Source organism: Shewanella hanedai, assembly GCF_007197645.1.
GTDB lineage: Bacteria > Pseudomonadota > Gammaproteobacteria > Enterobacterales > Shewanellaceae > Shewanella > Shewanella hanedai.
Map to the genome: position 1 here is coordinate 115344 of NZ_VKGK01000005.1, position 57671 is coordinate 173014.

At 43.3% G+C, this 57671-nt stretch carries 54 protein-coding genes, 1 pseudogene and 1 other annotated feature (2 of these 56 cut by a window edge); of the genes and pseudogenes, 32 read left to right on the top strand and 23 right to left on the bottom strand.

Translation table 11 applies throughout. From position 1 onward, the window contains the following. Positions 1–26, top strand: partial view of an SGNH/GDSL hydrolase family protein gene (locus tag FN961_RS06115; RefSeq protein WP_143563672.1) — the final stretch only. It extends 850 nt beyond the left edge of the window; only the last 26 of its 876 coding nucleotides appear in the window; the start codon falls outside the window, past its left edge; the stop codon is at positions 24–26. Between the two features lie 157 nt (positions 27–183). Here the strand turns inward: FN961_RS06115 and FN961_RS06120 are convergent, their stop codons facing one another. From FN961_RS06120 to FN961_RS06170, 11 genes are all read right to left on the bottom strand, one after another. Then, positions 184–1290, bottom strand: a complete 1107-nt coding sequence (locus FN961_RS06120) for a phosphoribosylaminoimidazolesuccinocarboxamide synthase (protein ID WP_143563673.1) — start codon at positions 1288–1290, stop codon at positions 184–186. Positions 1291–1756: 466 nt separating this feature from the next. Continuing rightward, on the bottom strand, positions 1757–2533 hold the full coding sequence (locus tag FN961_RS06125) for a substrate-binding periplasmic protein (protein ID WP_143563674.1): 777 nt from the start codon (positions 2531–2533) through the stop codon (positions 1757–1759). Between the two features lie 130 nt (positions 2534–2663). After that, complete coding sequence (gene hisIE, locus FN961_RS06130) at positions 2664–3296, bottom strand: bifunctional phosphoribosyl-AMP cyclohydrolase/phosphoribosyl-ATP diphosphatase HisIE (protein ID WP_143563675.1); 633 nt, start codon at positions 3294–3296, stop codon at positions 2664–2666. A gap of 62 nt (positions 3297–3358) precedes the next feature. Beyond that, positions 3359–4132 (bottom strand): imidazole glycerol phosphate synthase subunit HisF, encoded by a 774-nt coding sequence (gene hisF, locus FN961_RS06135; RefSeq protein WP_143563676.1) that lies wholly within the window; start codon positions 4130–4132, stop codon positions 3359–3361. 81 nt (positions 4133–4213) lie between these two features. Beyond that, on the bottom strand, positions 4214–4963 hold the full coding sequence (hisA, locus tag FN961_RS06140; protein ID WP_143563677.1) for a 1-(5-phosphoribosyl)-5-[(5-phosphoribosylamino)methylideneamino]imidazole-4-carboxamide isomerase: 750 nt from the start codon (positions 4961–4963) through the stop codon (positions 4214–4216). Beyond that, the gene (gene hisH, locus FN961_RS06145; protein WP_143563678.1) at positions 4960–5607 is read right to left on the bottom strand and encodes an imidazole glycerol phosphate synthase subunit HisH; all 648 of its coding nucleotides are present in this window, start codon (positions 5605–5607) and stop codon (positions 4960–4962) included. Before hisH ends, hisA begins: the two co-directional genes overlap by 4 nt. A 49-nt stretch (positions 5608–5656) precedes the next feature. Continuing rightward, positions 5657–6736: a bifunctional histidinol-phosphatase/imidazoleglycerol-phosphate dehydratase HisB gene (hisB, locus tag FN961_RS06150; RefSeq protein ID WP_143563679.1), complete on the bottom strand. Its 1080-nt coding sequence runs from the start codon at positions 6734–6736 to the stop codon at positions 5657–5659. 64 nt (positions 6737–6800) lie between these two features. Next, positions 6801–7844 (bottom strand): histidinol-phosphate transaminase, encoded by a 1044-nt coding sequence (hisC, locus tag FN961_RS06155; protein WP_143563680.1) that lies wholly within the window; start codon positions 7842–7844, stop codon positions 6801–6803. Between the two features lie 2 nt (positions 7845–7846). Then, positions 7847–9145 carry a histidinol dehydrogenase gene (gene hisD, locus FN961_RS06160; protein WP_143563681.1) on the bottom strand — a complete coding sequence of 433 codons (1299 nt, stop codon included), beginning with the start codon at positions 9143–9145 and terminating at the stop codon, positions 7847–7849. 4 nt (positions 9146–9149) lie between these two features. After that, the gene (gene hisG, locus FN961_RS06165; protein ID WP_143563682.1) at positions 9150–10049 is read right to left on the bottom strand and encodes an ATP phosphoribosyltransferase; all 900 of its coding nucleotides are present in this window, start codon (positions 10047–10049) and stop codon (positions 9150–9152) included. A gap of 87 nt (positions 10050–10136) precedes the next feature. Beyond that, positions 10137–10256, bottom strand: a sequence feature (His leader region). Positions 10257–10500: 244 nt separating this feature from the next. Further along, positions 10501–11364, bottom strand: coding sequence for a helix-turn-helix transcriptional regulator (locus FN961_RS06170; RefSeq protein ID WP_143563683.1), 864 nt, complete (start codon positions 11362–11364; stop codon positions 10501–10503). A 147-nt stretch (positions 11365–11511) separates the two neighbouring features. On the opposite strand from FN961_RS06170, the gene FN961_RS06175 reads away from it, so the two are divergent. Together FN961_RS06175 and FN961_RS06180 are read left to right on the top strand one after the other, a co-directional pair. Continuing rightward, positions 11512–12450 (top strand): DMT family transporter, encoded by a 939-nt coding sequence (locus FN961_RS06175; RefSeq protein WP_143563684.1) that lies wholly within the window; start codon positions 11512–11514, stop codon positions 12448–12450. A gap of 84 nt (positions 12451–12534) precedes the next feature. Further along, on the top strand, positions 12535–12741 hold the full coding sequence (locus FN961_RS06180) for a cold-shock protein (protein ID WP_143563685.1): 207 nt from the start codon (positions 12535–12537) through the stop codon (positions 12739–12741). Positions 12742–12849: 108 nt separating this feature from the next. On the opposite strand, the gene FN961_RS06185 is transcribed toward FN961_RS06180, so the two are convergent. The 3 genes and pseudogenes from FN961_RS06185 to FN961_RS06195 form a co-directional block, all read right to left on the bottom strand. After that, a complete protein-coding gene (locus FN961_RS06185) occupies positions 12850–13482 on the bottom strand; it encodes a DUF6058 family natural product biosynthesis protein (RefSeq protein WP_143563686.1) in 633 nt (210 codons plus the stop codon). 64 nt (positions 13483–13546) lie between these two features. After that, positions 13547–13870 (bottom strand): annotated as a pseudogene (locus FN961_RS06190) (antibiotic biosynthesis monooxygenase family protein). After that, complete coding sequence (locus FN961_RS06195; protein ID WP_143563687.1) at positions 13867–14205, bottom strand: NIPSNAP family protein; 339 nt, start codon at positions 14203–14205, stop codon at positions 13867–13869. Before FN961_RS06195 ends, FN961_RS06190 begins: the two are co-directional and overlap by 4 nt. A gap of 87 nt (positions 14206–14292) precedes the next feature. Here FN961_RS06195 and FN961_RS06200 point away from each other — a divergent pair, with 87 nt between their 5' ends. Further along, positions 14293–14997, top strand: a complete 705-nt coding sequence (locus tag FN961_RS06200) for an ArsR/SmtB family transcription factor (protein ID WP_143563688.1) — start codon at positions 14293–14295, stop codon at positions 14995–14997. Between the two features lie 41 nt (positions 14998–15038). Here FN961_RS06200 and FN961_RS06205 read toward each other — a convergent pair whose 3' ends face one another. Further along, the gene (locus FN961_RS06205; RefSeq protein ID WP_143563689.1) at positions 15039–15623 is read right to left on the bottom strand and encodes a hypothetical protein; all 585 of its coding nucleotides are present in this window, start codon (positions 15621–15623) and stop codon (positions 15039–15041) included. A gap of 583 nt (positions 15624–16206) precedes the next feature. Between FN961_RS06205 and FN961_RS06210 the strand changes: the two genes are divergently transcribed. From FN961_RS06210 to FN961_RS06255, 11 genes are all read left to right on the top strand, one after another. Then, the gene (locus tag FN961_RS06210; protein WP_143563690.1) at positions 16207–17244 is read left to right on the top strand and encodes an HlyD family secretion protein; all 1038 of its coding nucleotides are present in this window, start codon (positions 16207–16209) and stop codon (positions 17242–17244) included. Further along, on the top strand, positions 17244–18743 hold the full coding sequence (locus tag FN961_RS06215; protein WP_143563691.1) for a DHA2 family efflux MFS transporter permease subunit: 1500 nt from the start codon (positions 17244–17246) through the stop codon (positions 18741–18743). Before FN961_RS06210 ends, FN961_RS06215 begins: the two co-directional genes overlap by 1 nt. Positions 18744–18814: 71 nt before the next feature. After that, complete coding sequence (locus FN961_RS06220; RefSeq protein WP_143563692.1) at positions 18815–19663, top strand: phospholipase A; 849 nt, start codon at positions 18815–18817, stop codon at positions 19661–19663. A gap of 79 nt (positions 19664–19742) precedes the next feature. Beyond that, a complete protein-coding gene (locus FN961_RS06225) occupies positions 19743–20525 on the top strand; it encodes a nuclear transport factor 2 family protein (RefSeq protein WP_143563693.1) in 783 nt (260 codons plus the stop codon). Positions 20526–20664: 139 nt separating this feature from the next. After that, the gene (yoaA, locus tag FN961_RS06230; RefSeq protein ID WP_143563694.1) at positions 20665–22599 is read left to right on the top strand and encodes a DNA repair helicase YoaA; all 1935 of its coding nucleotides are present in this window, start codon (positions 20665–20667) and stop codon (positions 22597–22599) included. Positions 22600–22978: 379 nt separating this feature from the next. Beyond that, the gene (locus FN961_RS26150; RefSeq protein WP_229814630.1) at positions 22979–23146 is read left to right on the top strand and encodes an HD domain-containing protein; all 168 of its coding nucleotides are present in this window, start codon (positions 22979–22981) and stop codon (positions 23144–23146) included. Next, positions 23073–23564, top strand: a complete 492-nt coding sequence (locus FN961_RS06235; RefSeq protein WP_229814629.1) for an HD domain-containing protein — start codon at positions 23073–23075, stop codon at positions 23562–23564. Before FN961_RS26150 ends, FN961_RS06235 begins: the two co-directional genes overlap by 74 nt. Before the next feature lie 553 nt (positions 23565–24117). After that, the gene (locus FN961_RS06240) at positions 24118–25323 is read left to right on the top strand and encodes a right-handed parallel beta-helix repeat-containing protein (protein WP_143563695.1); all 1206 of its coding nucleotides are present in this window, start codon (positions 24118–24120) and stop codon (positions 25321–25323) included. A gap of 88 nt (positions 25324–25411) precedes the next feature. Then, positions 25412–27298 (top strand): right-handed parallel beta-helix repeat-containing protein, encoded by a 1887-nt coding sequence (locus FN961_RS06245; RefSeq protein WP_143563696.1) that lies wholly within the window; start codon positions 25412–25414, stop codon positions 27296–27298. Positions 27299–27378: 80 nt separating this feature from the next. After that, complete coding sequence (locus FN961_RS06250) at positions 27379–29217, top strand: right-handed parallel beta-helix repeat-containing protein (RefSeq protein ID WP_143563697.1); 1839 nt, start codon at positions 27379–27381, stop codon at positions 29215–29217. Positions 29218–29331: 114 nt separating this feature from the next. Further along, the gene (locus FN961_RS06255) at positions 29332–31074 is read left to right on the top strand and encodes a hypothetical protein (RefSeq protein WP_143563698.1); all 1743 of its coding nucleotides are present in this window, start codon (positions 29332–29334) and stop codon (positions 31072–31074) included. Positions 31075–31164: 90 nt separating this feature from the next. Here FN961_RS06255 and FN961_RS06260 read toward each other — a convergent pair whose 3' ends face one another. After that, complete coding sequence (locus tag FN961_RS06260) at positions 31165–32466, bottom strand: NAD(P)/FAD-dependent oxidoreductase (RefSeq protein WP_143563699.1); 1302 nt, start codon at positions 32464–32466, stop codon at positions 31165–31167. Between the two features lie 375 nt (positions 32467–32841). Here FN961_RS06260 and FN961_RS06265 point away from each other — a divergent pair, with 375 nt between their 5' ends. The 13 genes from FN961_RS06265 to rnd all read left to right on the top strand — a co-directional run bounded on the left by FN961_RS06265 (position 32842) and on the right by rnd (position 47834). Beyond that, positions 32842–33816 carry a LysR family transcriptional regulator gene (locus tag FN961_RS06265; RefSeq protein WP_143563700.1) on the top strand — a complete coding sequence of 325 codons (975 nt, stop codon included), beginning with the start codon at positions 32842–32844 and terminating at the stop codon, positions 33814–33816. Positions 33817–34245: 429 nt separating this feature from the next. Continuing rightward, positions 34246–35706 carry an ethanolamine permease gene (gene eat / locus FN961_RS06270; RefSeq protein ID WP_143563701.1) on the top strand — a complete coding sequence of 487 codons (1461 nt, stop codon included), beginning with the start codon at positions 34246–34248 and terminating at the stop codon, positions 35704–35706. A gap of 187 nt (positions 35707–35893) precedes the next feature. Then, complete coding sequence (locus tag FN961_RS06275) at positions 35894–37261, top strand: glutamine synthetase family protein (protein WP_143563702.1); 1368 nt, start codon at positions 35894–35896, stop codon at positions 37259–37261. Between the two features lie 80 nt (positions 37262–37341). Further along, positions 37342–38757, top strand: coding sequence for an aldehyde dehydrogenase family protein (locus tag FN961_RS06280; RefSeq protein WP_143563703.1), 1416 nt, complete (start codon positions 37342–37344; stop codon positions 38755–38757). A 41-nt stretch (positions 38758–38798) separates the two neighbouring features. Continuing rightward, the gene (locus tag FN961_RS06285; RefSeq protein ID WP_143563704.1) at positions 38799–39968 is read left to right on the top strand and encodes an iron-containing alcohol dehydrogenase; all 1170 of its coding nucleotides are present in this window, start codon (positions 38799–38801) and stop codon (positions 39966–39968) included. 83 nt (positions 39969–40051) lie between these two features. Continuing rightward, on the top strand, positions 40052–40750 hold the full coding sequence (locus FN961_RS06290) for a glutamine amidotransferase-related protein (RefSeq protein WP_143563705.1): 699 nt from the start codon (positions 40052–40054) through the stop codon (positions 40748–40750). Between the two features lie 223 nt (positions 40751–40973). Next, positions 40974–41693 carry a tRNA (adenosine(37)-N6)-threonylcarbamoyltransferase complex dimerization subunit type 1 TsaB gene (gene tsaB / locus FN961_RS06295; protein ID WP_143563706.1) on the top strand — a complete coding sequence of 240 codons (720 nt, stop codon included), beginning with the start codon at positions 40974–40976 and terminating at the stop codon, positions 41691–41693. Between the two features lie 64 nt (positions 41694–41757). Beyond that, on the top strand, positions 41758–42141 hold the full coding sequence (locus FN961_RS06300; RefSeq protein ID WP_229814628.1) for a hypothetical protein: 384 nt from the start codon (positions 41758–41760) through the stop codon (positions 42139–42141). Continuing rightward, on the top strand, positions 42134–42838 hold the full coding sequence (locus tag FN961_RS06305; protein WP_143563707.1) for a M50 family metallopeptidase: 705 nt from the start codon (positions 42134–42136) through the stop codon (positions 42836–42838). The genes FN961_RS06300 and FN961_RS06305 overlap by 8 nt, the downstream gene beginning before the upstream one ends. 138 nt (positions 42839–42976) lie before the next feature. Next, positions 42977–43807: a class I SAM-dependent methyltransferase gene (locus FN961_RS06310; RefSeq protein WP_143563708.1), complete on the top strand. Its 831-nt coding sequence runs from the start codon at positions 42977–42979 to the stop codon at positions 43805–43807. 17 nt (positions 43808–43824) lie between these two features. Continuing rightward, a complete protein-coding gene (locus FN961_RS06315; RefSeq protein WP_143563709.1) occupies positions 43825–44709 on the top strand; it encodes an alpha/beta hydrolase in 885 nt (294 codons plus the stop codon). A gap of 234 nt (positions 44710–44943) precedes the next feature. Further along, the gene (gene fadD, locus FN961_RS06320) at positions 44944–46617 is read left to right on the top strand and encodes a long-chain-fatty-acid--CoA ligase FadD (RefSeq protein ID WP_143563710.1); all 1674 of its coding nucleotides are present in this window, start codon (positions 44944–44946) and stop codon (positions 46615–46617) included. Positions 46618–46724: 107 nt separating this feature from the next. Continuing rightward, entirely contained in the window at positions 46725–47834 is a 1110-nt protein-coding gene (gene rnd / locus FN961_RS06325; protein ID WP_143563711.1) for a ribonuclease D, read from the top strand. A gap of 88 nt (positions 47835–47922) precedes the next feature. On the opposite strand, the gene minE is transcribed toward rnd, so the two are convergent. From minE to minC, 3 genes are read right to left on the bottom strand one after another with little or no spacing between them, the layout of a single operon-like run. Continuing rightward, positions 47923–48180, bottom strand: a complete 258-nt coding sequence (minE, locus tag FN961_RS06330) for a cell division topological specificity factor MinE (RefSeq protein WP_143563712.1) — start codon at positions 48178–48180, stop codon at positions 47923–47925. Positions 48181–48182: 2 nt separating this feature from the next. Next, the gene (minD, locus tag FN961_RS06335) at positions 48183–48992 is read right to left on the bottom strand and encodes a septum site-determining protein MinD (protein ID WP_143563713.1); all 810 of its coding nucleotides are present in this window, start codon (positions 48990–48992) and stop codon (positions 48183–48185) included. 27 nt (positions 48993–49019) lie between these two features. Then, complete coding sequence (minC, locus tag FN961_RS06340) at positions 49020–49685, bottom strand: septum site-determining protein MinC (RefSeq protein WP_143563714.1); 666 nt, start codon at positions 49683–49685, stop codon at positions 49020–49022. A 122-nt stretch (positions 49686–49807) separates the two neighbouring features. On the opposite strand from minC, the gene FN961_RS06345 reads away from it, so the two are divergent. From FN961_RS06345 to FN961_RS06355, 3 genes are all read left to right on the top strand, one after another. Further along, positions 49808–50089, top strand: a complete 282-nt coding sequence (locus FN961_RS06345) for a YcgL domain-containing protein (protein WP_143563715.1) — start codon at positions 49808–49810, stop codon at positions 50087–50089. Between the two features lie 36 nt (positions 50090–50125). Then, a complete protein-coding gene (locus tag FN961_RS06350) occupies positions 50126–51130 on the top strand; it encodes a lytic murein transglycosylase (RefSeq protein WP_143563716.1) in 1005 nt (334 codons plus the stop codon). 110 nt (positions 51131–51240) lie between these two features. Then, positions 51241–51681 (top strand): YcgN family cysteine cluster protein, encoded by a 441-nt coding sequence (locus tag FN961_RS06355; RefSeq protein WP_143563717.1) that lies wholly within the window; start codon positions 51241–51243, stop codon positions 51679–51681. Positions 51682–51720: 39 nt separating this feature from the next. Here the strand turns inward: FN961_RS06355 and FN961_RS06360 are convergent, their stop codons facing one another. Beyond that, positions 51721–52890, bottom strand: a complete 1170-nt coding sequence (locus tag FN961_RS06360; protein WP_143563718.1) for a serine hydrolase domain-containing protein — start codon at positions 52888–52890, stop codon at positions 51721–51723. 227 nt (positions 52891–53117) lie between these two features. On the opposite strand from FN961_RS06360, the gene FN961_RS06365 reads away from it, so the two are divergent. Continuing rightward, entirely contained in the window at positions 53118–53786 is a 669-nt protein-coding gene (locus tag FN961_RS06365) for a Type 1 glutamine amidotransferase-like domain-containing protein (RefSeq protein WP_143563719.1), read from the top strand. Positions 53787–53838: 52 nt separating this feature from the next. Here FN961_RS06365 and FN961_RS06370 read toward each other — a convergent pair whose 3' ends face one another. From FN961_RS06370 to pdsR, 3 genes are all read right to left on the bottom strand, one after another. Then, complete coding sequence (locus FN961_RS06370; protein WP_143563720.1) at positions 53839–55014, bottom strand: cystathionine beta-lyase; 1176 nt, start codon at positions 55012–55014, stop codon at positions 53839–53841. A 130-nt stretch (positions 55015–55144) separates the two neighbouring features. After that, positions 55145–57322 carry a proteobacterial dedicated sortase system histidine kinase gene (gene pdsS, locus FN961_RS06375; RefSeq protein ID WP_143563721.1) on the bottom strand — a complete coding sequence of 726 codons (2178 nt, stop codon included), beginning with the start codon at positions 57320–57322 and terminating at the stop codon, positions 55145–55147. Positions 57323–57382: 60 nt separating this feature from the next. Next, positions 57383–57671: the 3' end of a proteobacterial dedicated sortase system response regulator gene (pdsR, locus tag FN961_RS06380; RefSeq protein WP_143563722.1), read on the bottom strand. It continues 407 nt past the right edge of the window; only the last 289 of its 696 coding nucleotides appear in the window; the start codon falls outside the window, past its right edge; the stop codon is at positions 57383–57385.

The following is a 57671-nucleotide window of genomic DNA, read 5'->3' on the forward strand; positions in this document are numbered from 1 at the left end:
CTGATGAATTTCCAACCCTTAGATAATGCCACTTGTTGACCAATACTGTCACAGCAAAATTTACTAAATAAAAAACCGCAATCCTTTAAACTGGAACTGCGGTTTTTTTATGGGTAATAGCTCACTAAATCACGAACCATTTACGACAGATTAGCTCAACAACATTCAGATAAATTGAATGTGTTATGCAGTGATTAATTGATATTCATCACGCAGAATATCAATAATATCCTGTTTAGGATCTTCACTAATTATCAGTTTTTTACCGATCACTTTCTCGGCAATACTCACATAGGTGTTAGAGATATCCATCATAACTGATTGTGGAAGCTTATTATCGGCAGCGAGTGCAAAACGCTCTGGCATGCGCTCTTTGTTTAACAAGATATCTGGATCTGGGAAGTGGTTCAGTAGCCACTGTCTGAAGCCTTCTTTCGACTTTTCGATGATCTTGCCATCGCGATGGGCGGGACCATCCCAGATCCGTGAGCTGTCAGGTGTGCCAACTTCATCCATATAGATAAGCTTGTCGGTACCGTTAGCATCTTTAACATAACCAAATTCAAATTTAGTATCGATAAAGATTTGATCTTGTGTGGCAAGTGCATCACTGATCACTGCAAAACCTTCTTTTAGCAGCTTTTCATACAGATCAATATCTGACGGACTATGGAAATTAAACCCTTCGAAATGACGTTCAAGATCGGCGCGAGATATATTGACGTCATCGGCTTCAGGTACGCCTTCAAGTCCCGTTAATACACCTTTTGTTGATGGTGTGATTAATAGTTCAGGTAGCTTCTGATCTTTCTCTAATCCTTCAGGCAGAGTTATACCACAAAACTCACGTTCACCTTTAGTGTAAGCACGCCACATTGAGCCTGTGATGTACTGTCTGGCGATGGCTTCAACCATTACTGGCTTTGCTTTTTGAACAATCCATACGAAAGGATGTGGCACATCGAGAATATGGCTGTCGGCTAACCCTTTCTCTTTAAATAGCTTGAACCAGTGATTCGAGATAGCATTTAGCGCAGCTCCTTTACCAGGAACACCATTGAGGCCATCTTCACCTTGCCAGATACAATCAAATGCTGAAATTCGGTCACTGATGACCATAATGGCAAGTGGCGTGTCGGCTGGAACGTTGTAATTTTTTTCTTTGATCAAGCGCTCGCTATCTTGCTCTGTTAGCCAGTAAACACTGCGAACTTTACCTGAATGAACGGCCTTATCTGTACGAATAGGAAGATCATCATTAACAGCTAGAACTTTATTAGAGAGATTCATAGGGTCTTTTATTCATTGGATGATTTCGGCGGGAATTGTAGCAGATGTTGCTGGTTGCAACAGCTTTTTAGGGGCAGAAACACAGTCGTAAACAGTGTTTTTTGTTTAACAGATAAACATTGGCATATAAGCTTAAAAAGTATTAATTTTTAGGGGGTTGGTGATAGAAGTTTAAATGAAAAGATGCGGGGTTATATTGTTATACCAATTCCATTAATAATGTGATCTTTCAGCGGGAGTTCAAAGCCCTGTAGGCAAGACGGAGGCTTGAAGCTAATAGTTATTCTATATCAAAAGCCTCTAACGTAGCATAAAGGGCTTTGAAACCCGCACTACGTGAGCCTCTCAGGCATTCCACTTCTGCTTTACATTAACTTAAAAGGGAATAACCATTTCTTCATCAATGTGCCTTAAATTAAAAAGCCTGAGCGGCTCTGAATTGATCACTTATTTAATGGAACTGGTATTAATGTTGGTATCGTTCAATTATCGCGTCTATTTCACCACTTTCTTTCAATTCTAAAATTCTACTTTCAATCATCTCAATCAAATCGTCAGGTAGCCCGTTACTGTAGGCCAGGTGAATGGGGTAGGAATGGATAACAGATGAAAAATCAGCAAATTGGTATTTGTGGCTCTCTTTACCTGACATCTTTAAGGTATAAAGTGCTCGATTTTTCATGGTGACAAAGGCTAATCCTCTCCTTGCTTTAAGCGCCATTAAGGCGTTTTTATGGCTGCCGACCTCTATTTTTGCTATCTGTCCACTCGCCAGATAAGCGTCTAAACCTGGGTAGGTAAAGCCTTTTAAGGTGATCACTGTATGGCCAAATAGATCTTCAATTCGAGAAAAATGAAACTGTGCTTTGGTTTCGGTAAGCAGTAAATGCGAGACATCGAATAGTGAATGTATTGATAGGCGGTTATTCTGAACTTCGACACTTGAGGTGTTGAACCAAGCGGGGGATCCATAGCTTAGCCAATGGCCATCTTTCTCTTTCTCCATCATATGCAGCATACGTTTAAATGGGTATGCCTTTGGTATCGCTGAAGCCGTCGAACCTTTAAGTACGCTGGTGACAATGTCACTGATAATACCCAGATGTTGGCCAGTATCGTCGATAATTTGCAAAGGCTCAGCTTGATGTTCGGTGACAAAATAGGTGACAGAGTGTGCATAAAGTAAGCTGGGAGATAAGGTACTGAGAATGAGGATGGTACGAAAAATATGCCAGTATTTCAAATTGATACCTTTGACTTACTTATTAAACATTAAGCTAACAAAGGTTGCAAGTATACTGTTGATTGAACGAGATTTAAATAATAAAGCCTCATTTCAGAGGCCTTGTTGTTTATCGTTTAAAATCACGCCGTTATTTGGATTTTATATGGCGCTTACGCAAATTATCAGTGATATCAGCTAGCTTAAGTTCCTGGTCTTCCAGTAGGACTAATAAGTGGTAGAGCAAGTCAGACGCTTCATCAATGAGTTCTGGTTTATCATGGGTCGCCGCGGCAAGGGCGGTTTCCAATCCCTCTTCACCTACCTTTTGAGCGATACGCTTAGTACCACTCTCGAACAGATGTGCGGTGTAGCTCGATTTTGGATCGTCACCTTTACGCGAAGCGATTAGGTTAGCCAAGTTATCCAAGAAAGGGTGTGCATTGCCATCGGGCCAGCAACTCTCGGTTTGCAGGTGGCAAGTTGGCCCATTTGGCAGCACTTGTACTAACAAACTGTCGTTATCACAATCTTTGTCGATGGCGACTAGCTTAAGCGTGTTACCTGAGGTTTCTCCCTTGGTCCACAAACGCTTTTTACTGCGACTAAAAAAGGTCACAGCGCCGGTTGTCACGGTTTTTTCCAATGCCGCTTTATCCATATAGCCGAGCATGAGTACTTTGCCCGTAAGATGGTTTTGCACCACGGCTGGAATAAGTCCATCTTGCTTGTCCCAGTCTAGGGCATTAGATAGCGTCGCATTGTCGATATTCTTGTCTGTCATGTTCAATCCTTTTACTCAAGCTTTTAGCATAAGCTGTAAAATGGGGGGAAGTTGTCAATGTGTTAGCAGCGGATCGTGATACTGTGCTTGGCTAAGTAGGCTTTTAGCGCATTGATGTCGATGATCCCTTTATGAAATACGCTTGCGGCAAGCGCTGCATCGACTTTAGCAGTCTCAAATACGTCTTTAAAATGAGCCATGGTGCCCGCACCGCCGGAAGCAATAAGTGGCACATCACAAATAGCCCGCACTATTGAGAGCTGTTTTAAGTCGTAACCTTGACGAACGCCGTCTTGATTCATCACGTTAAGCACGATTTCACCGCAGCCCTGTTTTTGCACCTCTTCGACCCAGTCTTGGGTAAACCATTGCGTGTCTTTAGTGGCAGATTCATCACCGGTGAACTGCTTCACTTTATAGCTGTCACTCAACTCATCATAATAGGAGTCGATACCTATCACGATACATTGACGCCCGAACTCATCCTGCAAACGTTTAATTAAACTGGGATCGCTAAGTGCGGGTGAGTTTATCGATATTTTATCAGCGCCAAAGGCGAGTTTTTCACGAGCTTGTGCCAGAGTCTTGATGCCGCCGGCGACGCAGAAGGGGATATCGATGCGTTCGGCAACTCGGCTCACCCAGCTTTTATCAATTACGCGGTCATGGGCACTGGCGGTAATATCGTAAAATACCAACTCATCGGCGCCTTCCTCGGCGTATCTTGCGGCCAAGGGAACGATATCACCGACAATTTCGTGGTTGCGAAACTGCACACCTTTAACCACTTTGCCGTCTTTGACATCAAGGCAAGGCACGATTCTTTTAGCTAGCATAAAAAACCTCCACCGAATTTGAGGTTACAGCTACCGTCATAGAAAGCTCAAGACAAGGAGCTGTTATCGTTTTGGTTAGCATTACTCTGCTCCTGTTGCATTGGGCCAGCACGTGATGGCTTGCTCAACCGTGAAGTTCTCTATCAATAGGGCCTTGCCGATGATGATGCCATTGGCACCGCTGTCTCTGACCGCTGCCACATCGTCAAGGGTGGCGATACCGCCAGAGGCTTGCCATTGTATCTGTGGATAGGCACTGGCAATCTCTTGATAGAGTTGGGTATTGGCTCCTTTTAATGTGCCATCACGGCTAATATCTGTCACTAACGCGTGTTTGAGTCCAAACAGTTTAAACGCTTCAACCAAGGATTCTAAGGTTTTACCGCCGCCGGATTGCCATCCCGACACCGCGACTATTTTCTCTCCCTGCTCATTGATATTGACATCCAGTGCCAAGCAGATGGCATCGGCGCCATATTTTTTAAACCAGCTTTGTACTAAAGCCGTTTCTTTAACGGCGAGGGAGCCGATAACGACGCGTTTAACGCCTATTTCAAGTAATTCGGCCATTTGCGCTTCACAACGAATGCCACCGCCTACCTGAATATTTGCATCCAAACCGTTTACGAGTTCAGCAATCAGTGTTGTTTGACGCGCTTGTGGGTCTTTAGCCCCAGTCAAATCCACAATATGAAGCCAGTTGGCTCCTTGATCTTGATAGGACTTAAGCTGCGAAAGCGGGCTTAAATCGAACGTGGTTTTCTGGTTATAGTCGCCCTGATAGAGACGGACTACTTGGCCTTCAATAAGATCGATTGCTGGAATGATCATCTCATCGTCTCCTGTAAAATAGCGTTTAATGATGCAGTGTCTAAGGCTAAAAAATTACGCAAAATGGCTGCGCCCACAGCTGCACTTTTTTCTGGGTGAAACTGTACGCCCATAAAGTTATCTTTGGCGATAGCTGCGCTAAAGGTTTCCCCGTACTGGCATTTGGCGATGGTGTACTCGCTCACTGGCGCTCGGTAGCTGTGAACAAAATAGAGATAGCTTCCCGCTTCAATGCCATTAAAAAGGGGATGGGCCGAGGGTTCAATTTGATTCCACCCCATATGTGGTAGCGGTTGACCTTGGCTATCAAGTTCAGTGGTGTTTGTCGGAATAAGCCCTAAACATTCACAATCAATAAGTTTGCCGCCTTGCTCTTTCGAGAGTGTTCCCATCATCTGCATGCCTAAACAGACCCCAAGTACAGGTTGTTTCAGCCCTTGGATAAGCTCAACTAGCTGTTTATCTCTTAGTGAGGCCATTGCCGCCCCCGCAGTGCCAACGCCGGGAAGCACGACTCTTTGTGCTGCTTTAATCACCTGATGATCGTCGCTGACGATAACATCATCAGTGAGACGCTCGAATGCATAGCGCACTGAGCTTAAGTTGGCGCAGCCGGTATCGATAATGACAGTGGTCTGGCTCATGGGGTTTCCTTTTGAGTTAAGCTCACTGTTGTTGAGTTCTCAAACATGGTTAAAGTACCCCTTTACTCGATGGTAGACGGTCACCTTCCACTTTGACTGCTTGACGTAACGTACGACCTAATACTTTAAACAGGCTTTCAACTTTATGGTGATCATTGTTGCCATTTGTCGTTAAATGCAGCGTACAGCGTAGACCGTCGGAAAATGAGCGGAAAAAGTGTGGCACCATTTCGGTGGCCATCGCGCCGACAAGCTCGCGTTCAAACTCACCTTCAAACTTAATAAACGGGCGACCAGACAGGTCGAGCAAACATGCTGCACTGGCTTCATCCATCGGAATGGCTTGTTCAAATGCATCACCAAAACGGGCAATACCACGTTTATCACCTAGAGCTTGTCTGAGCGCGTCACCTATTGCCAATGCGGTATCTTCTACACTGTGGTGATCGTCAATTTCAAGATCGCCATCGACAACCACATCCATCTTAAAGTTACCGTGGGTAGAGATCTGCTCTAGCATGTGGTCGAAAAAGCCGATGCCAGTTTCAATACTGCCTTTCTCTTGTGAATCTAAATCGATGGTGACGCGAATATCGGTTTCTTTCGTTGTTCGAACGACTGTGGCGACTCGTTCACGGATTAACAGTTGTTCAGTGATGTCACTCCAGTTTAGAGTTTCACGGTTATATTGCAGACCTTTAACGCCCATGGCGTCGGCAAGACCCATATCGGTGTGGCGATCGCCGATGACTGCTGAGCGGGTAAAATCGACCTTGCCTAAAGTAAGGTAGTCTTTTACTAGGCCCAGTTTAGGTTTGCGGCAACTGCAGTTTTCATCATCGAAATGTGGACAAAGTAACACGGCATCGAAAATCACACCTTGGCTCTCTAAAATCTGCATCATCATATTTTGAGGCGCATCAAAGTCATCTTTTGGAAATGAAGGCGTGCCGAGTCCATCTTGGTTACTGACCATCACAAGTCGGAAGCCTGCATCTTGTAGCTTGAGTAGAGAAGGGATGAGTAGTGGCTCAAATACGAGTTTAGCCAAGCTATCGACCTGTTTGTCTGTTACAGGCTCTTCAATCATAGTGCCGTCGCGGTCGATAAATAAGATGTTCTGCTTCATGTTGTGTTAACCCTTAAATTTGTTCAATGCTGTTGATTATTTTTGAAAGTATCTAGCCAATAACCTATTGGGTTAATACATTTATAAGTGCATCTGTATCGGCTTGGTCGCTGAAACTAAATCGAATACAGTTAGCCAGCCTTGGATCTTTATAGGCTCTGGCGACGATACCGGCGGTTTGCAGCTGCTCGCTGACTTTTGAAGAATCAAATTCTGCCAGTACAAAGTTACCGTTTGCAGGTTGCACCTTAGCGCCAATGTTTTGCAATGCATCACTTAACCGAGCGCCACAGGCTTTCAAACTAGCAACCTGCTCTCTCATTAATGAAATGCCGTCTTCACTTAGGGCTGCTGTGGCCATTTGAGATACCGGCAGTGGCACAGGGTAGGGAGCAATAACACGCATCACCATGTCGCAAATCTGTGGGTTTGCCATCAAAAATCCACAACGAGCCCCAGCCAATGCAAATGCCTTCGATAATGTTCTTAATACGACTAAGTTGTCATATTTTTCAATGAGCGGTGCGACACTATACTCTGGACAAAATTCAATATAAGCCTCATCGACAACGACGATAGTATCGGGTAACTGCTTAATGACCTGTTCGATATCTGCTTTGTCGATAACCGTGCCTGTTGGATTATTGGGGTTACAGATAAAGACAATTTTTGCCCCTTGAGTTTGGCTGACAATATCACTTGGCAATTGGTACTCAGGTGTTAAATTTAACGCCTTAACCTCGACATTAAACGTTTTTGCGCTGATGGCGTACATGCCATAAGTGGGGCCAAAACAGGCGATAGAATCCTTACCTGGATTACAAAAAGTGCGAATAAGCAGTTCTATTGCTTCATCGGCGCCGCGACCAGTAATAATGCTGTCAACGCTGACACCACTGTACAAGCTGTAAGCAGAGATAAGCGCTGGTGGCTGGCACTCTGGGTAACGGTTTATATTTGCTAGATCTGAGTTATTAAAAGGTGACTCGTTGGCATTTATCCAGATATCGCCACGGCCGCCGATGCGTCTGGCAGATTGATACACCTCAAGCTCCAATAACTCTGGTCTTGCAAGACGCTGGGCGAGGGTTTGTGGTTGCTTACTCATGTTTACCCCTTTGCCTCTAATGATGCTAAACGAATGGCGACGGCATTTTTGTGTGCATCGAGCAGTTCTGCTGCAGCGAGGGTCATGACTGTTTGGCCTAATCCCTGTAAACCTTCGGCGTTCAACTCTTGTACCGTAAAACGACGGGAAAAGTCGGCAAGGGACAAGCTAGATACAGCGCGACTGTAGCCATAAGTGGGTAACACGTGGTTGGTGCCGCTGGCATAATCACCCACTGATTCCGGCGTATAAGCGCCTAAAAATACTGAGCCCGCAGCGCGAATTAAACTAAGCAGTTCACGGGGGGCTTGGGTTTGAATGATTAAGTGTTCAGGTCCATAACGGTTAGAGACCGCCGTGGCTTCATCCATTGAGTTGACGAGTAAGGTGCGACTCGCGCTCAATGCGGTTGCGGCAATCTCTTTACGACTTAACTGTGCCAACTGCTGTGTCAGGCAGACATTAACTCGCTCGGCTAATGCCTGTGAATCAGTAACCAGCATGACTTGAGAATCCGGCCCGTGCTCTGCTTGTGACAATAGGTCGGCGGCAATAAAATCTGGGTTGGCATCGCTATCGGCAATGACCAGAACTTCAGAGGGACCAGCGGGCATGTCAATACTGACCACACAGCGACTGTCTTGAGATACTAGACGTTTCGCTTCAGTCACATAACGGTTACCAGGACCAAAAATCTTATCTACGGCTGGAATGCTTTCAGTGCCAAAGGCAAGCGCAGCAATGGCTTGAGCGCCGCCAACTTGGAAAATCTCAGTGATCCCGCTGGCTTTAGCTGCATAGATAATGGCATCATTTATCGGTGGTGGAGACACCAGTACTCTTTGCTTACACCCAGCGATTTGAGCTGGGAGAGCGAGCATCAGTACGGTTGAGATTAACGGTGCACTGCCACCTGGAATATAGAGGCCGACTTTCTCGATAGCCTCCGATCGTAATTCACAACGGATCCCGTTTTGGGTCTCGACACTGACAGGCACAAAAGCTTGCGCCTTATGAAATGTATCGATATTACTGCTGGCTTGCTCAATCGCCTTTTTTATCTCAACATCGACGCGCTCACAAGCCGCATTAATCTCATCAACTGACAGCTGTAGCCTCTCGGTGCTGACACCGTCAAATTCGAGGTTATAGGCTTTTAATGCCTGATCTTTATCTTGCTGCACACGATTGACGATATTGAGCACATTTTGCTCCAGACTGACATCACCCACTAAAGGTGAGCGAGCCAGTGCCGCAGTTTGCTCAGTGTCAGTCAATTGTGACCAATTGAGGATCTCCATGGTGTTACCCCATCATCTTTTCGATTGGCATAACAAGAATCGAACTGGCACCAAGCTCCGTGAGTTCCTCCATGGTGTCCCAGAAAAGATCTTCGGTACTTACAGCGTGGATAGCCACTCGGTTGGTGTCATCATTAAGTGGCAATACGGTTGGGTTTTCTGCGCCAGGAAGTAGGGCGACAATCTGCTCTAATTTGTCGGTTGGCGCGTGTAACAAGATGTACTTGCTCTCTTTAGCGCGCACGACACCGTTAATGCGTGACAGAATTTTTTCGATAAGCGCTTGTTTTGCTGGTGTTTGAGTTTTTGCAGATTGGATGATGCAAGCGTTAGAGCTGTAGATAACCTCAGTTTCATATAAACCGTTAGCTTCTAAGGTTGCACCAGTTGACACTAAATCACAAATAGCATCTGACAGCCCAGCGCGTGGGGCCACTTCAACAGAGCCTTTAAGCATACAGTCATTGTAGGTGATCCCTTTGTTCTGCATATAACGGCGAAGCAGGTTAGGGTAAGAAGTGGCGATGCGTAAGCCTTCAAGTGACGTGGCATCTTCATAGTTAAATTCGTTTGGTACGGCTAGAGAGAGACGACATGCACCGAAATCCAACTCTCGTAATTTAATGCAAGTCGATGGTTTGTCTAAGCGTTCACGATCAATCTGTTCCTCTTCGAGAACATTCTCACCTATGATACCAAGGTCAACGACACCGTCCATAACCAGACCCGGAATATCATCGTCACGAACACGTAATAGATCGATTGGCAGGTTATCTGAGTGTGCAATAAGGCGTTGTTCATTGATGTTGAATTTGACACCACAGCTTCTTAAAAGCTTCATGGACTCTTTAGAGAGACGTCCTGATTTTTGAATGGCGATACGTAATCTGTTTGACTCTGACATGATGGTATTCCTATAAGTTAATTCAAATATCTGTTTAATGTTGTCTCTAACTGATATCAAATCATTATTTATCAGTTAGATAAGCTAAAACGAAAAACCCCCGGAATTCCTTCCAGGGGTTTTTGATATATTTGAATCAACCGCCAGAAGGAAACAGTCCTTCGGCAGTGAGCTTCCGAAGGCTACCGCATATGGTGATGATGATGCATAGTGTTCAGAAGCTTTTTCATAATCTGGTCTCTAGTAATGTTAACGAGCCTGATGGCTCAATAAAAAACGATTAGCTTGTGCGCTAACCCTTGGTAATTAAACTAAACACTTTGAGAAGTGATTGCAATAGCTAATTTATATATATGAATACTCTTCACTTATAACTTAGATGATTAAGTGAATATTGAGTGTGTTCTCTTGGCGGGACAATCAAAATGAAAGGCTTGACTGTTTTCTGAGATTAGAAAAGACTTTTTTGGAAAGCTTTTGGCGTCACTCCCACCAGAGATTTAAAATTGCGGCCCATATGGCTTTGATTTGAAAAACCTGCTTGCAGTGAAATGTCCATGAGACTGCCAGTATTGTTTTTTATGCCGAGTTTCACCTGCTCAATCCGAATATAGGTTAAGTACTCCTGAGGCGTTCTCGCAAAGCTCTCTTTGAACATTCGACAGAAGTGATATTCACTGAGCTGGGCAAGTTCGGCGAGCTCTGAAAGGTAGATTTGTCGATGAAAGTTAGCGTGAATAAATGCTTTTATCATCTTAGCAATACGCGGTGAAAGTCCACCTTTTAAGCCCTTGACTGTCTTGGTCATCCCGCTGTTTTGCAACAAGGACACTAAGATGGTGTTGGTGACTTGCTCCAAGGCTAATGGACTCTCATTCTGCCAATTCATATCAGCCATATTGTGGCGAAACAAAGATTCAAGCCCAGGATTTTCAAAGAAGGTTAACTCTGGCAGAGCGATGGTTCTAGGATCCATGTCGAACACTTTTAGTGCGAGCTGTTTAAGGTAGTTATCATCAAAATAGAGGTGCATAAACTGTTGAGGCGTGCCCAGTTGCCAGCGGCTTTCACTGTCTTTTGGCATTAAACAGAATCGACCCGGTGCACCATAGTTTGATTGAATGTCTGTTCGGTGGGTTTCATAACCCCCACACAGATACATGCTCAGGGTGTGTTGTTGGTCGTTGACGTAGAATAAGCGCTCTTGACTGTTTTGATAATGAGCCCAGTTGAGATTCTCCGTTAACGCATGTCGGCGGAAACAGAGCTTATGTGACTCATTAAAACTGATGTACTTATGTTGACTCTTACTCATGACTAAATACTAACGCTTGGAGTTCGAACTCACAATCCTGTGACAAAACTAACCGCAAGATCGTGTTAAGTTTGCCTGAATAGTGACAGAAACCCATTAAAGATAGAGGCACACTCGTCGAACGAATGTGGTTAGTTGGAATGAAGTATGAACGTGATCTTATATGGGTTAATGATTTTTGTTTGGGGGTTCTCATGGATTGCGATTAAGTGGCAGGAGGGCGATACGCCGACGGAAGTATCGATTTTCTATCGATTTGCCATTGCTGCTGTTTTTATGTTTGTTTTTGGCGTTGTGTTTCAAAAGTTACAAGCAACAACTAAACGACAACACCTCTTTTTTGCACTGCAAGGCTTATGTCTTTTTTGTTGCAATTTTCTAGCGTTTTACAGTTCAACTCACTATATCGCAAGTGGGCTTACGGCGGTGGTGATGGCAACGGCTCCTCTGTTTAATGCTGTTCATGGCAAACTCATTTATGGAACCGCTATCAAAGAGAATTTTTGGCTGGGAGTCACAGTAGGGCTAGCGGGTATTGGTTTGTTGTTCGGGGCTGATTTGATTCAAGCCAATTGGTCGACAGAATTGCTTTACGGTTTATTGTTCTCGCTACTCGGCACTTGGTGTTTTTCGATGGGCAACATGATCAGTGTCCATAATAGCCGCAATCAAATTCAACCCTACACAGCGACCTGTTATGCAATGATGTATGGCTGTGTTGCACTGTTGATTATTATCAACCTGAATGGCCATAGTCTCGATGTTGACATGAGCCCACGATATGCTGCCAGCTTATTGTATCTCGCGATTCCTGCATCGGTGATCGGATTTACAGTATATTTGATGCTGGTGGATAGGTTAGGGGCAAATCAAGCGGCTTACCTTTTGCTTATCACACCCATTGTCGCACTCGCCACCTCTAGCTTTTTTGAAGGGTATAACTGGACCCTGTATTCTACATTGGGTCTTGCCTTAGTTATTGCCGGGAATTTAATGACACAAATCAGAAAATCAGTACCTAGAAACCTATACTATTTGGTGTGTAAACTTATCGGTCGAAAAATAATCAACAAAATCTTGAGTTAATAGGTTTAAATCTGATTGTTTTTTACACTATACTGCCTGAGCAGGATACTGCGATAATTCAATATCATAAATAAAGAGTCGAATATGAGTAAAGGTACAGTTAAGTGGTTCAATGCAGATAAAGGTTTCGGATTTATTACCCCAGAAGATGGCGGTAAAGACCTGTTTGTTCATCATTCTGAGATCCGAAGTGGCGGTGGTTATGCCACGCTAAATGACGGTCAGTCTGTTGAATTTGATGTCGGCGAAGGTCAGAAAGGACCATGCGCAACTAATGTTATTCCAGGTTAGTCTTACTGAGCTGAATACATTGTTAGGCAGATCAAGATAGTAGAAATAAAGCTTAAGCCAGTGTCAGCCTTGCTCCACTGGCTTTGTTTTATCTGTTTATTCACTAAACTAGCGCGTTAATGTATATAACCGACGAACTTCATCGACCAATCGATGTCTTGAACTTTTTAGCCGCTCGTGAGGGGCAAACATAGCACTAGACTTATCCAATAAATTAACGGCTTTGGTTAATTCCGTTAGATCAATTCCTGTTTCATCAAGTGCTAACATCTCATTAATCTGTAATATGGCGACCTCTTTAGCGGCAATATCTTCAGGAAGTCCTGAATGAGTGCATAAGCCATATATACCTTCAAGAAAGCTCTTCCATTCCTGTTTAATATGTAAGTTTAATGCTGAGTTAACTGTATTATCATCGGAGTGATGCCCACTATTTTTCAAATATGTGATTGCTTTGGTGTAGCGTAGTGCAAAAAGATTAAAAACAGTTTGGGGATCTTCAGTTACCTTGAGAATACCAAGCCATGATAAATAGCCCTTGGCGTAATATTCGATTTCACTTTGATCGTTAAACTCTCCAAAAAATGAATGGCTGGTATAATGTAATTTGAGTTTATAGGAACACTTTGGCATCACATTTTGCTGTTGGAAATTAAGCAGCTCTGTTTCTGTGATCTTTGCTAAATCCAGTAATTGTTGTTTTGTAAAATAATTATTATTCAAATAGTTAATAAGATTCATTGTGACTAATTTCCTAATGAAAACTGACTAAGAGAGGGTTGATGAAAATGATGAGTCTTTAATGTTATTTTGGAGCTTGAGATCGATTTTCCATCCCGTAATCACGTAGAATCTCAGCAACACGTATTCTGTAATCATCGAACAAGTCTGTTCGCCCTTTTGCTTAGGCTTGTCGGTGCAACATTTGCTCTCTCCAAGCTTGCACTGCATGTTCATCTTTCCAGAATGATAATGAAACAAAGCGGTGTTGATCATTAAGGCTTTGAAAACGCTCTATTGAAATAAAACCATCTATTTCAGATAGCTGCGTAGCTAATTCAGCTGCAATGTTAAAGTATTCAAGCATGCCATCACTCTTGAGGTTGACTTCAAAAATGACGGCTATCATGGTTGTGCCTGCGCTGGTTGCTGATAAGTTTTTGACACGACTTTTAAAAAAGAACGTTTTTCTTCAATGATAAACTGCTCATTTTGTGCGAACAGAAAGTTGTTTTTCCCATGTTCATCTTCTTTTAATCTTGCTCGGTACTTTTCATAGTCAGCTAAGCTATCGAAGCTAATCAAGCCGAAGGCTCTATCGTTGGTTCCTTCGTGCGGCAGAAAATAGCCAACTAAATCTCCACAACAAGATGGGATAATCTCTGCCCATTTTTCAGCGTACTGATTAAACATATCGAGTTTCGAGGGATTTATTCTGTATTCAATAAAGCAGGTGATTTTCATAGATGTGTCTCCATTATTTTTTCAGACAGTTTAGTCACTGAAAAATGTTATGCTTCGATGGGCATCGAACTATAGAGACGGTATAAAGTGGAACCAAATATATCATTCATTGCAAGTCTGATCGGCGACTCAGCTCGTTCACGTATGCTAATGGCTCTGTTGGGCGGAAAAGCACTGACTGCCACAGAGTTGGCAGTAGAAGCTGACATTACTCCCCAAACTGCCAGCAGTCACCTGAGTAAGCTTGTCGACGGGAAATTATTAGTTGTTAGAAAACAAGGGCGACACAAGTATTTTCAATTGCAAGGCTTAGCAGTCGCCGAACTGTTAGAGAAGTTGTTAAACATCACATCGAGTTTTGAATCACCGATGAAAAAAACCGGTCCAGACGATCAAGGACTTAGAAAAGCAAGAGTCTGTTATGACCATCTCGCTGGCGAATTCGGTGTCGCCCTTTATGACGCATTAGCTAAAGGTGGATACATCATTGATAAGGCTAGTGAAACCATGTTGACGGAAAAAGGACTGATGTTTTTCAACGAGTCCGGTGTGAATGTTGATGACTTTTCGAAACATAAACGTCCAATATGTAAGTCCTGTTTAGATTGGAGTGAACGGCGAAACCATCTCGCCGGTTTGTTAGGGCAATGGATATTAATGGATATTTTTAATCGTGGGTGGGCAACGAAAAACTTAGACTCAAGAGCGATTCTGTTTACCAGAAGCGGTGAAAAGTCATTTTGTAATAAATACGGTATCTCGGGTTTGTCTCAATCAATAAAAAGTACTTAGCACTTCAGTCATTAAGTTGAGTGTGCTATATGTCGTGACAATCAACGTTTGGCTAGCCACCAAGTGAGCAGATGTAAAAAAGCAAACGTGCCATGCCCATAAAAATACACCTCAATGGCCCCTACGCTAGTTTTATGGATTGCCAGTAAATCAGGGGAAATGGACAATCCCAAAGAGATAGCGCTATACCATAAGAGGCCTGTAAATACGGCCAAAAGAAGCGCCAGTAAACCTAACCCTTCGATGGTTGCCGCCAATCCTCCGGGGGCTGCCTCAGGTAACTTCCTTGACAGTAAGGTGCTGATATCGGCCTTTAACCCCGTCAAATTTCCGCTAAGCCAAGGGTATAGATCAGCCACTTTTCGTCTAGATATTACGATTGAGAAGAAAATGATGGTCAGTACGAGTAAGCCCAATCCGCCATAAATGTGTAATTTATCGATGACGGTGATTGCAGCAAGAGGAGTATTTGCATGTACGTGCATGCCAAAAGATAACAAGAGTTGCCATAACACCCAAGAAAGGACGAGCACGTGCAGCCATTTTTCAGTTTTAGGTAAATGAATAAAAAGAAAAGAGACTCCTTTACGGGCCTTTTGAATAATGTGTTGATGATCCTGAGGCATCAGGTTCTCCAATTAATGGTTTGATTCAAATTAATATTATTTCATATAAACTAAATACATTCCTATTTAAAATGATTTTTAATTTAAGACTTGGTTAAATGTTAAATCCTAGCACGTGATTTAACTTATGTTATTTAACAGCATAATATCACTAGGTAATAAAAGATGGTGTAAATGGAGGTGCAATATGTGACAGGGTTGGAGTATATTGTTAATCTGCGGGTTGAAGTATTTTAAACTCTTACATTAAAATAAGTCATAAGTTGTATTAGTTTTTTTGATTTACGGTTTAATATGAACATATGTTAATGTTGGTTAAAATTAAACTCTTTTAAAACAGGTCTTTACAATTATTTTTGTGACTTGTGTCACGGGCGGTGTTAGGCGTTACCTTATACTATGTTTTTAAAATTATCGATGAACATGAGAATTCATTATCATTGTCGAGAAGATAGTGATGATAATAAGTTAATTAACTTAAACTTTTAATTGATTGATATAGTTTGAGTTCTCATCATCTAGATTCAATGTGGCGCAGCTGCATACGATCTTTATAATATTGTATTTATAATAAGGTGTTTATATGATTGAGGCCGACAAAAAAATCTCTGTAGATATTAAAAAACCTTCTAAATTCAAAAAATTAATTACCATAATAACATTAGTTGTTATTTTCGGTACCGCAGTTTACTTCTATATTCGCCATCAAGAACTCTACCCAAGTACTGGTGATGCGTATATTCACGCCAATGTGTTGTATATCGCTCCACAAGTCAGTGGTAGGGTGCTTCAGGTTAATGTTACCGATTATCAGCATGTTGCTGATGGTGATCTCTTAGTGTCGATAGATCCTGCGCTGTTTCAAGTGCAACTAGAGGAAGCGAAAGCGGCCTATGAAGCAGCGACTCTGGAAAACAGAGCGACCGATGATGCTATTTTAGCGGCCAGCGCTAAAGTGCGCGCCGCGGATGCAAACCTTATTGATGTGCAGAAGAATTATCAGCGAGAAATGGAACTCGTTAAACAAAACGTAGTGTCCAAACAAGAGGGGGACGATGAGAAAGCCCAACTCGCTGCAGCGCAAACTTCACTCGAAGCTGCCCGAGCTGAAATGTCACAGCTGATCACAGAGCAAGGCGCTAAAGGCAATGAAGCACCGAAGGTGAAACAAGCTGCTGCTGAACTGACTCAAGCAACATTAAACCTGTCCTACACCAATATCTATGCCCCTCATGATGGCACCTTGGGCACTGTGAGTATTCGACCTGGTAGTTTTGTCTCTCCTGGTCTTGCAATGATGCCGATGGTTGAAGACCACACCGCATGGGTCGAAGCGAATTATAAAGAGAAAGATATCGGCTCCATGAAGCCAGGTATGACGGCAAAGGTGGTTTTGGATATGTATCCAGATGAGACTTTTTCTGCCAGTGTTGAATCTCTTTCACCTGCTAGTGGCTCCTCTTTCTCATTACTGCCTCCAGAAAATGCCACGGGTAATTGGGTAAAAGTACCACAGCGCTTTCCTGTGCGAATTAAGTTAACTGATCTTGATGGTAAACCTATGATGCGTGTCGGAGCCAGTGCGACAGTGACGGTTGATACTTTATCAGAGACTAAGTGATGGCAGAGTCAATCACGCCTGCTAATCGCAGGTTAATTACCTTAGCGGTGATGCTGTCGTCAATCATGGTATTGCTCGACATGACGATCTCTAACGTTGCGCTACCACATATGATGGGGGCGCTTGGGGTCACGTCTGAGCAAATAACCTGGGTTTTAACGTCATATTCAATGGCTGAAGCGATATTCATTCCTTTGGCCAGTTATCTTGCGCTTAAATACGGGATCCGTAGTTTATTATTAGTTTCGATAACTGGGTTTATCCTGTCCTCATCCTTATGTGGACAGGCCGATAGTTTGGCTGAAATGGTCGTGTTTCGGATCATGCAAGGGGCATTCGGTGCCTCGGTGATCCCATTAGCACAATCTATCATGGTGCAGATTTATCCGGAAAATCAGCGTGGTAAGGCCATGGCACTGTTCAGTGTGGGGATCCTATTAGGGCCTATTCTAGGGCCAACCGTTGGCGGAGTCATTACTGAAAATATGGACTGGCGTTGGATTTTCTACGTCAATGTTCCTGTGGGACTAGTGTGTTTAACCTTATTGTATCGGTATGTGAAGCTTGAAGGTAAAGGGCCGACTAAGCTCGATTGGCCACTCGTTATCGGCATGGTCATTGCGATTGGTTTACTGCAAATGGTACTAGATAGAGGAAATCAAGAGGGCTGGTTTGCCTCCAACATGATCCTTTTTTCCACGATCATCAGTGCGATTGCCTGTGTGTACTTTATTCGGCGCTCCATTATTACCAAAGGCGATGTAGCTCCCATGTGGCTGCTCAAAGATCGCAACCTTGCTATCTCATGCCTGATGATGGCCGGCTTTGTGCTTGGGATGTTTGGCATTACCCAGTTGCAGCCGATGATGCTGGAGCAATTGCTACATTATCCTGTTGAAACTACTGGTTTTGTGATGGCACCAAGAGGAATAGCATCTGCCGTTGTATTAATCCTACTCGCAAAATCGATGGATAAACTGGATCCGAGAATGTTGGTTGCAGTTGGCTTGTTACTCAATATTGTTGGTACTTATTTGATGATGCAGTATTCGATGAACATTGATCTATATTGGATCCTCGTGCCATCGATTATTCAGGGAATGGGCATGGGACTTGTGTTCGCACCATTAAGCCAAATGGCTTATCGAACTCTGAGTGCTAAAGACACGATGGGAGGGGCAGTTCTGTTTAACTTGTGTCGAACCATAGGTGGCTCGTTTGGTATTTCGATTGTAAATACCTATTTCAGTCGCACTGAACAACGGGAATGGCATGCTTTAGGTTCTGATATCACGTTGAGCAATCCAGTGCTGCAGCAACAAGCTATGTTACAGCATACCAATATTACTGACCCAAATCTTATGGCGCAAATTGGCGAGCTATTGCATCAACAATCGACGTTATTGGCATTTATCTATTCTTTTGGTTTCATCATGATCACGTATGTTGCCTTGATACCATTGCTGGCTTTGTACCGCTTCAAAAAAGCAAAGTCTTAGAGGACGTTAAATTGGATATTTACAGTGCTGAAATGAGTTAATGACAGCACTGTTTTTTTATAGGGATTAATATGTTGAACAATAAGATACATTTATTAATTATCATGGGATTACTTTTTTCTGGTGTGATTACGGCCAAAGAGCGAGACCTAACCAATATCGACGTTACTGGTGTGGCAGGCTTAGTCCCGCAGGATGACCTTTATCAGTTGAAAATATTTGATAATAATTACGTCTTGCCCTTATACCAAACTCAATCCCCTAATCAAGCCTATTATCGGCCACAGAACCCCAATAAAGACGACATTAGTAAAACCAATTTACAGTTTCAATTCAGTTTAAAATATGGCCTCGCGAACAATTTATTCACTGATAATGATGGTTTGTATGTTGTTTATAGCCAAGTGGCAAACTGGCAAGCTTATGATGATTCTGCCTATTTTCGCGATGTTCAGTATCAACCTCAAATATTTTGGGTATGGCAACATGGGGAGGGTAATCAAGTTTGGCAAAATACCAGCGTAGGCTTTGAGCACCAATCTAATGGCAAAGGCGGGATCTACGAACGAAGTTGGAATCGTGCCTATGTGGAGTTCTTATTTTCCTTTGATGATCTAAAAATTAGCGTTAAGCCTTGGCTAAGATTGGATTTTTCATCTAAGGATTACAATCCCGATATTGAAGACTATTTGGGGAATGGCGTGGTGAGAGCTGACTGGTACCTTGGTAAACATCAATTTAGTTTAACGTTGAGAAATTTAGCTGAAAGCGGTTTTTCAAGAGGTTACGAAGAGCTAAGTTGGCGATTTCCTTTATACAAAGGCTTAAGAGGTTATTTTAAATTGCAAAGTGGTTTTGGTATGACAATCTCTGACTACAACCACTTTGATAATGCCGTTGGGATCGGTTTCGCGTATTAATAGTCATTTTTGCTGGTGATTATCTTCGAAGTAACAAGTTTAAGCCTGTGACAGTCGGAATTCAGTGAGGTTTACTAACATGGATATGAAATTAGACAATGTAAAAAACCTTTATCTTAAAGGAATTCGAGATGGTCACGCCAGAGCTGCAGTGACTGAGTACACTGGAGAGCGCTACACACAACACAGTACTGGCGTGGGTGATGGTGTTGAGGGGTTTGTGGCATTTTTTGAGTCCTTTATTGAGCGCTGCCCAGTACGTGATATTGAAGTATTACGTTCAATTGTCGACGGACAATATGTATTTGTGCATGTACATCAGAACCTCAATCACGGCGCTGCAAAGTGGGTGACCGCGGATCTATTCGATACCGATGAAAATGACAAAATAGTTGAGCATTGGGATGTCATTCAACAAGATGAGGAAAATACAGCGTCGGGACGAAGCATGGTCGATGGCGCTACAGCCATTGAAGATCTAGATAAAACAGTAGCCAATAAGGCGTTAGTAACCCTGTTTTGTCAGGATGTTCTTGTAGATGGAAAACTTGATACACTGTCTCGCTATATTTCTGAGCATCGATATGATCAACACAGCCCTTTTATTGAAGACGGTTTAGCCAGCCTGTATGAATACCTAAAGACAAACGCTGAGCAAAACCATCCTGTGAAATACAATAAAGTGCATCGAATTATTGGGCAGGGCAATTTCGTTGTCGCGTTCAGTCATGTGCTCCACAGTGGTGAGCAGTGGTGTGTATTCGATCTGTTTCGCATCAAAGAGGGGAAAATAGTGGAACATTGGGATGTTCAGGAAAAGATTCTGCCTAAACAGCAATGGGGCAATAGCGGTAAATTTTGATCGTATATTCGCTCAGTAGGTAATGACGTGAGCCTCCAAACATATTTGTCGTAATGGATGCTCACTATTCAACTTGAAGAAGCTGAGTAAATAAGGATAATGCTTCCAACAACATGATTTCCCCTCTGTAGAGAACCCTGTGACGCCTCTGACACATAAATTGATTAACGCGAGTATTGAAGCATTTGGTGTGGATGGTGCACTTGCAAACCATATTCAAGGCTTTAGTGCGCGTGAAGTTCAAATATCCATGGCTACGGCTGTGTGTGAAGCGATTGCTGAAAAAGCGAACTTGGTGGTTGAAGCAGGCACCGGGGTGGGTAAAACTTTCGCCTATTTGATACCGGCACTACTCAGTGGTCAACAAATTATTGTCAGTACTGGCAGTAAGAACCTGCAAGAACAGCTGTTTTATAAAGATCTCCCCGCGTTATTATCGATATTGGGTTTATCCCCAAAAGCCGCGCTGTTAAAAGGGCGCAATAACTATCTGTGCCAAGATCTGTTAGAGAAGCAACTGCAAGGCTGTGATTCATTGGATACTAAGGTGCTTGATGACTTATTGAGGATCAACCAGTGGGCTGGGCAGACAAGTGATGGAGATTTAGGCGGTTTAACCGCGGTGTCTGAAAGCTCTGATGCATTGCCATTGATTGCCAGTCGTCGTGAAGTTTGCTCTGGTAAAAAATGCAGCCATTATGAAGTCTGTTTTACTCGCAAAGCTCGAAGCAAAGCGATGGACGCTAAAATCATCGTGGTGAATCATCATCTTTTTCTAGCCGACCGAATTTTAAAAGAGACGGGATTTGCAGAGTTACTGCCCGACTCTGATGTGGTGATATTTGATGAAGCACACCTTTTACCGGATATTGCGGTGACGTATTTTGGCCAGCAGATCTCGACGCGAAGTTTGACAGACTTGCTTAATGAGATCATCAATATATACCGTAATGAGCTGAGAGATTCATCTCAGATTGAGGTGCTCACTTCCCGCTGTATTACTTTCTTTAATGATTGGCACCAACAGCTGTTTGACCGACATGAGCAAGATTGGCGGCAGTTGATGGGGGATAAACACATTTCCGCCACTGCATGGGGTCTTGTCGCTGAACTTAAGGCATTAGAGAGCTTACTGCATGGGCATGTTGGACGCAGTGAAGATCTGGACTCTGCGGTCGAAAAGCTGGATGGTTTTATCCATAAACTGAGCTTATTTTTCCTCTGCGATAATGCTCAGGCCGCTTACAACATAGATTACGGCCATCGTTACCTGATTTTGAGAATAGCGCCCATTAATGTGACTCGTGAGTGTGAACAGTTATTCGATTCAAATACTGCGTGGATTTTCACCTCCGCTACCCTGCAGATTAATCGTGATTTGAGTTTGTTTACTAAAGGGTTAGGCATCGATTCGGCTAAGAAGATGATCTTAGATAGTCCCTTTGATTACTTTAATAATGCACTGTTATGTGTGCCTAGGCATTTGTCTCGGGTGAGTTATCAAGACTCAGCCGTAAGGGATCTCGTTGGGGTGGCCACACAAGCGATAAATGCCGCTCAAGGTCGTACTTTTATCCTGTTTACCAGCCATCGAATGATGAATGCTGTGGCCGCTGAACTTCGAAGCCGAGTCCAGTATCCATTATTGGTTCAGGGGCAAACGGGTAAGCAAAGTCTGTTAAAGAAATTTCGTCAACTTGGTAATGGGGTGCTGCTGGGCACGGGGGCATTTTGGGAGGGCGTCGATGTGCGAGGCAAATTACTCAGCTGCGTGATTATCGATAAACTGCCTTTTGTGTCACCGGATGACAGCTTGTATCGTGCTCGCGCCGACAGTATTTCCCGTGAGGGTAAAGATCCCTTTTTGACATTGTCTTTGCCCCAAGCGGTAATTTCACTCAACCAGGGGGTAGGCCGGTTAATTCGCGATGAAAAAGACAAAGGCGTACTCATTTTGTGTGATAATCGTATCGTTAATCGCGCCTACGGACAGGCTTTTCTCAATTCTCTTCCGCCGATGAAACGTACCCGAGATATGGATAAAGTGGTGTCCTTTTTGGAACAAATAAAATAACGAAAACAATGAGTCACGAAAATTCTTGGTTAATCTAGTATTTAGATGTGATATCCATTAACTACAAACAATATCTTGCCTAAAGTGCATTAAATTCCCACTGAATTTTGCATTTACAAGTAGCTTGGGTATAAGTGCCCATACTGAGTATGGGGCTATATTAACGAAATACTCCTACGGTCATAATGTCATTACCCTTGAGTACGATACTCAAACAAAGGGAGTACATCCAGATAATGGTAAGATTATCTCTAATTCATACACTTCGTTGGAAGTGCTCGAGATTGATAATGGCAAGGTATCGTTGATACGCCACTACAGTGACTAAATCGCCATTAAAACGAATTCATTGAATGATAAAATTTAATAAGGAGCAGCTTTGAATCCCATTGATAAGGTACTGGCCTTTATTGTTGAAATTGAAAAACTGAAAGATGTTAAGCGCAAGACTCGCCCAGTAGGTTTACAGCGATATGAAAATTCTGCAGAGCATAGCTGGCATGTTTGTCTGGCTGGCTGGGTTGATGTTAAAAGATTATGCCAATGACGATATTGATATCGATCGAGTTATGAAGATGCTTCTAATTCATGACCTCGGAGAGATTGATGCTGGTGATACCATCATCTATGCAGGTGAAACTCAAGAGTTAAAAGCGAAAGAAGCTGAGGGACTTAAACGGTTGTTGGCCATTTTGCCCCAAGGACAAGGCGAAGAGTATCTCTCTCTTTGGTATGAGTTTGAGTCAGGGGAGAGCGCCGATGCAATTTTTGCTAAGGCCATCGATAGAGTGCCCCCTTTACTGCATAATTTACATGGTAATGGTCATAGTTGGCGTGAACACGGCATTACTAAAGCACAGATCTTAGGTGTTAATAGCCGCATAGCGAAAGGCAGTGAAGCGTTGTGGTCTTCATTAGAGCAGCAACTTGAGGCCGCGATAGAAGATGGGATTTTAGAGTCATAGAGCAAGAGCTAAACTATCTTGTCCTCTCTTTTAAAATGAAATGAATCGCTGTTTCACCTGATTGATATTTTATTCGCTTTATCTTAGGTTTCATTTTATTTTCCCAAACTAAAAATATTTTCATCACTATTTATCGATCATTCTGTAGAGTTGATAATGATAAATGGACTTTTACCAAGCTATTCCTCCCTCCATAAACATACTGTTTTTAATCAAGTTAGTTTTCAGATAACCCGTATTAATGATTATGCAAAAAGCCATTATATATTGAATATGTTTTATCTGGCTCTGCATTGAATCAATTTATCTATTTTCCTAAATCACATCCATGGTTGCAATATGCTGTTAGCTTGGGTACTGTAATTTATATTATAAATAAGAGTTATTAATTAAAGAGAGCTATAAGCTTGGTATAAGTGATAGGCATTAGATAGCTAATATTTTATTATTATTTTTAAATTATTGATATTATTGGTTTTATGCATCGTGACAGTTCGAGGGATTGAACTGAAAATGTCGTCAATCATGATATTAGAAAAAGAGAGGAGTTGTAATGATGAAACGCAAAATAATGAATTCACTCATCATTCTATTTCAGGGTGTGCTGTTAATGTCATGTACTGTTCATACTTCCAAAGCTGAAATAATCAATTGGGATGTTGATGCTGCTTACGGGATAACAACAGAAGGCATAAACCAAGCGATCAATGATGCGAGAGATCATTTTGCTCTCTCTCCTAATGACACCATTATTTTAAAAATAGCAGCTGGACGGCACTTACTCGACAGGAATCCAAATAGGATTAGTGCCGCGATTGGCCCCATTGCGAGCATCACTTTTGGTGTGAACGGATTCAATACCGGCCCTGAAGGTCAGTTAATCATTGAAGGCGCAGGTATAGACAAGACCACTTTGGTATTCACTGATTTTCTGCAGCATGCTTTTTTTGGTAGAAACATTCACGGCTTAACCCTGCGTAAAATGCATATAACGCGAAGTCGACACACATCAACCCAAGGTTATGTTGTCGCAACCGATACAGGGTCGATTGATATTGATGTTCAAAAGGGCTTTCCAACCCCTGGGGTATTATGGCGCAACAGAAACCTAGGGCACTATTTAAGAAAAGCGACCGATGATGCGTTAGACCCAAAAATTTTGTTAGAAGATAATAAGCAAATCGCTTACGGATTTCCTAATCAAGTATTAACTCCTCCAGAAAAAATTAACAAACGCGTGTGGCGATTTTTCCTGACGAAGACAAATTTAAACCCTACACATTATGAGCAAGGTGATTTTGTGGCGATTAAAGCTAAAAAGGTTGGATTTCCTTACTCTTTTAGCCGAGGCAGTCGTTTAGTCTTTGACGAAATAAAGTGGACCCAAAGCACACGAGGCATTATCCGTGGTGGATTTAGTGATATTTTGATAGAGGACTGTGAAATAGCAAGACCTGAACCCGTCAATGGTCAAACACCTATCTTATCGTCCAGCGGCGGTGGAATACAGATTAATCAACCCGATGATCCTGTATCAAGAAACATAGTGATCAGAAAATGCACCTTCGATTCTACAGGTGATGACAATATTGCACTTTTCCATGTTGATAAGGTCAGGCTAGCCAATATTCATAGTCGAAACGCTTTTGCTAGAAGCATATTAGTCACCGATAAAGCTACAAATGTGTGTACCAAGAACGTGGTTGTTGAAAATGGCATTTTTGAGGGAATAGAGCGAACAGTATTATGTGTAAATTAGTCAATGCTTAGACTGATTTATATTTAGTATCAGTGTCTTAGTGTGAAAGAGTGATTAACCTAAGTTATTAAACAATAGGGTCATTACCATGGTTTTTTTAAGAGTTGTCATTTCATTGTGTTTGTTAATGAGTGTGTATGCTAATGCCGCTATTGAGCTGGTAGAAGAGCCCGTTACCAAAGGTGACATATCCCTCTTTGGATCATTAACGCTGTATTTCAAGGTAGAGGATTATGGCGCTGTTGCTAATGATGGGGTTGATGATTTTGACGCGATAAACAGAACTATTATTGCTGCACTTGAAAGCTCATCGGCGACTCAAGCAGTGGCTGTAGTATTCATCACGAATGGTAAATACATTATTGATATACCGGCTTCTCACACTCAAGCCCAGGCCTTTTCGTTTACGGGTGAAGACAAGGTTTTGTGGATCAAAGGCAATAATTCGCAGCTAGTGTCACCACAACTCAACAGAGGCTTTTTTCGGTTTGATAAATTCAAGACTATCTATGTGTCAGGTCTGACTTTCGACCTTGAAACAATGCCTCACAGTCTCAGTAAAATAACCGCGATTGATGACGAAGGTATCTCGATCACCACCAAGGGATTTCCTGGGTTAAATACATTGGCGCCAGATGACGGCTTCTTTGCCGAGCCGAGTCTGACTGGCAAGTTTGGTTTTTTCCTTGATAGTGGAGCGAAACATCCCTCCTTGAAAGGTAAAATAGTCAATAACTCAGCTATTACGGTCGCAGTTAAATCGATAAGTAAGCGTGGGGATAACACCTATAAATATACCTTTGGTAATGCAAAATACCTAAGCGGGATTAGCCCCGGGGATCTGTTTATTCGCATGGCGCGCACCAATGGGCGTGGCACATTTAAATTTACCGCCAATGAAACTGTTTATGTGGAAAAGGTGAAAATACACGCATCAGCGGCAGGCAGTTTTAATGCTACAGGCAATAAGTCGGTGACATTTGATCGTGTGACAGTAAAACCACGAACTGGACGCTATTACGCTACCAATGCAGATTCTTTTCATTTGAAAAATAATCGCAGTATCTATATCGATAGTGCCTTTCAAGAATCTGTTGGGGATGACTTTGTCAACATATCGCAGAATACTTCACTTAATATTGAGTCCATTAATGGCAATCAAATAACCTTAAGAAATGGACTCTCTTTAGCCAGTTATATTATTGGTGATACGATCGACTTCTTTGACAGTATTAATGCCGTTACGTTAGGCTCTGCCACTATTCTTGCGATTGCTCGTACAGGCAATAAAATCACATTTACTTTATCTGATTCGATACCTGCTGAGTTTGATGCCAACAAGTCCCATTGGATGCAAAATACCTCGTTCGATGGCGTTGTCATCAAAAATAGTCGTTTTATTAAAAGTCGACGACATGGGATCCTCGTTAGAACACCTCGCGTATTACTCAAAAATAACACGATTAAGTTTAATAGCGGTGCTGGCATTGCTATCAATACTGAAAATGGCACTACAGGCAATTTCAGTGAAGGTTATATTGGTCATACAATAACCATTACTGACAATGTATTGGAGCGAAACTCTTTTAACGCATTACACAACAGCCCTGAGCATGAGGATTTTGCTCAGATCTCAATGTATATACAGGGAGACGGTGTGCTATCTCAGAAAAAGCTACTGCATGATATAGTGATTAAAAATAATACTTTTAAGTTCTGGGTGCGTAAGGGGATATATATTCATAGTGCCCGTGACGTTGATGTAATTAATAATCAATTTATTAACCGAGTTAGATTCCCTTATGTGCCACAAGATAATGTGATAGCTGTATCCGCGGCGAGCAACATTAATATAACGGGTAATAGTTCGACTAAAGATAATATGCCTTCAAAGCCTTTTGTAAATGTGGCAGGAAATACAGAACACGTGAACATAAACAATAACTGTGTCACGAGTGCTCCTAGTTGTGAGTGATCTTCTGATTTATTGTTCCATTGGTTAATGAATCAATCGGTTAATTAAGTAATAAAAATATTTATATTAAGGGAGTGGTTGTGAGTAAAGAAAAGTGGTTGGATTTTTTGCTGATATGTTGTTTCTGGATCGCGAGCACATCTGGGGTTGTATCAATAAATGGTGCCAATGCATCTCAAGCTAAACCCGCTAAGGTCATGGCTGTTGTTGATCATGGCATGATTAAAGATGAACCGGCTGACAGCACAGCTAAGATCATAAAATTATTAATAAAAGCAAAAAAAGAGGGCGTTAAAAAAATAGTGTTCGAGAAAGGCCGTTATGATTTCTATCCCGACCGAGCACAAGAACATTATTTATATGTGAGTAATAATGATGAAGGATTAAAACGCGTTATTTTCCCAATCATCGATCTTGATGGGCTGGTTATTGATGGCCAAGGAGCCAACTTTGTCTTTCACGGTGGAGTGAACCCATTTCTGGTTCAAGACTCCTCTCACATTACCCTTAAAAACCTCTCTATTGATTTTCAGCGTACGTTTCATAGCGAAGCTACCATTTTAGGCGTTGGCTCTGGGTATATGGATCTGCACATTCCACAAGCTTTCCCTTATGACATCAAGTCAGGGACACTTAAATTTTTACCTCAAGCAGATGATGTCGCAGATAGCAGCTCCACTCAAAGATTAAGAGCGCGAAAAGAGATGGATCAACATCGGGAATATATCTATAAGCGTATGCTCGAATTTGATGTGGATAAACGCGAAACAGCTTATATGGTTAAAGATCTGAATATTGGTACCTCCGTCAGGGCTGAAAAAATCAGTGGCACGCGCAACGTTCGAATTTTTCATCCCGTGTTAACTGGTACGGTTGGCAATACGATGGTGTTCCAGCCTAAGTATCGAAACTTCCCGGGTTTTATCGTCACTGAAAGCAGTGATGTCATTTTTGATAATGTCACCATTCACCATGCTGGTGGAATGGGGATCATTGCGGAGAACAGTCATAACATTACCGTAAAAAATAGTCATGTTACTCCTTCACACAATCGTATGGTGAGTACCACAGCTGATGCGACGCATTTTGTTAACTGCACTGGCAAAATTGAGCTTATCAATAATGTGTTTGAAAACCAAAAAGACGATGCAACCAATATCCATGGGATCTATGCCATGGTTGACAATATTATTGATCAAAAGACATTGGAAATTCGTTTGCAGCACCCACAACAGTGGGGTTTTCGTCTCGCAGCCAAAGGTGACGTGTTAGAGCTAGTACAAGGTCCCAGTATGAAGACGTACGGCACGAATCAAGTGACCCAGATTGAAAGAATAAGCAAAGAGATCACTCGGATCACGTTTGACGATATTATCGATAAGCGTTTGAGTATTGGAGACTCTGTTGCACGAGTGCGTGATTACCCTGAGGTACTCATTAAAGGTAATATTATTCGACGAAATAGGGCTCGCGGCATGTTACTTAATTGCCGTGGAAAAACAATTGTCGAAAATAACACCTTTCACGCTCCTGGCGCAGCACTCATGTTTCAGGGGGACGCAAACTACTGGTTTGAACAAGGCGGTGTTACAGATTTAGTCATACGTAATAATGTGTTTGATAACTCGAATTTTGGTGTTTGGGGTAAAGCGATTATCGCTGTTGATGCAGGTATTTCGGCAGAGCATAAAGAATCAGCAAGATATAATAAAAATATACTTATCGAAAATAATACATTTAATGTTTACGACAATGGACTGCTTCTTGATCTATTTTCTGTCGATGGTTTGATTTTTAGGAATAACAAAATAAATAAAACCAATGCTTATCCTGAAAGAAAAGTAAAGCAAGCGTTTTTTCGTATTAAATTCAGTGACGATATTAATATTGAAGATTCTAATGAATTTACAGGTTTTTAATGATTTTATAGATTGTTAATGACGGTGTGTATTTTAATAAAGATATAGATTTTAAAATTGGTAAATTCACTTTTTAACGTATCGTGATATTTAATTAACTTAAGTAGGTTTTCCATGAAAACATTTATGTTCGCGCTTGGTCTTCTTGTCACGGCCTCTTTTTGCGAGGCTGATGTATTACAAAAGCCATTTCACCAAGGGTTGTTTGTACGTGCACCAATCAGTGATGGCGTTGATACAACGCTAGGTTTTACCGTTGGCGCTGATAATCTGTCTCAAACAAAAGTCAGTAATAATCCTGGATTTAGAACGCATTTCTCTCACCCCGTTGAAGGCGTTGATGGCATTATTGCCTTTGTTGAGTGGCAGCATATTCAGCCATCTAGCTTTGGAGAAATTAAAGACAATAATATTATTGATCTCGCGATTCTGTCAGCCGAGAGTTGGAACATTAGTCACCCAGAGTCGCCAATAAAAGTCAGAATACGTGCTCTCCCAGGGGTTCACTCGCCACAATGGGTAAAGAATTTAGCTGGTCAAGTTGATATTGATTGGTGTAAAAGCAACTGTGATAGGAACTTGAGAACGTTTAGTATTCCTAAGTTTTGGACTGATAAATATCGTCTTGCTTGGGAGGATTTCCAATTTAAGCTTGCGGCTAAATATGACCATGAACCCTTGATCTCCGATGTGTCTATATCGGGTCAGGGAACATTACACTCAGAAGTGACATGGCGACATTATTCCTTTCCTCATGCCTTTAAACAGCTCGTTGCTGGTGGATTAACATTTGACCGTGATGTCGCGTTATGGAAAGAAGATATTACTTTTATGATGGAGACATGGAAGCAAACGCCGGTTGAAATGACATTTAACGGGCTGAAAAGTTATCAGGTGAATGCACAACATGAAGCGATAAATTTAGCCCCCAATACTGCAGTTATCAGCGAATTGCTTAATTACATGGATGATGAAAGTGAGCGGTTGAATGGTAAAAAGTACATGGTGGGTAATCATTCCCTTGGCCCAGATAATAATTTTGAAAAAGATCGTCCCAATGATCCAAGTCATGTTCAATATTACTTATCTCAAGCCCAGAAAAGTGGGGCTGCTTTGTATTTTCAAACAGAAGTTCATACGTCAGCACATACGGCAGAATTACTTGAGATTGCAGCGTGTCTAGGCAGCATTGTTGTTGAGACGACGCAAGGAGAAACCACCACGTCAATAATGAAATCTTCAGTACAGTCAGGCCGACAAGCCATTAAAAGTAATAATTTAATTGATACTGAACCCACCAAGGTGAAGGTGTTAGCTCAACCTAATACGAGCTACGGGATCAATAATACGGCGACGCTATATTCCCAAAGTGTTATTGCCGCTGATGGGTTAGCCTCTTTCAAAATAGCCTTTGATGTGGTTCCCACAACGGGAACTCAAATCCGCGCTAACTCCCAGGGCTATTGGGGAGTGGATAATGTCAGCTTCAGCAATAATGAAGCGGTAGGAGAAATTAACAATCTTCGCGTTGTTGAGTTTAACAAGGGCGGGGGCTGCATGAAAAAGTCAGACATCACTGGACTGGCATTCTCAGTGACCTCTCTTTTTGGGGCTGCTGGAAACCAGGATAAAGGCTTTATCACGCAAGGGAGTAATAGGGTAACTTGGCAGGACATCAATGCCAGTGAGACGACAGCAGTCCCTGGATTTTTTGCGATTGAAAACAAAGGCTATATTAATTTATCTCGATTATTTGGTGAGCCTGAGGTGACGGGTTTTACATTAGGGGCTTTAAATGGAAGCCAACCATGGAGAGTTGGTGAGATACGCGTGGCTTACAATAGTGTCCCTAATTAAATGCTATTTTAATAACCAAGTCATTGTTTAACAGTAGGATGAGAAATAGAGGGCGAAAATATTTTCCCCCTCTATTTCTATGGAACTGCTTTAATGCAGTTTCATTCTCGGTCTAACAACGCGCATGACTTTCTCTGCGACCCATAGCCCGAAGGTTTTGATGCTGCCGTGAATAGCCCTTTGGTGCATGCGATACAAAGAGATGTATACCAGTCTGGCTATCTTCCCCTCAACGAACATGCTGCTCTTGGTTAGGTTCCCCATCAAGCTCCCGACGGTGCTGTAACGGGAAAGGTTAACTAATGAGCCGTGATCGACATAAGTGTAAGCTTCACGAGGTTCACCATTGAGTTCGTGAATAAGGTTCTTCTCAACACATTCGGCCATTTGATGTGCAGACTGTGCTCTAGGCGGGACAAAACTGCCATCTGGCTGTTGGCAGGCACAGCAATCGCCGATGACATAGATATCTTCATCAACGGTGCTGAGCAAACTAGGTTTTACCATGATCTGATTGGCACGGTTAAGCTCAAAGAAATCGATGCTTTTAATAAAGTCCGGTGCTTTAACACCCGCGGCCCATAACATCAGATGCGCTTCGATCAACTGACCTTCAGAGGTCACAAAGCCTTCTGAAGTCGCTTCACTAATGCGAGTATTTTCCATAACCTTAACGCCAAGTTTAGTTAGCTCGCGTCTAGCAGATGCTGCAATACGTTCTGGTAGCGCAGGAAGAATACGCGGTCCTGCTTCAATAAGGTGAATATTGAGCTTCTCTGCGGTCATCTTGCTCAAACCGTAGATTTTAAGCATGTCAGTCACGTGATATAGCTCCGCAGACAGCTCTACACCGGTTGCCCCACCGCCCACGATCGCAATATTAAGCTGGCTGATGGTCTCTGATTGATGAATACGAGTGAAACTGTCAAGCAGCGCGTTATGGAAACGATTCGCTTGTTGATGCGAGTCGAGGAAGAAACAGTTTTCCTTAACACCGGGGGTATTGAAATCGTTGCTAACACTGCCGATGGCAATGACCAACTTGTCATATGAAATTTGACGCTCTGGCAGAATGGTATAGCCAGTATCATCAGTAATCGGGGCCATGATGATCTGTTTGGCACTGGCATCTAGGCCGCAAAAAGTGCCTAACTGAAATTGATAATGATGCTTAGCAGCATGGGCTGAATAAACGACGCCATCGAGATCTGAATCCAGTGAACCGGTCGCTACTTCATGAAGTAGAGGTTTCCAGATGTGGGTACGATTCTTATCGACTAGGATTATCTGCGCACGGTTTTTTCTGCCTAGTTTATGGCCTAGCTGAGTCGCCAGCTCTAATCCTCCTGCACCACCACCGATGATAACAATTCTTGGACCTGCTGCGTTCATTTGTTGCTCCATAAAATTCTCATGTTTTTCACTATAAATAAACCACACGAATTAACAGACTTGCACGTCATTAAGGCGCTACCTTGACTTAACCAAAATGACATTTGGTTAACAGGGAATAGGCTGTTAAATCGAGTTTCAGTGGGGAAAGGGCTAAATTACTGAGCACTTATATTGGCCGATATTACCGAGTATGTCACCAGTATATTTATCTGAATTGTGTTCATGTGCTCGTGAATCGAGCGAGTGTAGCGCAGAGGGTTGTAGCCTGTTGAATTCATGTTAATTTAAGTTTGTCGATTAAAAATGCTTCTAAGTTAGTATTTTTCATGTCATGTTTTTGTCTATCAGTATTCCTAATACCGAAGGAAACCCGTGAGAGCATTCGATTTTGATTTAAAAGGTCTGCAGGTGTTTGTCATCGCAGCTCAAACGGGCAGCATGACTGAGACCGCTAAGCGATTAGGATTGACGCAATCTTCAGTGTCTCAGACCCTCTCTATGTTGGAAAAAAACCTCAAGGTCGAACTGCTTGATCGCAGTGTTCGCCCGCTTGGGTTAACGATTGCGGGGCGCTATTTTTTCGATCAATCCAGCCATCTACTTTCACAAGCAGAGCAAACCCAGAAGGTATTTACCCAAGGGACATTTGAACAGCTTCATCTGGTTCGTATCGCCATGGTCGATTCGCTCGTGACCTCTTTAGGTAAGCCGCTCATCGATGTGGTTAAGAGGCGAACCGAGAACTGGACCTTATCAACGGGCCGCTCACACATGCATGCCGATGCTCTGGTGTCACGTCAGGTCGACATTATTATCTCCGATGATGCTTTAGAAGACAGTGATAACCTCTGTCGTTATCCCATATTAAGTGAACCCTTTGTGTTAGTCGTGCCTTTGGACTTTAAGTGGGAAGATGAAAGCTTAAGCTCACTTAGCGATATCAAGCGTTTGCTGCAACAGCTGGATTTTGTGCGTTACACCAGTGATTCATTAATTGGCACCAGCATAGAAAGGTATTTAAGACGATTGGGAGTACAGCCCCCAGTGAGGCTGCAGTTGGATAATACCTTTGCCGTGCTGTCTATGGTGGCTTCAGGCTTAGGTTGGACCATCACTACGCCGCTATGTTTGTACCAGAGCGGTATCGCGTTAGATCAAGTCAGGTGTCAGCCACTTCCTACCAATGACAGCTTCAAACGTCGGTTGACGTTAGTGTGTCGACGCCATGAGTTGAGCGATTTACCGGAGGAGATGGCCAGAGACAGTTGCCAAATCATGACCCAATGTTTCCTGCCTGAGCTTGAAAAAGATCTTCCCTGGTTGTTACCTAGTATCGATATAGGCTAGTTAACTAACAGCCGACTTAAGCCATGAGGTTAATGTCGCAATGATAGATCCTATCTGATGTCGCTTTCTTGTCATCACTCCTACTTATGTCCGAAATTCGCCTTGATATGGACAATTCTGTCAGCATTTAACTGAACGGTTAGAAACATGAATCGGCGGAGGGTAATTAAGGACTTGAATTTAATCAGCATTTATAAGATGTTAGAGATTCGTTGTTTTGCACTCAGGTGAGTTTTCTGCTGGTAAATAGCAGAGGGAAAGGTAGGCAATATTTTAGTAAAAGTGCCTAGTATTAAAATTATTAATACTACAGCGTTAGTACAATTGATTGTTGTTGTCGTTAAGCCAGGAGGCTATTAGGTTTGGTCTGGTAATCATTGATAGTGAATTAACCGGGTCATTTCGAAAACTAAGATAAAGGGAAATGTCATGTCACAAGAACAAACACAAAAAAGTGCACCTAAAACAAAAAATAAAAGCATCGAGTATGAAGCTGTTTCCGATGAATATATGAGTCAACGCCAGCTTAAAAAAGGCGTAGCTGGATGGATACTGTTGGCTAGCCTTGGTATCTCCTATGTTATTTCTGGCGATTTTGCTGGATGGAACTTTGGCCTTGAACTGGGCGGATTTGGTGGAATGCTTATCGCCACACTGGTGATGGGCTTAATGTATATCTGTTTAGTGCTGAGTCTGGCGGAAATGTCATCTTCATTGCCAACGGCGGGGGGGGGGTACAGCTTTGCACGACGCGCCATGGGGCCGTGGGGCGGATTTCTAACAGGCACGGCTATTTTACTCGAATATGCGATTGCGCCTGCCGCTATCGCCATCTTTATCGGTGGCTATGTTAATGAACTCGTTGGTATCGATGGACCGATTGTCTATGCGGCTTTCTATGCTGTGTTTGTTGGCTTGCACCTGTGGGGAGCTGGCGAAGCGCTGCGGATCATGATGGGCATCACCTTGTTGGCCGTCATTGCTATTGGTGTCTTTATGGTGGGCATGGTGCCACATTTTGATTCTGCAAACTTATTTGATATCGCAGCAAATCCTGATGTTGTCGGCTCCAGTCGTTTCCTTCCTGAAGGTTATATGGGGATCTGGGCTGCACTGCCATTTGCGATGTGGTTATTCCTTGCGGTAGAAGGCGTGCCATTGGCTGCAGAGGAAGCGACTGATCCAGCGAAAGATATGCCCAAGGGAATTATCGCCTCTATGTTGGTGTTAATCGTATTTGCCGCAGCCGTGTTGCTGCTTGCTCCCGGAGGCGCTGGCGCCGAAGCGATGAAAAACCATGGTGCGCCGTTAGTTGGGGCATTGCAGTCGGTTTATGGTCTGGACTCTTTCGCGGCTAAGTTTGTCAATATTGTGGGGCTGTTTGGCCTTATTGCTAGCTTCTTCTCCATTATTTACGCTTATTCTCGTCAAGTTTTTGCCTTGTCTCGTGCTGGGTATCTACCACGTTTCCTCTCTTTATCAGGCAAGCGTAAAGTGCCAGTTTGGGCTTTGATTGTGCCGGGAGTATTGGGCTTCTTGTTATCGCTCACTGGGGAAGGTGACTTGATGATCACGATGGCGGTTTTTGGCGCCACGATCTCCTATGCCATGATGAGTTTGTCACACATTTTACTGCGCAGAAAAGAGCCTAACCTTGAACGTCCTTATAGAACGCCTGGTGGCATATTCACTTCATCAATCGCTTTAGTGCTTTCACTTATCGCACTCGCATCAACCTTTGTGGTCAGTCTTCAAGCTGCGATGTGGTCAGCGGTTTTCTATCTGTTAATGGTGACCTATTTTGTTGTTTACAGTCGTCATCGATTGGTGGCTTCGGCGCCAGAGGAGGAGTTCGACATGATCGCCTCTGCGGAGTCTGAACTAAAGTAACACTCTACCTACGGCTGCTAGTCAGTAACTTTCTTAGCAGCCAAAAATAGCGACCATTTGGTTTCAATAAAAATATTAAATCCAAATGCTCAGTACAGTTGTGATAAATAACTGTTGATGTCTGACGATGAATAAGCGTGTTAAGTGACGTTCATCTACTCAAGAAAAATAATAAGGAAGCGCTAATATGGAAGCAAGACAGGTTAAGAGTATTGCCGATGCCATTGCCATTATTGAGGAGCGTGGTTTGGCCCATATTAAGGTCGGATTGTTCGATAACGATGGTGTGATGCGCGGCAAATATATGTCTAAGTCAAAGTTTATCGCCTCTCTAGATAAAGGATTTGCATTTTGTGATGTGATACTTGGCTGGGATGTAAAAGATCAGCTGTACGATAATGCCAAGTATACCGGCTGGCATACGGGGTATCCCGATGCGCCAGTGAGAATTTTGCCTCATACCTGTCGTGATGTGATTGGTGAAGAGGGGATGTTGCTGTTTATCGCCGAGTTTGCTGAAGAAGCCGAAGCAGTGTGTCCGCGAGGCACCTTAAGACGTGTGATTGAGAAAGCCGATAGTATGGGCTTCAATGCGTTTGCAGCGCTGGAGTATGAGTTTTTTCTGTTTAACGAAACCCCAAAATCAATCCGCGAAAAGAACTTCCGCAACTTGGAGACCATTACCCCTGATTGGTTTGGTTACTCTATGATCCGCAACTCTGTTCACGCGGATCTTTATCAAGATATTTTGTCGATGTCTGAAACCATGGATTTCCCTATCGAAGGGATCCACTCAGAAACTGGTCCCGGTGTGATTGAAGCCGCGATTGCGGTCGATAGTGCTGAAGCTGCGGCCGATAAAGGCGCGCTATTTAAAACCTTTATGAAAGTCCTAGCTCAGAAACAGGGATTGATGGCGACCTTTATGGCTAAGTGGTCGGGTGATTACCCTGGGCAGAGTGGTCATATTCATCTGTCACTACAAAACAAAGATGGCTCTTCTGCTTTTTATGATCCAAGCCAGACTCACAGCATGAGTAAGACACAGCGTCATTTCTTGGCAGGGCAACAGGCGTTGATGCCTGAGTTTCTCTGCATGATAGCCCCGACCATTAACAGTTATTCTCGTATGATCCCAGGATTTTGGGCGCCTACGGATGCCACGTGGGGAGTGGAAAACAGAACCACAGCCCTTAGGGTGATTCCCGGTTCAGCGTCATCGCAACGGGTTGAATATCGACTGGGCGCTGCTGATGCAAATCCCTATCTTGCCCTTGCTGCCGCACTGGCCAGCGGCCTTTATGGTATTGAGCATGAGTTAGAGCCGCAACCTCAAGTGAAGGGCAATGCCTATGAGCAAACTCATGATGCTTCATTGGCACTCCCTGCAACCTTATGGGATGCGGCGCAGCGATTTAAACAATCCGTTGCTGCGAAAAGCTGTTTTGGTGAGGCGTTTGTCGAGCATTTTGCCATCAGTAGAGAATGGGAAGAACGAGAGTTTAGAAAGCATGTCACCGACTGGGAAATGGAGCGTTATTTCGAGATTATCTAGGTAGGATTTTATTTCGCTTATAGTGAGCCTAAGTGTGTCAGCCATTAATCAGACATTGTAAGAGTGGAGTGTAGTTAGTTATGGGATCACCTTCGAAAACAGAGATGCAGGACACCCTTTCGCCAATTGATGGCAGTGTGTTTGTCAGTCGTCCGCTGGCTGGCGAGCATCAAATTATAGCCTGTGTCGAGCAAGCATCTGCAGCCTATAACCGTTCAGAGGCAAGCTGGAAAAACACGCCTCTTGCACAGCGAAAAGCGCTGTGTAAAAAGGCTATCGATCAGCTATTGAGTCATAAAGATGAAATAGCGACAGAGTTAAGTTGGATGATGGGACGGCCAATACGTTATGGCGCTGGTGAGCTTGCGGGCGTGGAAGAGCGCAGCGATTACATGATTAACATTTGCGAACAAGCATTAGCGGATATCAAACTTGAGGACAAGCCAGGAGTTACCCGTTATATCAAGCGTGAATCCTTAGGGGTTGTATTGGTGATTGCTCCTTGGAATTATCCTTTTTTAACCGCCATCAATGCCATTATTCCTGCTTTATTGGCAGGAAACTGTGTGATCCTCAAACACTCGGCACAAACCCCATTGTGCGCCGAGCGCTTGTATCAGGCGTTTAGCGATGCAGGACTTCCTGAAGGCGTGTTTCAGTACTTGCACATGAGTCATGATAACACCGCCAAACTTATCGCCAATAAGCAGATTAGTTATGTGGCATTTACCGGCTCAGTCTACGGTGGCCAAATGGTAGAACAAGCCGCGAGTGGTCGCTTTATTGGTGTTGGTCTAGAGCTTGGTGGGAAAGATCCTGCTTATGTTCGTGAGGATGCCGACATTGATAGTGCTGTTGAAACCTTGGTTGATGGTGCTTTTTTCAATTCAGGTCAATCCTGCTGTGGCATTGAGCGTATTTACGTCCACTACACGGTTTATGATGACTTTGTGATTAAAGCCGTGGCCTTAACCAAACAATACCAGTTAGGACGTTCGGATAACCCAGAGGTGACCTTAGGACCGATGGTGCGAACCTCTGCTGCCGATTTTGTGAGAGAGCAGATAGCAGATGCCCTCGATAAAGGAGCCATAGCGCATATCGATGAAGCACTCTTTCCGATGAGTCAGCAAGGAACCCCTTATCTTGCGCCACAGATACTGACCCATGTCGATCATTCTATGAGCGTGATGACACAAGAGTCGTTCGGCCCCGTGGTCGGAATTATGAAAGTGTCGAGTGATGATGAAGCGATCAACTTGATGAACGACAGCGATTTTGGTTTAACGGCCAGTATCTTTACCCAAAACATCGAATTAGGGATTGAGCTTGGGGATCGTCTTGAAACGGGCACTTTTTTCCTTAACCGCTGTGATTATCTTGATCCCGCGCTAGCTTGGACTGGAGTCAAACAGTCGGGACGTGGCTGCACCTTATCTCAGTTAGGGTTTGAGCATCTGACTCGCCCTAAATCATTTCATATTAAGCAGGTATAACTCGTGTCCGCATAGGGTATAGATCCAAAAGGAGTAGATAGATGGATTTACATGCAAGTTGGAATTTTCCCACGGCTATCACGGTGGGTGAAGGCTGTTTAGATCAGCTTGGTGAGCGTTGCAAAGCACTTAATATGACGAAAGTACTCGTGATTACTGATCCTGGTTTAGCTGATCTGCCAATGGTTAAGCAGGCGGTAGATTTTTGCACACAATCAGGGCTTGAAGCACAGGTATTCAGTGAAATCCAAGGCAACCCCACAGGGCAGAATGTGCGCGATGGTGCCGAGGTGTTAAATGCTGGCGGTTTCGATGGCGTGGTGGCTTTTGGTGGGGGCTCGAGTTTGGATGCGGCAAAAGCCATAGCCATGATTGCCAAACAAGGGATCTCTTTATGGAGCACGGAAGATATTGGCAATAACTGGACGCGTATTGAAGACAGTTTGATGCTTCCCGTTGTGGCTGTGCCTACGACAGCAGGGACGGGATCTGAAGTGGGGCGGGCGTCGGTGATCACTGATACCGATGGGCCACATCATGTTAAACGGATTATCTTTCATCCGAATATGTTACCAGCGAGTGTGTTGCTCGATCCGATGTTGACCTTAGGCTTGCCACCTCATATTACGGCGGCAACAGGGTTAGATGCCTTATCACATAATCTCGAAGCTTATTGTGCGCCATTTTATCACCCAATGGCAGAGGGGATTGCGCTTGAGGGGATCCGTTTAATTAAAGATCACCTTCCCAGAGCCGTTGCCGATGGGAATGACATTGAAGCGAGAACCCAGATGCTGGTGGCCTCAAGTATGGGAGCGACCAGTTTTCAACGTGGTTTAGGGGGGATGCATGCCATCGCTCACAGTCTTGGTGCCTTGTATAACAAGCATCACGGGCTATTGAATGCGATTTTAATGCCTTATGTGCTGATACGAAATCGCAGTGTCATAGAAGATAGAATCACTCGATTGTCGCGATATCTTGAGTTGGAGAATGCCACTTTTGATGGCTTCCTGACTTGGGTCTTAGCCTTGAGGGAGCAGCTTAATATTCCGCATACCTTAGCGGAGATAGGGATCAACTTAGATGATGTGGTGTTGGTCGGTAAGATGTCATCTCAAGATGCAGCGTCTGCTGGAAACCCAATTCAATTAACCGATGCTGAGTATTCATTGCTCTTCAAAGATGCGGTTAAAGGAAAATTGACATAAATATTGCGGTTTGAGAGTTAGTACTTTTAACTCTCTGGCTTTCTATCTGGTAAGCAAGCATGTTTTCACAAAGGAGGAGTGAGATGAGAATAGGTATTTTGCAATGCGATGATGTCACCGAAGCGCTGCAAGCTAAGCATGGAAATTATCCTAAGATGTTTACCGGCTTGTTTGAAGGACTCGACACTGAACTGGTATTTTCTGTTTATCGAGTTATTGACGGAGAGTACCCTCACTCTGTGGATGATTGCGACGCCTATATCACCACCGGTAGTCGCTATGGCGTGAATGATGATGAGCCCTGGGTGCACCAGTTTAAGCAATATATTGCAACACTCTATGCCTGTAACAAGAAGTTAATCGGGATCTGTTTTGGCCATCAGATGATGGTTAAAGCGTTAGGCGGCGAGGTGGTTAAGTCACCGAAAGGGTGGGGAGTTGGTGTTGCGACATCGGTGATCACTCAGCACAAACCTTGGATGGATAGCAGTATTGAGGAACTCGCTTTAGTGGTGAGTCATCAAGATCAGGTGACTGAGCTACCAGAAAACACTGAGATTCTTGCGGCCAGTGATTTTTGCCCATTTTATATGATACAGATAGGCGAGCATTTTCTCGGTGTTCAGGGACACCCTGAGTTCAGTAAGTGTTACTCACAAGATTTAATGAACGCGCGGCGAGACAGGATCCCTGCACCTCGTATTGAAACGGGTATCGAGTCTCTTGCTCTTCCCGTTGACGATAAACTGGTTTGTCGTTGGTTACTGGACTTCTTACGCTAATAATATCGAGCATGTTAACATTCAAAAAATTCATTTCTGTTTGTTTTGCGCTCAATTTTTTGATTTTTTCACATTTAATGCGATGACACGTTTTGCGTCAATAACAGTTAGGTTATAATCCACCATTCGCTTTGCTCTATGTTGATAGAGCAAGTAAACATACCGTGTTGCAACTCTATTGAGTTGTGGGATGTGACATTAGCCTTATTGTTTGTGGTATTAGATGACTGATATACAGAAAAACCCTGATGAACTCACCATACTCTCATTGGATACTTGTACCGAATCTTGTTCGGCAGCCTTAAGCGTTAAAGGCCAGATTTTTTCAGAGTTAGCTGTCGTGCCTCGTGAGCATAGCCAGCGCATCTTGCCTATGGTTGACAGCGTGCTGTCTCAAGCCAATATTTCATTGTCAGACGTTGACCTCATTGCCTATGGACGTGGTCCAGGCAGTTTTACGGGCATTCGAATTTGTACCAGCATGACGCAAGGTTTAGCGTTGGGCCAAGATATCCCTGTTATTGGTTTATCAGCTTTGCAAACAATGGCGCAGACGGTGTTTGATCACCAAGGTGCTGTGCAGGTCATTTGTGCTATTGATGCCAGAATGGGTGAGATCTACTGGGGTCAATTTGTCTTCAATAATGGACTTGCTGAGTTAGTGGGCCTGGAGACTGTGACAGCGCCAAACCTAGCGACTTTGGAGTTAGATAAAAGTTTATCTATCATCGCGTGTGGTACCGGTTTTGAAACCTATCCTCAATTACTTGAACTGTGTGAAAACATCACACTAACTCAAGAGATACAATTTCCAGATGCTAAATCTATGTTGAGCTTAGCTAAAGCGGGTTATACTCAGGGTCTGTCAACGTCCGTCGATGACTTGGCGCCTGTTTATGTTCGTGATACGGTTACCTGGAAAAAGCTTCCAGGGCGAGAGTAATTAGCCCTCATTGATTTAAATGCTGGAATGGGTTGGTTAATCTTATGATGAAGGAGGAGAAATAATGCAAGTTCAACAGAATATTTTTGGCACCTCTCAGGCTCACTCATCAAGTGCCCCCAACCCAAATGGTGCGAGTTCAAACATAAAAACAAATTCTAATATCGATGCCACTCAGCAAGTTGAACGAGCAAAGAGAAGCCAAGGTTTAGACACCAGTCAGATTGACTCTGCGAGTGTAAACCGGGACGAAGTTGAAACACAGTTAGAAGTCCAACTTGCAGAACAGACAACACCAGAGCCGTTAGAATCTCGTTTAGGGGCTAAGCTTGAATATGAGCGAGCCCTGCAAGGGAGTGATGGTGCAGTAGCCCACTATTTGGCTAATGAACACGCTGCGGCTCGTGAAGAGATCCAGCAGATGGTCGGTATCGATACCTATGCATAACCCTTCCTCTAGTGCGCTTGATTCAAAACCCCAGAACAGCAGTGGAGCACCGTCTCGAAGTCGTTTCTTCTTCGAGCTCATGTTTGCTTTTCTGATCACTCGGTTGCCTTTTATCAGTGTGCCATTTAAATGGCTTGAAAGTTATTTTCATGAGCTCTCTCATGGATTAGCGACGATATTAACCGGTGGCAGTGTCAGTCACATTCAGCTTTTCCCTAATGGTGCGGGTTTGTGTTTTAGCCAAGGTGGCTGGCCTGTTGTGATCGGTTTTAGTGGCTACTTTGGCGCAGCGCTGTGGGGATATTTAATCTTCATTTTGGCGACCTGGCCAAAGGGAATACGTGTCAGCTTTGCTTTTCTTGGATCAGCAGTTGTATTGACTACATTACTTTGGGGACGAGATATCTTAACCATATCAATACTTGCCTGTCTGGCAGTGTTGTTTCTCTTACCACTTAAACTCAATAAAAATCGATTTATGGGAAGTGGACTAAGAGTGATGGCTTTGATGATCATGCTTAATGCTCTCGCAAGTCCGACCGTTTTATTAGGCTTGAGTGGTAAAGGTGATGCGTCTATGTTGGCTACAGAAACTTGGATCCCAGCGTGGATTTGGGTGTTTATTTGGTTAGCCATCAGTGCTTCAATGATTTTCCTCTGTTGGCGTCGAGTTGATAATGCGGCCGCTAAAGGCTAAATTTTACAGCCGTTGTTAATGTTTTCTTACATAATTTCATTCAATTCTATGCCCTTATCTTACCTTTGGTTTGATCCATACTTGTCGTTTTTCTGTTAGTTTATTGAAACTTATTCAAATATCTTATGGGAAGCGATAATGAAAAATAACACTCTTTTAGCCGGGATCTTATTGAGCGCCACGTGTAGCGTTAGTGCGTTAGCACACGATAATGGCCATGAAGCGAGCACATTGGCGGAAGTGGTTAAGAGCGATTTCAGGCAAGATAGTAATGTTAATCGTGATAAATATCGTCACCCGCTTGAAACCCTAACTTTTTTTGATGTTAAGCCAAGTGATACTGTGATTGAGTTGTGGCCTGGTGGTGGCTGGTATGCTGAGGTATTGGCACCTTATCTTGCAGAAGAGGGGCAATATGTCGCGGGGAATTTTGATACTGAACCTGCCGATGAAAAAAAGCGTACGGGTTATCGTGCGACCTCTGGTAAAAAGTTTGAAGCTTGGCTGAAAGAGCATCGTGCTCAAGTTGGTAAAGCAACAACTGTTACCTTTGATCCACCGACACACTATGCATTGGGCCGCGATGAGAGTGCTGATACCGTGCTGACTTTCCGAAACTTGCATAACTGGGCGATGAAGGGCTATCTAGAACCCGTTTTTGAATCGACGTTTAAGGTGCTTAAACCTGGTGGAACTTTTGGTATTGTTGAGCATAGAGCGAACAAAGGTATGGATGCTAAAACGGGTTACATGGATGAAGCTGAGGTGATTGCGTTAGCCGAAAAGGTTGGATTTACCTTAGTGGCTAAGTCCGATGTTAATGCCAACAGTAAAGATACCAAAGATTATCCGAAAGGGGTTTGGACTTTACCTCCACGTCTGGCTTTAGAGAATGTGGATAAAGCGAAATACCTTGCGATAGGCGAAAGCGATCGCATGACATTAAAGTTTGTAAAAAACACCCAATAACTAACAATAGAGGCTATATGTGGCAATCTTGCGCCCCCGAAAATGAGGTAGAGTTTCAACTCCCTCATATTCGTCTTTCAGGTCGACTTTGGGGGGCGTCAGATAAGCCCTTGCTACTAGCGCTGCATGGCTGGTTGGATAACGCCAATAGTTTCGCTCCTTTGGCGGAGCAGTTAAGCGAGTTTCAAGTGCTAGCAATAGATTGGCCGGGTCACGGTGGTTCAGATCATCGCCCAGGTTTGTACCCGCTTCACTGGATTGATTATCTATACGACCTTGAATTGTTGATGCAACACTTGTCAATTAAGCAACAACCTGTTGCGATTATTGGTCATTCACTTGGTGGCATTGTGGCTTCGGCTTACGTCGCTGCTTTTCCTGAGAGAGTGGATAAACTGGTGTTGATTGAGGCGATAGGCCCTCTTTATGAATCTGCATCAAAGAATAATCAAAGACTACGCAACAGTTTCAAGGATCACGCGCTTTACCTCAAAAAACAGAATACAGCGCCAGCTGTTTATGAGTCTATCGACATCGCCGTTAAAGCAAGAATGAGACTCACAGGTTTAGGTGAGCAGTGGTGTCGTCTTCTTGTTGAGCGAAATATGCAATGCCAAGACACTGCAACCTGCAGAGGTTTTAGCTGGCGCAGCGATCCAAGATTGAAGTTAGATTCCCCCCTAAGGCTGACTTTTGAGCAGGTGGATGCGTTGATGACCAACCATGGTGGTAATGCCTTATTGATCACCGGAACCGAAGGCTTTAAGCAGTTAAAAGAGTCTCTGCCGAAGGCACAAGCTTGGTTTGATCAACTTATCTGCGCAGAACTTGACGGTGATCACCATTTACATATGGAAAATGCCCATGAGGTAGCAAGTCAAATTAAGCAATTTTTGGCATAATACCCAGCTTCTTAAACATCAGAACCTCTCAAGAGAGTATCAAACATAGATTGAGAAAAGAGACTAGGATTTTTACTCTATTTATGTGATGATGTTCAAAATTAAAACGCCTGTATGAATCTGGTGTAAACAAAATAATAAATTTAGTCAGTGTTTTGCTTATTGTTTTAGCAAGCTTTTTACAGAGAGTATGTTTCTGTATCCGCTGAATGTGGGGATTTTTAGGAGAGATTTGTGGAACAACTTTGGATTGATAACTTACCGCATGACGTGCCAAACGAGATTGACGTAACTCAATATGACTCGCTGGTGGATATGTTCGAGACATCAGTATCGAAATATGCCGATCAGCCTGCATTTGTTAATATGGGCGCGACACTTACCTATCGTAAACTTGAAGAGCGTAGTCGCGCCTTTGCTGCTTATCTGCAGAACGATCTTAAACTTGTGAAAGGCGACAGAGTCGCCATCATGATGCCGAACTTATTGCAGTATCCAATCGTTCTTTTTGGGATATTACGAGCTGGCATGGTTGTCGTTAATGTAAACCCTCTTTATACACCTCGTGAATTAAAGCACCAGTTGAATGATTCAGGGGCTAAAGCCATTATTGTGGTCTCTAACTTTGCCCATACACTTGAAAAAGTCGTTGAACAGACCTGCGTAGAAAGCGTGATCTTAACTGGGCTTGGTGATCTGCTCAGTGCGCCTAAACGTACGCTAGTGAACTTTGTCGTTAAATATATTAAGAAGATGGTGCCAAAATACGATCTTCCCCATGCTATATCGATGCGAAAAGCCTTAAGTAAAGGCCGCCGTATGCAGTATGTGAAGCCTAAGCTTGTGGCGGATGACCTAGCTTTCTTACAATATACGGGTGGCACGACAGGGGTATCTAAAGGCGCGATGCTCACTCACGGTAATGTCGTTAGCAATTTACTCCAGGCTGATGCTGCGTACTCACCGATGCTGATCCCAGGCAAAGAGTTCGTTGTGACCGCATTGCCTCTTTACCATATTTTTGCTCTGACAGTGAACTGCTTGCTCTTTATGCATAAAGGTGCAAATAACTTGTTGATCACCAATCCCAGAGATCTTCCTGCGTTTATCGGTGAGTTAAAGAAGCATCCCTATACTGCAGTAACCGGAGTCAATACGCTCTTTAATGCACTCGTAAACTCTGATGAGTTCAAAGAGCTGGATTTTTCTCAGCTTAAGCTATCCATTGGCGGCGGTATGGCTGTCCAAAGAGCGGTAGCGGATAAGTGGCAGAGTATCACTAAGACTAAGTTGCTTGAAGGTTATGGATTAACAGAGGCGGCACCGTTAGTCACTTGTTGCCCATATAACCTTGAAGGCTATAACGGTTCTATCGGTTTCCCTGTTGCGATGACCGATATTCAAGTGCGTGATGATGAAGGTGTTGTTTTGGCTCAAGGTGAGATTGGTGAGTTGTTTGCCAAAGGTCCTCAAGTCATGAAAGGTTACTGGAAAAGACCGGAAGAGACGGCCAGTGTTATTGACAGCCAAGGGTATCTAGCGACTGGTGATATCGGTTACATGGACGAACAGGGTTATTTCTTTATCGTTGATCGTAAGAAAGATATGATCTTGGTGTCTGGTTTCAATGTCTTCCCTAATGAAGTGGAGGAGGTTGTTGCTATGCATCCCAAAGTGATTGAAGTTGCGGCAGTTGGTGTTCCTAACGAGCTATCTGGTGAATTAGTGAAAGTGTTTGTGGTTAAAAATGATAAATCTTTAACCGAACAAGATATCATCACTCATTGTCGACAGCATTTAACGGGATATAAAGTGCCTAAGCTGGTAGAATTTAGGGAAGAGCTACCGAAATCGAACGTAGGGAAAATTCTACGTAGAGAGTTGAGGGATGAAGTTAAGTCAGCTTAACTATTTTGTCCTAGTTGACCCAATAAACTTGGGTGATATCACTCTCAAGCCGGCTTAATGCCGGCTTTTCTATTTCTTTATAGCGTTCTATTGTCAGGGAGAACATTTTGTTAACGTTTCAATATATAGATGATGATGCGAGTTTAGCTAACCTTGTATCGCAATACCGGGAGAGTCAATTATTGGTATTGGACACCGAATTTGTTCGTACCCGTACTTTCTATGCTCGTCTTGGTCTGATCCAAGCTTATGATGGCAAAACATTAGCGTTAATCGATCCAACTGCAGTGAGTGATCTTTCTGATTTTTGGGATTTATTGAAAACGCCTGAAATTACCACCGTTTTGCATTCTTGCAGTGAAGACTTAGAGGTCTTTGCTCGTAATGGTCATTGCCAACCGGTAAAACTGTTTGATAGCCAAATCGCCGCAGCTTTATGTGGATTTGGACATGGACTCGGTTATGCGAAACTGGTTGAGCAAACGTTAAGTATTCCGCTTGATAAAGGTGAGTCTCGTACTGATTGGATGAAGCGTCCTTTAAGCGAAGCACAGCTTAATTATGCGGCTAATGATGTCTACTACCTTTATGAACTTTATCCTCAGCTTGTCGAAAAGTTAGCGGAACTCAACAGACTTGATTGGGTGTTCGAAGAGGGAGAGCGCATGACCCAAGGTCGCTTGGCTTCTCCGGATTTTGAACTGGCGTATTTAAGAGTTAAAAATGCGTTTCAATTAAGCCCTAAACAGTTAGCTTATCTGAAAGTGTTGGCTAAGTGGCGCCTAGAGAAAGCGGTGTCACGTGATTTAGCTGTTGGTTTTGTGGTTAAAGATCACGCTTTGATTGGATTAGCGAAAAGGCAGCCTAAAAACAGCACTGAGCTGTATAAGATGATAGAGCTGACTGAACAGGAAAAGCGTGTTCACGGCAAAGATCTTATCGGTTTATTAGCGACAGCAGATCTGGATAACTTGCCAGAGGCGATTGATGTCTTGGCACTTAAAACAGGTTATAAGAGCGCATTTAAGACCATTAAGCAGTGCCTGACGACGGTGAGTGAAGAGCATGAAGTGCCGATTGAGCTATTAGGCTCTAAACGTCATATTCATGAATACCTAGAGTGGTTGTGGGCCGGTAAAGTAGGGGATAAACCTTTACTGCTAACGGGTTGGCGTGAAACCTTAGTCTCAACGCCACTAACGGCATTGTCTGTATAACCAAATCTGTAATGATGCCCATAAAAATAAACCCCGACTTTTAGCATAAGTCGGGGTTTATTTTCTTCGAAACAGTGGTCTGTGATGCTTACTTTTCCGGTAAGGTCACATTCAGTTCAAGTACCGATAATTTATCATCGTTCTTATCTAATTGAACGGTGACTTGTTCAGGGTCGATGTGCACATACTTTTTTATGACCTCAATGATCTCTTGCTTCATTTGAGGAAAATAATCAGGTGCATCACGCTCGCCACGCTGGTGCGCAACGATGATCTGTAAACGCTCTTTGGCTGTCACTGCTGTAGCCGGTTTTTTGCTGCTTTTAAAATAATCGAGTAATGACATAATTAACTACCAAATATCCGTTTTAAGAAACCTTTCTTTACCTCAGTGACAAATCGCATTGGCAACTCTTCGCCTAACAAACGCGCGACACTGTCACTATAGGCTTTGCCTGCATCACTTTCTTGATCCATGATAACTGGCACACCTGAGTTAGATGCTTTTAGTACTGCTTGAGATTCAGGGATCACACCGATGAGCGGTATGGCTAAGATCTCTTCTACATCTTCAACGCTTAACATTTCACCAGTGGTGACTCGAGCAGGGGAGTAACGGGTCAGTAATAGGTATTCCTTTACTGGCTCTAATCCCTCTTCGGCGCGCTTTGACTTACTTTGGAGCATGCCCAATATGCGGTCAGAATCACGTACTGAACTCACTTCTGGGTTCGTGGTGACGATGGCAGTATCAGCGAAATAGAGAGCCATCATGGCGCCTGTTTCTATGCCTGCAGGAGAATCACAGATGATGAATTCAAAATCTTTCGATAAATCAGACAGTACTTTGCCCACGCCTTCTTTTGTCAACGCATCTTTATCGCGTGTTTGTGAAGCGGGTAAAACAAATAGATTTGGGCAACGCTTATCTTTGATTAAAGCTTGGTTTAAATTAGCTTCACCATTGATCACATTGACAAAATCATAAACAACTCTGCGCTCACACCCCATAATCAGGTCTAAGTTACGCAGTCCGATATCAAAATCTACAACGACAGTTTTATGTCCTTTTAATGCCAAACCTGTAGCAATAGCAGCGCTAGAGGTGGTTTTCCCCACGCCGCCTTTACCTGAGGTGACAACAATTATTTGCGTCATTTCCTATTATTTCCTTGTTTGCTGTCTTTAAAGTGGTAGCGCTTCGATGGTGAGAGATTCACCTTCGAGACGAATACAGCCACTTTTCGTTGTACTGTTGAGCTGAATATTCTCGGCTAGCCAGTATTGACCGGCTACAGATACCAATTCGGCTTCTAAAGAGCGGGCGATAATCACCGCATGCTTATCACCGGAGGCGCCAGCCATGGCCTTACCACGTAAGTTACCATAAATGTGAATACTGCCGTCGGCAATCACTTCGGCGCCATTCCCCACGGTTCCCACAATCACAAGATCGCTATTTTTTGCATAAATCTGCTGACCTGAACGCACATTTTGTTTCACTATCTTAGTGGTTTTAGGTAGCTGAGGCTGAGTTTGTGATTGCTTTCCTGATTTGATGATTGCGAGTCCAAGGGATTTAGCTTGGGCCGAAATGGCATCAATCGCTGCGGTAATACCTACAATCACTAATTGTCTGGACACGAGTAAATCTTTCAACGCTGTCAGATTATACTCAGGATCTTTAATGAGACTTAGGTTGACGACCAATGGAGCACCAATAAAAAATTGCGGTGCGATAGACAATTTACTGTCCAGTTCAATGGTTACCTTTTCCAAATCAACTTGGTTAATATGGAGCACAGAGAGTGTAAATGATGAGCCTTTTAACTCTAGGCTTGGAGTCTGCATTGTGGCCTTGCTCTTTATAAAAATAATCAGACTTGATGCTGATATGCATTATATTAATAGTTGTCCATGTTATAGTGTGACTCAGTCTGAGGCAAGTTGAATAGCAGGAAAGTAGACAGTATATGATCTGTGCGGTGTATAAGAGTCGACGTAAGCTCGATAGTTACCTATTCGTTGAAAAACGTAATGAATTTGAACGTGTTCCAGAGGCATTACTTGAGATGTTTGGTTCACCAGAATTGGTGATGATGCTGCCTTTAATGAAACGAGATCATTTAGGTTTTGCTGACATTGAAAAAGTGAAGACAGAGTTAGCAGCTAAAGGTTATTACTTGCAACTGCCTCCGCCAGTGGTTAACTTACTCGAGGAACATAAGCGCGAAATTGGCTATAGTAGAGATTAGTTAAGATAAAAAATCAGCTTAATTCAGGGATTCGATATGACAGGGATAGATCTCAAGGCCATTAGTGTCACATGCATGCTCATTTTGGGTTTACAGCAAACAGTTTTAGCGCAAGAAAGTAAATTGAAACCGAGTTTCAGCGATTATCTTTCTAGTCTTAAACATGAAGCTAAAGAGAATGGCATAGATGAGAGAACCATTGAGTCTAGTTTCCCTCAGATTAAGCTGTTTAGAACTGCACAAGATAGTAACAAAGCACCCGTTAAGGCTGCGACTTCGTTAGAGAGTTTTATTCCTGAGAAAGTCCCAGAATCTAAAGTTAGCGAAGCCCGAGTTTTGTATCAGCAATACAGAGCAGAGCTTAAGACGATAGGGCGTGAATATGATGTTCAGCCCAGATTTATTTTTGCTCTGTGGGGACTCGAGTCAAATTTTGGTGCTGATGTCAGTCAGTATCCTCTTCTGTCTGTGACCGCTTCGCGTGCATTTGATGATCCTGACTGTATTAAGTGCAAAAATGAATTTTTTGCGACGCTGAAAATTCTTGAACAGGAATCCCTACAAGTCAGTGAGTTGTTAGGTTCATCTAAAGGCAGCTTGGGGCAAACTGATTTTTTACCTAGCCACTATTTGAAGTATGCGCAAGACGGTGATGGTGATGGTAAGAAAGAGTTATGGAGTAATCCTCATGATGTGTTTGCCTCCCTTGCTCATTATCTACAGCAAGTGGGCTGGAAAGGGCAAGAAACCTGGGGACGGCAAGTACTGCTACCTGACAATTTTGATGAAAGTCTTTCTTCGAGTGCGATTAGCAAGCGGTTTTCGCAATGGACAGAGCTTGGGGTAACCCGCTATAACGGCAGTGTTTTGCCTAAACGTGATGATATGTTGGTTTCATTGATCATTCCTGATGGTGCTAAAGGCCGTGCTTACCTGATTTATGATAATTATCGTGCTTTGATAAAGCGAATGGATTCTGATTACCATGCATTATCAGTGGCCTACCTTTCAGAGAAGATAAAATCTTCTGAGATTAATTGATGCTTAATCAGGATAAAGATAACAGTCTTCTTTGTCTCTGTTGACTAGTGTAAAATAGCCTGCTTGAGCAGGCCTTTTTTTGTAAAAAACTGAGTTGTAGAAATTAAATCATGTCATTTTGGAAAGAAAAATCGTTAAGCCAGATGGATGCCCATGAATGGGAATCCTTGTGTGATGGGTGTGGTAAGTGTTGTTTAAATAAGTTAATCGATGATGAAACAGAAGAATTGTATTACACCAATGCGGCCTGTAAATTATTAGATCATCAAGGAGCACACTGTAGTCAATATCAAGATCGTTTCAGCTTTGTTCCTTTGTGCACTAAAGTGACAGCCGATAATGTAGCAGAATTAACTTGGTTGCCTGATAGCTGTGCTTATCGACGTCTTTACGCCGGACGGGACCTACCTTCGTGGCATCCCTTGATCACAGGATCGAAAGAGGCGATGCATCAGGCCGGGATGTCGACTCAAAATAAAGTAAAATGTGAAACGAATATCAAATATATCGAAGATCATATCGTTTTGTGGCCCATGAGAGATCAAGACTAATAGAGCCGAAGCAGTATTAGTCTTTAACCCGAATAAGTGTTATTTCTTTGAACTGCTTTTACTCATTGCGAGTTTTTCTTGTTTGATAACCTTGTGCCAGAATTCTGCACCGAGTCCCGCAATAACACGGGATTCGCCATTGAGTAACATGGCCATACCAATTTTTAAGCGAGGGGAGTAGGCAATCTCTGCCACGTAACCGGCAACCCAGCCTGCATGATAGACCAGCTCTTCACCTTCAAAATCATAAACCCGCCAGCCTTTGCCATAATGGGCATCTTTGAGATAAGAGCGCCATTCTCGACGTTTCAGCTCCTTGCTTGTTCTCACGCCGTGTTCTTTGATGTCATGGAGAAGTTGAGGACTTAATACCTTGGGGTTATTGCCTAAGTTAGCAATCAACCACTTGGAAATATCAGTGATACTGGCATTAACGCCAGCTGCGGGCTCAACCTGATAATAGTTAGACTTCACTCTGACCTTTTTAAAACCTGAGCGGGTTTTAACATGGGGACTTGCACGGTTACTGGTGGCTAAGAAATCCGCCATACCGATAGAAGCTGTATTCATCTTTAAGGGAGTGAAAATGCGTGCCTCAACCAGATTTGAGTATGTCATCCCAGTTTGTTGTTCAATAACGGGTTGGATAAATGAGAAGGCGATATTTTGGTAACTGTAACAAACTCCAGGAGAACACATTGGGGTCAGTTTAGAAAATTGAGGAATGATCTTCTTTAATTTACCATTGGCATTGAGAATATTATCGTAACTGTTTGGCATTAGGCCGGTGCTTTGACCTATAAGGTGACCGAGATTTATTTTGGCTGTTGCGGATTTATCGGCAAGCATAAACTCAGGCATGTATTTAGTGAGTGGATCTTCCCAACTGAATTTATTTTCATGAACCAGCATTGTCGCTAAGGTCCCCGCAAAGGTTTTTGATACCGAGGCTAAACGAAAAACAGTGTCTTTGTTTACGTTTAAACTCCCGCCTTTTTTACGTTTACCGTATGTACTCATCTTAAGGACTTTACTGTCTTCGATGATCACAAACGCGCCGCCGGGTACACCATTCTTTTTGAGCTGTTTATGAAATTGCTGTTTGAAATTATCGCTGATAGCCTGGTAGTCAGACTTTGCTTGTAGACTGGTTGAAAGTAAAAAACAGGCAAGCCCGATAGGAAATAGTTGTCGCGGTCGAGATAACATAAAAGATGTTCCAAAAAATAATCGATAAATAGCAGCTAAAAAAGGCTTATAAATACAAGCGCTGCTTGGATAAAAATCTAAGTGTTAGGCTAACAAAAAAATGTAAAAAAAACAGCATAGCAAAGATAATTAAATCCTTTTTCCATTCTGTTCATTCATAAATACCTTGTCAGATATTGTACTGCTAGTTAATCTGGTTTGATATTATATTCAACAAGTTGTGAAGTATGAAGCTCGCTTTACTTAGTGACCCCTCATCGGTAAATGGACTACAAGCAATCAAGCTGGTGTTAAGTGCCCAACAAAAAGCCGTGGCTAAAGTTGGCTATATTGCCTCAGGGCCAGAACCTGATAGACACTATTTTCGCCAGACTCAAGTGCTTTATAAAAACCTTGGTGCCAGGTTGGTGTGTTATTTAGAACTTGAAACGGGTTTTGATGAAGAGTCTTTGGTTGAACTGTTCAGTTGTGATGTGATCCATTTGGCTGGCGGGGATACCTTCAGATTTTTAAAAGGGTTACATCACAGAAGATTGATTCCTCGTTTGCGGGAGTACGCGAGGGCAGGAGGCGCACTGATTGGCGTGAGTGCTGGGGCAATGATCATGACACCGTCGATAGAGAGTGCCCCTTTGTGTGGCGACAGCAATGATGTGGGCTTAGACAACTTACTCGCCTTGAGTTTAACCCCGTTTCATTTTATGCCTCATCTGCCAGCAGGGTTTACCACTCCTGTCGATTTTATTGCTTATCTACACAAGAGAGGTGTCGCGTTTGATGATTCTCTATTTGAGTATTTATACCTGTGTCAGGATACAGCTGCTATCACGGTAATCGATGGGAAAGTTGATGAGATTGGGGAACCTTTACTCTGGACTCGTTGTATTGAAGTCTGACAGATGAAACCTAGAACAGGTTTCATCTGTTGTTAAGATAATATTTTAAGTGTTACTTAAGCGCTTGATTAAATCGTGCGAAGCCTGCTTCTAAATCGGCAATCAGATCATCAGGGTTTTCTAACCCCACATGCAAACGAATAAGGGGTTTACAGCTATCCCATTGGGTGGCTGTTCTGATCCTGTCGATGCCAAATACACCTAAGATCAGACTTTCAAAACCTCCCCAAGAGAAACCCATTTTAAAGTGCTGCATGTTTTCAACCAGTGCGGTGACAGAAGCCAGATCTCCCTCTTTCAATACAAAAGAGAATAAACCGTTGGCTGCTGTAAAATCACGCTCAAAAAACGCATGACCAGGGCAAGTGTCGAAAGCTGGGTGCCTGATATGATCGACCTCTGGGCGCGACTTCAGCCAGTTTGCAACTTTAAGGGCATTACGCTCATGTTGCTGCATACGCACGCCCAATGTTCTTAGGCCACGGCTGGCCAGATACACATCATCCGGTGAGGTGCATTGACCCATGAGGTAGCTGTTTTCTCTTAGTTGATCCCAATGTGCTTCATTAGCCGTTGCGGTGCCCATCATGACGTCAGAGTGACCCACTATGTACTTAGTGGCAGCCTGAATAGAGATGTCGACGCCCATATCAAATGGACGAGAGTTGATGGGGGATGCCCAAGTGTTGTCTAACATCACCACAAGCTCATGTTGGTGAGCGATGCTGGCAAGTGTCGGCACATCTTGGATCTCCATGGTGATCGATCCTGGAGATTCTAGGAACAATACCTTGGTATTAGGCTTGATAAGCGCACTTATCCCAGCGCCAATCATAGGATCATAATAGGTGGTCTCTATCCCAAAACCTGCCATCAACTTATCACACAGATCCCGTGTCGGTTCATAGGCGGTGTCGACCATGAGCAGATGATCGCCTGACTTGAGAAATGAGAGCAGTGCACCACTGATCGCGGCGGATCCTGATGGGTATAGGGCTGTGCCTACACCGCCTTCAAGTTCTGCAATCGCAGCTTGAAATGCAAAATGGGTGGGGCCACCACGTCGACCATAGAACATCTCGCCTTTGGCTCTGTTCTTGGTTGCGAAGCGCATCTCTTTCATGGTGTCAAACACCATGGTTGATGCTCTGAAGACGGGAGGATTGATCACACCCTTAGTCCATTTTTTGTCACGTCCAACACTGATGATCTGTGTTTCTTTTTTCATAGGGTAATTGTTCCACAACCAAATTGTATTTTTAGCCATCTTAACATCTAAACGGCCAAATGAAAGTGCGTTTTAATGAGCATCGTGAATGCTCGCTTATCGTTCTGTTTATTCATCGTGCTCCCCAGCATTAATCGAGCGGTAGGCTAACCACTATTTCTACACCATGATGCTGTTGGTCACTATCATTTACTTGTAGATTTCTGGCGATGATTTTTCCATGGTGGAAATCAGTTACTAATCGTGCGATATAGAGCCCTAACCCCAGATGAGGCTTGTCTTGTGCCTTTTGCTGCCTCACTGATACCATAGACTCAAATATCTGTTCAGACATGTTGGCTGGCAGCTCTGGGCCTATATTACTAATAGAGAGTTGAGCTTGTTTGTTTTTTGCCGTGAGAGTGACAGAGATTGCTGTGTCTTTGAGGCTAAACTCTAAGGCATTGGCAATCAATTTATCCATCAACTGTGCAATGTACTCTGGCACACCTGTCATCAATAGATCCTCTTCGCAGATATTAGCGATGAACTCTTTATTGGGGTAGGTGAGTTGGTATCCCTGCACACAACCACTAATGACTTTAGAGAGAGGGAAGGTGTCGAGTTCTGCAGTGGACAAGCTCTCTTCCAATCGAGTTGCTTCGCTCATATTGTTCAAAATCATATTTAAACGGCTAACGCCTTCTTGTGCCCGGTCAACATATTTACGGCTATCGGGGTCGAGTGATTGCAGCCCTAGGTGTTCTAGTGACGATCGAACCACGGCAACAGGGGTGCGTAGTTCATGTGAGAGTCTTGAACTCATGTTTTCTAGGTAGTGAGTATATTGCCCTAATCGACTCACAATACTGGCAAAACTTCGGGATAAATCACCTATTTCATCACGGACTTTTGAGCCTTTAATGTGGTTTTTTATTCTACCTTGACTGTCGATAGCCTCTTCGGCTTCATCCCTGAGTTTGCGGATGCGACTGGAGATACTAGAGGCGAAGAAAAACAGCGCTAAGGTTCCCATGCTCATGATGGTAATAATGACATTGAACAGCTTCTCTAATGCCTTATTGCGTAAAGTTCTTATCCCATGAGTCGTTTCTTCTGAGATCACCACTCCCATCACCTTATCATCTATCCAGATTGGGCTTGCAGCGGCCAGAATAACCGCTTTGTTATCGGGTGTGAGTCGCCATGTCGATCCATCTTTACCAGCTAGGGCTTGTTGAATGTGGCTACCACCGAGTACGGTTGAATCCTGTAAAGAGTCGACAAAATCTTTAGCTGGGATCGTCAGTATTTGGTAATAGAGTGGGTGTAGATATTTTTGTTTAAACCGTTCCCAGAAACTGGGATCGGGCTGGTCCGATACTGTGCGAGTCCAAACGCTATTACTGGTACGAATATCCCCTGATTTGGCGAGCACACGGCCATGCTTGTCTACCACCCAAATTCGAGAGCTGTTATGGCTCATCCCTTTAATGATGTTTGCAATTTCTGGAGAGGGCACAAGGACGGTACCGAGCTTATCAACATCATCGATGGCTGAGGTTCCGACGATAGCGTCTACATGACCGCTTTTTGCGTCGTTAACATCGTATATCGCAAAGCCCAGTTTACTGCCTACCATGTCCAGTGGAATACGCAGCTCAATATTATAGCCTTGGGTCGTTTTCCTCCATTTTCCTTGGATTTTGACTTCAGGGGTAACGGGTACAGAAAGACTCGGATCTTCAGGGAGTTCAAAAGCACTGATCCAGCCATCTTTTGTGGTGGCGACAATATAACGCCTGAATTTTCCATCAGGTGCCAGCGTGGCAATAGCAAGGTGATCATTGCGATCGATATTCAGGGTGTTCTTGCCACGATAGATAACGCTGGGATCGGTGACTTCAAAGAAGCCATAAAGGTATCCGTCATATTTACCGACCATATGGGTAAAATTAATGGCTAAGGGCTTATCTGGGTCGGCTTTGGATATCTGGTGGTTTTCACCATAGTTGAGACTTTTATGCTTGTATTGAGCCCAATCACCGAGTTTGCCGTCCAGCTGTATGGGCCCTGAGAGCGGGTGAGCGTAGAGATCTCTGCCTTGCTGTACCTGAGTTAGAAAACTTGCCTGACTGTCAAACAGCTTGGGTCTTTCGTGCAGGGCTGTGGCTAACGCTTGTGTTGTGCCTTCTAAGGTTTTCTCTTGGCCATATCTTAGGTATTTTTCCATCTCCCAGACGTACTGGTAGCCCAGCCAAGGAAGACAAAGCAAGAATAGCGATAATATAGCAACTTTACTCCTTAGCCCTATTGGAAGGTTAAACATCACGCTGTCTCTGCTTTGAAATGGTGGGTAGTAGCCATGTTGTGTGAGATATTAATATCATTAAAGGGCCTGAGGTTCCCAACGGTATCCCATGCCATAAACCGTATCGATGCAATCAAATTCAGGATCTTGTGCGATGAATTTTTTTCTTATCCGCTTCACATGGGAAGTGATAGTGCTATCGTCGACGTATATTTTTGCTTCTTGCATCAATGCTTGGCGATTCTTAACATGCCCTGGGTGTTTAGCTAACGCGTGAACCATCCAAAATTCAGTGACGGTCAGTTCGATAGGGATCATATTCCAGTAAACCTGCATCCGGTTGGCATCAATAGTTAACGCACCTCTT

What these genes read in the sequence shown, in the direction of transcription:
- FN961_RS06120 (WP_143563673.1), bottom strand. Translation starts at nt 1,290, where the DNA reads ATGAATCTCTCTAATAAAGTTCTAGCTGTTAATGATGATCTTCCTATT.
- hisIE (WP_143563675.1), bottom strand. Translation starts at nt 3,296, where the DNA reads ATGACAGACAAGAATATCGACAATGCGACGCTATCTAATGCCCTAGAC.
- hisF (WP_143563676.1), bottom strand. Translation starts at nt 4,132, where the DNA reads ATGCTAGCTAAAAGAATCGTGCCTTGCCTTGATGTCAAAGACGGCAAA.
- hisA (WP_143563677.1), bottom strand. Translation starts at nt 4,963, where the DNA reads ATGATCATTCCAGCAATCGATCTTATTGAAGGCCAAGTAGTCCGTCTC.
- hisH (WP_143563678.1), bottom strand. Translation starts at nt 5,607, where the DNA reads ATGAGCCAGACCACTGTCATTATCGATACCGGCTGCGCCAACTTAAGC.
- hisB (WP_143563679.1), bottom strand. Translation starts at nt 6,736, where the DNA reads ATGAAGCAGAACATCTTATTTATCGACCGCGACGGCACTATGATTGAA.
- hisC (WP_143563680.1), bottom strand. Translation starts at nt 7,844, where the DNA reads ATGAGTAAGCAACCACAAACCCTCGCCCAGCGTCTTGCAAGACCAGAG.
- hisD (WP_143563681.1), bottom strand. Translation starts at nt 9,145, where the DNA reads ATGGAGATCCTCAATTGGTCACAATTGACTGACACTGAGCAAACTGCG.
- hisG (WP_143563682.1), bottom strand. Translation starts at nt 10,049, where the DNA reads ATGTCAGAGTCAAACAGATTACGTATCGCCATTCAAAAATCAGGACGT.
- FN961_RS06170 (WP_143563683.1), bottom strand. Translation starts at nt 11,364, where the DNA reads ATGAGTAAGAGTCAACATAAGTACATCAGTTTTAATGAGTCACATAAG.
- FN961_RS06175 (WP_143563684.1), top strand. Translation starts at nt 11,512, where the DNA reads ATGAACGTGATCTTATATGGGTTAATGATTTTTGTTTGGGGGTTCTCA.
- FN961_RS06180 (WP_143563685.1), top strand. Translation starts at nt 12,535, where the DNA reads ATGAGTAAAGGTACAGTTAAGTGGTTCAATGCAGATAAAGGTTTCGGA.
- FN961_RS06185 (WP_143563686.1), bottom strand. Translation starts at nt 13,482, where the DNA reads ATGAATCTTATTAACTATTTGAATAATAATTATTTTACAAAACAACAA.
- FN961_RS06195 (WP_143563687.1), bottom strand. Translation starts at nt 14,205, where the DNA reads ATGAAAATCACCTGCTTTATTGAATACAGAATAAATCCCTCGAAACTC.
- FN961_RS06205 (WP_143563689.1), bottom strand. Translation starts at nt 15,623, where the DNA reads ATGCCTCAGGATCATCAACACATTATTCAAAAGGCCCGTAAAGGAGTC.
- FN961_RS06210 (WP_143563690.1), top strand. Translation starts at nt 16,207, where the DNA reads ATGATTGAGGCCGACAAAAAAATCTCTGTAGATATTAAAAAACCTTCT.
- FN961_RS06215 (WP_143563691.1), top strand. Translation starts at nt 17,244, where the DNA reads ATGGCAGAGTCAATCACGCCTGCTAATCGCAGGTTAATTACCTTAGCG.
- FN961_RS06220 (WP_143563692.1), top strand. Translation starts at nt 18,815, where the DNA reads ATGTTGAACAATAAGATACATTTATTAATTATCATGGGATTACTTTTT.
- FN961_RS06225 (WP_143563693.1), top strand. Translation starts at nt 19,743, where the DNA reads ATGGATATGAAATTAGACAATGTAAAAAACCTTTATCTTAAAGGAATT.
- FN961_RS06235 (WP_229814629.1), top strand. Translation starts at nt 23,073, where the DNA reads ATGAAAATTCTGCAGAGCATAGCTGGCATGTTTGTCTGGCTGGCTGGG.
- FN961_RS06240 (WP_143563695.1), top strand. Translation starts at nt 24,118, where the DNA reads ATGATGAAACGCAAAATAATGAATTCACTCATCATTCTATTTCAGGGT.
- FN961_RS06245 (WP_143563696.1), top strand. Translation starts at nt 25,412, where the DNA reads ATGGTTTTTTTAAGAGTTGTCATTTCATTGTGTTTGTTAATGAGTGTG.
- FN961_RS06255 (WP_143563698.1), top strand. Translation starts at nt 29,332, where the DNA reads ATGAAAACATTTATGTTCGCGCTTGGTCTTCTTGTCACGGCCTCTTTT.
- FN961_RS06260 (WP_143563699.1), bottom strand. Translation starts at nt 32,466, where the DNA reads ATGAACGCAGCAGGTCCAAGAATTGTTATCATCGGTGGTGGTGCAGGA.
- eat (WP_143563701.1), top strand. Translation starts at nt 34,246, where the DNA reads ATGTCACAAGAACAAACACAAAAAAGTGCACCTAAAACAAAAAATAAA.
- FN961_RS06275 (WP_143563702.1), top strand. Translation starts at nt 35,894, where the DNA reads ATGGAAGCAAGACAGGTTAAGAGTATTGCCGATGCCATTGCCATTATT.
- FN961_RS06280 (WP_143563703.1), top strand. Translation starts at nt 37,342, where the DNA reads ATGGGATCACCTTCGAAAACAGAGATGCAGGACACCCTTTCGCCAATT.
- FN961_RS06285 (WP_143563704.1), top strand. Translation starts at nt 38,799, where the DNA reads ATGGATTTACATGCAAGTTGGAATTTTCCCACGGCTATCACGGTGGGT.
- FN961_RS06290 (WP_143563705.1), top strand. Translation starts at nt 40,052, where the DNA reads ATGAGAATAGGTATTTTGCAATGCGATGATGTCACCGAAGCGCTGCAA.
- tsaB (WP_143563706.1), top strand. Translation starts at nt 40,974, where the DNA reads ATGACTGATATACAGAAAAACCCTGATGAACTCACCATACTCTCATTG.
- FN961_RS06300 (WP_229814628.1), top strand. Translation starts at nt 41,758, where the DNA reads ATGCAAGTTCAACAGAATATTTTTGGCACCTCTCAGGCTCACTCATCA.
- FN961_RS06305 (WP_143563707.1), top strand. Translation starts at nt 42,134, where the DNA reads ATGCATAACCCTTCCTCTAGTGCGCTTGATTCAAAACCCCAGAACAGC.
- FN961_RS06310 (WP_143563708.1), top strand. Translation starts at nt 42,977, where the DNA reads ATGAAAAATAACACTCTTTTAGCCGGGATCTTATTGAGCGCCACGTGT.
- FN961_RS06315 (WP_143563709.1), top strand. Translation starts at nt 43,825, where the DNA reads ATGTGGCAATCTTGCGCCCCCGAAAATGAGGTAGAGTTTCAACTCCCT.
- minE (WP_143563712.1), bottom strand. Translation starts at nt 48,180, where the DNA reads ATGTCATTACTCGATTATTTTAAAAGCAGCAAAAAACCGGCTACAGCA.
- minD (WP_143563713.1), bottom strand. Translation starts at nt 48,992, where the DNA reads ATGACGCAAATAATTGTTGTCACCTCAGGTAAAGGCGGCGTGGGGAAA.
- minC (WP_143563714.1), bottom strand. Translation starts at nt 49,685, where the DNA reads ATGCAGACTCCAAGCCTAGAGTTAAAAGGCTCATCATTTACACTCTCT.
- FN961_RS06345 (WP_143563715.1), top strand. Translation starts at nt 49,808, where the DNA reads ATGATCTGTGCGGTGTATAAGAGTCGACGTAAGCTCGATAGTTACCTA.
- FN961_RS06350 (WP_143563716.1), top strand. Translation starts at nt 50,126, where the DNA reads ATGACAGGGATAGATCTCAAGGCCATTAGTGTCACATGCATGCTCATT.
- FN961_RS06355 (WP_143563717.1), top strand. Translation starts at nt 51,241, where the DNA reads ATGTCATTTTGGAAAGAAAAATCGTTAAGCCAGATGGATGCCCATGAA.
- FN961_RS06360 (WP_143563718.1), bottom strand. Translation starts at nt 52,890, where the DNA reads ATGTTATCTCGACCGCGACAACTATTTCCTATCGGGCTTGCCTGTTTT.
- FN961_RS06365 (WP_143563719.1), top strand. Translation starts at nt 53,118, where the DNA reads ATGAAGCTCGCTTTACTTAGTGACCCCTCATCGGTAAATGGACTACAA.
- FN961_RS06370 (WP_143563720.1), bottom strand. Translation starts at nt 55,014, where the DNA reads ATGAAAAAAGAAACACAGATCATCAGTGTTGGACGTGACAAAAAATGG.
- pdsS (WP_143563721.1), bottom strand. Translation starts at nt 57,322, where the DNA reads ATGTTTAACCTTCCAATAGGGCTAAGGAGTAAAGTTGCTATATTATCG.